We start from the raw sequence: 47,798 nt of genomic DNA, 5'->3' as shown, positions 1-47,798 counted from the left end.
TAAAAAACCGCCTCCCCGGCACTCCGTGGCCCATGGAATTAGAAACACGTCCACTACACTGACCTCACCGGACAGTGGTCGTCTGCTTTTTGGAGGCTGAGTCCCCGTCAAAAAACCTGACCCAGGGGAAGCTGCGGACCCGTGAGTGGTGGCACCTTGGTGACCCCGTTTAGGAATGTGATCGAATCCGAGTCCCCGTCCGGCACTATTTTGTGATGGAGGGGTATTCATGAAAAAGCACAACACTGAACACGGTTTACCGATCATCCATGCCTTCGCCGCGGGCATCGATATCGGTTCGCGGTTCCATGTGGTTGCGGTGCCCACCGCGCTCGCCGAAGAACCAGTGCAAACCTTTCAGGCTTTCACGGCAGACCTGGAGCGTATGGCTGCTTGGTTGGTCGAGCTTGGGATCACCACCGTGGCAATGGAGTCAACGGGCGTGTATTGGATACCCGTGTATGAGATCCTGGAGACCCATGGCTTACAGGTCATCTTAGCTAACGCCAGGGATGCCCGGGCCGTACCAGGGCGAAAAACCGACGTCAACGATGCGCAATGGATCCAGCGCCTGCATGCTTGCGGTCTACTGCGCGCCAGCTTCCATCCTGAGCGGGAGATCGCCGCGCTGCGCAGTTATCTGCGGCTACGTGAACGTCACCTCGATTACGCTGCGGCTCATATCCAGCACATGCAAAAGGTGCTCACCCACATGAATCTGCAATTGCAGCATGTGGTGAGTGACATCACCGGCGCCACCGGTATGCGGATCATCCGTGCCATTGTCGCAGGAGAGCGCAATGCCACGATGCTCGCCGCCATGCGCGACCTGCGCTGTCAGTCGAGCGTCGAAACTATCCAACGTGCGCTGGTTGGCAATTACCAGCCCGAGCATGTGTTTGCCTTGAGTCAGGCACTGGCCATGTACGACGCCTACCAGGCCCAGATTTCTCTCTGTGATGAACAGATTGCCCAAAGCTTGCAACAACTCTCTCGTGGAAAGCCCCGCCCCAGCGAAGCGCTACCCAAGCCTCGCCACCGTACCCGGCAACCGAACGCACTCAACTTCGATGTGCGCACCTTGCTCTATCAGCTGGTCGGTATCGATCTGACTCAAATCCATGGCATTGGCCCTTACCTGGCACTGCGTCTGGTGGCCGAGTGTGGAACGGACCTGAGTCGCTGGCGAACGGCCCAACACTTCACCTCCTGGCTGACACTGGCTCCGGGCTGCCGGATCAGTGGCGGCAAGGTGTTGTCAGCTCATACTCGCAAGACCAAGAATCGAGTGACCGCCCACTTACGACTGGCAGCGGTGACCATTGGCAGAACAAATACGGCGCTGGGGGCATTCTATCGACGGTTGTCGGCGCGTATCGGCAAAGCGAAGGCTGTCACCGCCACCGCGCGCAAGATTGCGGTCTTGTTCTACAACGCAATGCGTTTTGGTATGGAATATCAGGATCCCGGCGCCGACCACTATGAGCAGCAGTACCGCGAGCGGGTGGTCAAGGGATTGCACCGGCGGGCCGCCGAGTTTGGTTTCACCCTACAGGCAATCGAGGATGTTTCTTAGGAAGGCCGCCGCGTACTTTGCCAAGCTGTCAGGGTAAGGTACGCCTTCATCCGGGAGCACGCGTCCGCACATCCCATCCGCAGACTGTGTCGGATGATGAATGTCCACCCGAGCGGTTATTACGCCTGGCAGCACCAGCCTTTATCTGCCCGAGCCCTGGAAGACCAACGCCTTCTTGGCCAGATCAAGCAATGTTGGCTAGAAAGCGGGGGCATCTATGGTTATCGCAAGATCCGGGATGACCTGCGAGAAATGGGCGAGACCTGTGGGAAACACCGGGTGGCGCGATTAATGCGTCATGAAGGTTTACGTTCACAAACCGGTTATCGCCGCCGTCCCGGTCATTATGGTGGCCGGCCAACGGTGGTTGCACCGAACCATCTTGAACGCCAGTTCGATGTGACTGAGCCAAATAAGGTCTGGATAACAGACATCACTTATATCCGAACCCATGAAGGTTGGCTCTATCTGGCCGCGGTATTGGATTTGTTCTCACGACAAGTCATTGGTTGGTCAATAGGGCCACGTATCGACCGAGAGCTGGCTATCAGCGCGTTACTGATGGCGGTGTGGCGACGGCGACCGGAGCAGGAAGTGCTGGTTCATTCCGACCAAGGGAGCCAGTTTAGCAGCTATGACTGGCAGGATTTGTTGCGGGATCATCGGCTTAAGGCCAGCATGAGCAGACGTGGCAATTGTCATGATAACGCGGTGGCGGAGAGTTTCTTCCAGCTCCTAAAACGCGAGCGGATCCGACGTAAAACCTATGCGGATCGCGGGAAGCCCGACAGGATGTGTTCGATTACATTGAAATGTTTTACAACCCCAAGCGCCGGCACAGTTTCAACAATGGGCTATCGCCAGTAGAGTGTGAAAAGCAATATTTCGAGCGGCTCGAAAGTGTCTAGAGAAGCCGGGGCGATTCAAGAAGGCAACCACAGGGAGGTGGTGATGGATCCAATTTCTTATCTTTTTTCGGCTTATCTCAATCTGGTGCAGCAACAGGTGACGGATATCTATGGCACCGAGCTAAAAACGCTGGTAGTGCCCTATGAGGGAGAGCAGGTTCCCTTCTCTTTCCAGCTCTGGCAGATAAAACAGCAAAGTGTCTGCCGTCCCTACGAGCAAGATGTGCGGCGCTTCAGTCAGTGCACGGTCAAGGCGCAGGCACTGTTTGGCAAACTGTGTGATGACCTGACACGGCAAGACGACAGCAGTTGGCAGCTTCCCAAGTACCGCACCATGTACTGCTCGGCGGCTGTCGGTTATCGCCCCATGATTGCGGAGATCGCCGACGCCCAGCCGAGCCCGGGGAAGCTCGCGGAGCGGGCCTGTAATCAGGCTATTCTGGCGGCCATGGGCAGTGATGACGAAACCCTGCTGGCCCAGCGTGACAAGGCGTGTGCTGCCGTGCGTTAAGGTATTTCCCTAGTCAAAATAAGTGGTTAGCCCTCCTGTGCACCATGCCACAGTTTCTATTGAGGCGGGTGGGTATGATGGTGCGGCAATCACCATGACAGGGAGCAAGCATGATCAGCCATATCGACCATCTGGTATTGACGGTCAGCGACATTGAGCGGGCGGTGGCATTTTACAGCGGCGCCTTCAAGATGGAGCCCATCACCTTCGGGGCGGGGCGCCGGGCGCTGCGCTTTGGCAACCAGAAGATCAATTTGCAGTTGCTGGGGGAGGAGGCGCGCAACCGGGCGCAGGTGGGGTCGGGGGATCTCTGCCTCATCACCCGCTGGCCCCTGGATCAGGTGATGGCCCAGCTGGCGAGCCAGGGGGTCGAAATCGTGGAGGGGCCTGTGATGAAAAGCGGTGCCTGTGGCCCCATCGAATCGGTCTATTGCCTGGACCCGGATCGGAACCTCATCGAGATCAGCCGTTATTGCTGAGCTCCTGGCGCATCAGGGCCGGTTCTCTTCCCCTTTGGCGAGGGCCCTGCGCAGTAGAGGGCGCAAGCTGAGTACCATGCCGATGAAGAGCAGCAGATAGCCCAGGGGCAGCAGGGCGAAGGGCTCGTGCAGGAATCCCTGTGTATCCACTGTGGTGCCCAGCAGGTTGAAGGCCACAAAGCAGCCGAGCCCGGCCAGGATCAGCAGGGCGCCTATGGTCGTTGTCATCTCGTTCTCCTCGTTCACGTATGGAAGAGGGGGGAGGGTGTCATGGCTGGGTGAAGCGAGCGTGAAGTGGCGTCGGGCATGCAACCTGCGTCGCCCAGGTTAAAGCAACAGCTATGCAGATAACACAACAGGGCAGCCATGGGCTGCCCTGTTGCTTTGGGGGATGTCACGGGAAATGGCGTGACTAGCAGACCCCTTGCGCCAGCATGGCGTCGGCCACCTTGACGAAGCCGGCAATATTGGCGCCGCTTTCGTAGTTCACATGGTCATCATCCTGACCGTAACGGACACAGGTGGCATGGATGCTGGTCATGATCCCCTTGAGGCGGGCGTCCACCTCCTCCCGGGTCCAGGAGAGGCGCTGGGCATTTTGGCTCATCTCGAGGCCCGAGGTGGCAACCCCGCCGGCGTTGGCCGCCTTGCCCGGGGCGAACAGCACCTTTGCTTCGTGGAAGAGACGGATGGCGGCGGCGCTGGAGGGCATGTTGGCCCCCTCGGCCACCAACTGCACGCCGTTGGCAATAAGCTGCACCGCATCTTCGGCATCCAGCTCGTTCTGGGTGGCGCAGGGGAGGGCGACGTCGGTCGCCAGGTGCCAGGGGGTACGGCCGCTGAAGAACTCGAGCCCGAGCTCATGGGCGTAATCGGCGACCCGCTTGCGCTGCTCGTTTTTAAGCGCCATCAGGCGGGCCAGCTTCTCGGGGGTGAAGCCGTCCGGATCATAGACGGTGCCGCCGGAGTCGGAGGCGGTGATGACGCGGGCGCCGAGGGCCATCGCCTTCTCGATGGCGTATTGGGCCACGTTGCCCGAGCCCGACACCGAGACCCGCAGGCCATCGAGGGACTGGCCGCGATGGGCCAGCATGGCGTCGACAAAGTAGAGCAGGCCGTAGCCGGTGGCTTCCGGGCGAATGAGGCTGCCGCCAAAGGAGAGTCCCTTGCCGGTGAAGACGCACTCGGCGCTGTTGGTGAGCTTCTTCATCATGCCCGCCATGTAGCTCACCTCGCGCCCGCCCACCCCGATGTCGCCCGCCGGCACGTCGGTGTTGGCCCCCAGGTGGCGATAGAGCTCCAGCATCAGGGCCTGGCAGAAGCGCATCACTTCTCCTTCGCTCTTGCCCTTGGGATCGAAATCGCTGCCCCCCTTGCCGCCGCCCATGGGCAGGGTAGTGAGGGCGTTCTTGAAGGTCTGCTCGAAGGCGAGGAATTTCAGCACAGAGAGATCCACCGAGGGGTGGAAGCGCATGCCGCCCTTGAAGGGGCCGATGGCGGAGCTGTGCTGCACCCGGTAGCCGCGATTCACCTGCACCTGGCCCTGGTCATCCACCCAGCTCACCCGAAACTGCACGAGGCGCTCGGGCTCCACCAGTCGCTCCAGCAGGCCGTGTTGCAGGTAGCGGGGGTGGCGCTCCACATAGGGCCAGATGGAGGCGATCACCTCGCTCACGGCCTGGATGAACTCGGGCTGGTGGGGGTTGCGGCTGGCGACCTGGGCCAGAAAGGCCTCCTGGGAGAGGGAATGACTCATCTTTAACTCCTGTCATGAATGATGAAAGTGGCGTCCTGCCAGAGAGGGGATCATGCCCGTCTTCACGGTTAACGGTTCGCGGGGGCTTAAGGGGGCCCGTTCTTGCGTCCCGATGCGCTTGTCATTTCCCGTCGTCGGCGGGTCAGAGCAGATAATTCGCGATGACCAAAATCTTTTTATGCATTTTTGCTGGATAAATATCAAGCGTTAGATCATCTGGCTATCTGCCAAAGGCCGCACCCTATCTTCGGCGGCGGGGGCCCGGCCCATGAAGTGAGCACCATGAAGTGAAAAGAGGCGGGGAGTGCGCGGTGCAGCCCAATCAGGGCCGCGGCGTCACCGCACGCTGGATAATGGGGGGCTGCTGCTGCATCAAGGGCTGCCCCCCTGTGAGCCAGCGGCCAGGGTGCGACGGGGCCGGGCGCGGGCGCGTGCAATGTGCTACTGTAGCGGCGTTTTTTGCCGAACATGCAGGGCGCAGGCCCTTATTTCATGGAGTTGTATGCAGACGAACCCGACCACAGCGCGGCTGATCCAGCCAGCCATTCTCAAGGCCCATCCGACCGGGGAGGTGACCCATGCTGGCCGATGAATCCATGCGCCTGAACAAATACATCAGCGAGAGCGGCATCTGCTCCCGTCGTGAGGCCGATCGTTTCATCGAGCAGGGCAACGTCTTCATCAACGGCAAGCGGGCCGGGGTGGGGGATCAGGTGTTTGCCGGGGATCTGGTCAAGGTCAACGGTCAGGTGATCGAGCCGCGCGAAGCCGACAGCCTGGTCTTCATCGCCCTCAACAAGCCGGTGGGCATCGTCAGCACCACGGAGGCGGGGGAGAAGGACAACATCGTCGACTTCGTCAACCACAGCACCCGCATCTTCCCCATAGGGCGCCTCGACAAGGACTCCCAGGGGCTCATCTTCCTTACCAACCACGGGGATCTGGTGAACAAGATCCTGCGGGCGGGCAACGATCACGAGAAAGAGTACCTGGTGACCGTGGACAAGCCGGTGACCGACGAGTTCGTCCGGGGCATGGGGGCCGGGGTGCCCATCCTCGGCACCGTCACCAAGAAGTGCAAGGTGAAGCGAGAGGCGCCCTTCGTGTTTCGCATCACCCTGGTGCAGGGGCTCAACCGCCAGATCCGCCGCATGTGCGAGCACTTCGGCTTCGAGGTGACCAAGCTCGAGCGCATCCGCATCATGAACGTCAGCCTCAAGGGGCTGCCGGTGGGGGAGTGGCGCGATCTCACCGACGACGAGCTGATCGAGCTGTTCAAGCTGATTGAGGACTCCTCCTCCGAGGCCAAACCGGCCAAGGGGGCTCAGGTTGCCAAGCCCAAGGCGGCTGCGGCCGGCACCCCGGCCCAGGGCAAGAAGCCGCGGCGCAGCGACGATCACGAGATCGGCGGGCGGCCCAATGTGCCGGGGCCCGAGGCCTTCGAGAAGAAGAGCCCCGCAGGCAAGGGCGGGGCGGGTAAAGGAGGGGCTGCCAGCAAAGGAGGGGCAGGTAAAAGCGCGCCCGGCAAGGGGGGCAAACCCGCCCCGGGCAAACCGCGGCCAGGGCAGGGCGGGCGCCAGAAGAAGGGGCGCTGAGCGCCAGGCCTTCCCGCACCCTGATGAACAACACCGGCCAAGGCCGGTGTTGTGCTTTCTGGCCCCCAAGGCCGGTGCTCGCCGGATCAGGCAGGCTTGTGGCCTGCCGTCTGCACAGCCATGGCCTGCTCCGGGGGCAGGCCCATGGCCCTTGGGTAGTGGCGCGGGTTGAGACGCACCACCAGCAGGCTCATCAGGATCAGGGCGCCGAGCTGCCACTGCCAGGCGGCGGCGAAGTCACCGCTTGCATGGTGCAGGCGGGCCGCCACCCAGGGGCCGGTAGCCGCCACCATGAAGCCAACCCCCTGCATCAGGGCGCAGAGGGCGCCCGCCCGGCGCGGGTCGGGCAGGTGATCCAGCGCAATCACCATGATGAGGGAGAAGCTCCCCCCAAGCCCGGCGCCGCACAGCAAACACCAGAGCAGGGGGGCTGTCTGGGGAGCGAGCCAGAGGCCGCCAAAGCCCGCCAGCTGCATGGCGATGGCCAGCGCCATCCAGGGGCGGCGGTCCAGCCGACCGGCTGCCAGCAGAGGCAGGCCAAGGCCGCTCGCGGTCTGGGCCAGGGCGAGCCAGGCCACCAGCTCGCCCCCTTGCTGGGCGCTCCAGCCCGCCGCCATGTAGGCCGGGGCCAGCCAGGCCACGACGATGCCGTAGCCGCTGTTGATGATGCCAAAGCAGGCGATCAGCAGCCAGGTGCGGGGCAGGGGGAGCAGCCGCTGCTCCCCGGTGGGGGCGGGCGTGCTGGCCGGGGCGGGCAGGGGCACCCGCCAGGCCAGCCAGCCGAGGGCCAGCAGCACCGGCAGGCCCCAGAGCGCCAGCGCCCGAGACCAGTCCAGATACTCGGCAAGGCGCGGGGTGAGCACGGCCCCGAGCGCCCCGCCCCCCATCATGCAGGCGGAGAAGATCCCCATCACCAGGGGCACCTTTTGGGCGAACCCCTCCTTGATGAGGCCGGGCAGCACCCCTTGCACCAGGGCCGAGCCCAGCCCGCACAGGGCGGCGCTGGCGATGAGCAGGGCGCCGCTCGCCAGATCGACGCGCAGGGCGCTGCCAAGGGCGAGCAACAGCAGGGCCGCTCCGAGCAGGGGGCGCGGGCCTGTGCGACCCAGGAGCGCCGGGGTGAGCAGCACGCCGACCCCGATAAGCCAGAGGGGCAGCAGGGTGACCCAGGCCAGGGTATCTACCCCGAGGGCCAGCCTCGCGTCGATGCGAGGGGCCAGGGGGCCGATGGCGGTGAGGAAGGGGCGCAGGTTGAGGGCGATGAGGATCACCAACACCAGCAAGGCGCCGCTGCCCGGGGGGAGGCGGCGCTTATGCATGGGGCAGGGGACCGTAGAGGGTTTCGGCCGCGATGGGGCTCGCCAGCTTGATGAGGGGCAGGGGCGGCGGACTCAGCGGCAGTCGCAGCGCGGCGTAGGCCGCGCGGCTGTCATAGCCGAAGGGGGCGGCATCGTCGTTGTCAAAGGCGTAGTAGACCGCCTGGATGCCGTTCATCACCAGGGCCGACAGGCACATGGGGCAGGGGTGCCCGCTGGCATAGACGATGGCCCCGGCCAGCGGCCCCTGGCGACTCCCTTCCCGCAGCGCTTCCAGCTCCGCGTGACGGGTGGGGTCCCCCGCCTCCAGCATGCGGTTGACGGCGCTCGCCACCAGCCGGTTCTCCCTCACCAGCAGGGCGGCGAAGGGGCGCCCCCCTTGCTGGCGATGGGTCAGGGCCAGGTGCAGGGCCTGCTCCAGCCACTCCTGATGGCTGGGGGCCGAGGCGGCGGTGAGGGAGTTGAGGAGGCGGGCACCGGACTGGGAAGGGGGTGGCATGGTCATATCCTGGCAAAGAAGGGGGAGGACAGCAGCCTAGAGGGTCGCCGCATCATTTGGAAATTAAATGATAAAATGACTTCCAGTGGTTTTATAAATGGAGATTGCCCATGGAGCGCCCCCTGCTGGACCCCCAATTGCTGCAGAGCTTCGTCGCCATCGTCGAAACCGGCAGCTTTACCCGCGCCGCCGAGCGTATCCACCTCACCCAGTCCACCCTGAGCCAGCAGATGCGCCGCCTGGAGCAGCAGCTGGGCTGCACCCTGCTCGACCGATCCGGCCGCCAGGTGGTGACCACGGCCCAGGGGGAGACCCTGCTCGGGCTGGCGCGCCGCATCCTGGGGCTGCTGGCCCGGGCGGGGGAGCGGGTGAGCGAGGCGAGCCACCCCCTGCGCCTCGGGGTGCCGGAGGATTTTGCCGCGGGGGCCATGACCCCGGTGCTGGCTGCCTTCGCCCGCGCGCACCCTCAGGTGCGGCTGGAGGTACAAAGCGATCTCAGCCATGCCCTGTGGCAGGCCTTCGAAGGGGGAGAGCTGGATCTGGCTCTCATCAAACAGGGGCGCGGCCAGGGGGAGCCCATCGCCCGCTGGCGCGAGCCCCTGGCCTGGGTTGACAGCCGGGAGTGGCCCGCCGCCGGGCGCGACCCTCTGCCTCTGGTGGTGTTTCCAAGCGAGGGGCTCTACCGGCGCCAGATGACCGACGCCCTGGATGCCGAGGGGATCCCCTGGCGCATCGCCTACGTGAGCGGCAGTCTCGCCAGCCTGCAAGGGGCGGTGAGCGCGGGGATCGGGGTCAGCCTGCTGCCGGCGCGCCTGCTGCAACCGGATCAGGTGGTGCTGGCCCACTGGCCTGCGGTGCGCTCGGTGGAGCTGGCTCTGCACCAGGGGCCGGGCACGAGCGAGCCCCTCGCCCGGCTGGGGGAGGCGCTGATCGCGCTTTGTGACGAGGTGATGGGGCCGAGGTAGCCCGGGCGGCCAGGGGTCATGCCAGGGCCTGTTTTGGCACCACGGCGAGCCAGATTTCCACTTCGCCGCTGCCGGTGGCGGCGTCAAAGCGGGCGCCGTAGCGCTCGAAATCCGGCTGCTGGGCAGATTGATAGTCCGATTGCGCGAGCCATGCCAGGGCCTGGCGCCAGGTGTGCGGCAGGGTCGCGACATGCCCCTGATGCAAGAAGATGGCGTAGGTCTGGGGGGCGATGCGCATGCGGCCAAGCCCGGGAGGCAGCACCTCCAGGGCGGCGACCTCCACCCCGCAGAGGTATTCGCAGTGGGTGTCGGTGGCGGCGCAGATGACGCCATAGGCGTGCTCACCGAGTTGCCCCGGCAGGGGAAGCAGGGCGCTGAGGTCGCGCCACTGGCCGGCGAAGTCCCCCTGCTCGAAGGGGTGGTGACGGCGCAGCCCCCCGAGGAGCATGGCGCGGCCTTGTTCGATGCGAATGGGGGCTGACATGGTGCCTCCTGCGGGGGCGCTCAGGCCTCCCGACCTTCCTCGAGCTTGCGCTCATAATCCCGGCGAACGATGGCGAGTGCCGCCAGGGCCAGCGCGGGGGCGATGTGGTTGGTTTCCAGCAGTTCAATCAGATCCACCGCGAGCTGGACCTCGGGGGGGGCATTTTCCAGAGACATCTTGGGTTCTCAAGGGCAAGGGTGGTCGCCATTATAGCGCCCGGCGGCGCGAAGACACGCCCCGGCTGCCCGGGGCGGGACGGGTCACATGTGCTGGCGCATCTCCTTGTCCAGCTCCTCGCGCAGGGCCATCAGCTTTTTGGCGTACTGCTGCAACTGCAGATCGCTCTCGCTCACCGGCTGCCACTGGGGCACCGGAGTGGGTTTGCCATGCTCGTCCATGGCCACGAAGATGATGATGCAGTGGGTGGTCTTGCGCCGCTCCGGGTCGGTGGGGTGGCGGCTGTAGACATCCACCGCCAGGTGCATGCTGGTGGTGCCGGTGTGGATCACCTTGGCGTGCACCTCCACCAGCTGGCCTATCTGGATGGGGCGCAAGAAGCGGATGCCCCCCACATAGACGGTGACGGCATAGCCGCCACACCAGCCGGCGGCGCAGGCGTAGCCGGCCTGGTCAATCCACTTCATCACCATGCCGCCATGGACTTTGCCGCCAAAGTTGACGTCGGCGGGTTCGGCGAGAAATTGCAGGGTCAGTTCACGGGCGCTCATGGTACTTCCTTATGTCGAGGCAAGGGGGGACTCCTTGGCTGTCCCCCGGGGACAATAGCAGCGGGCGGGGCCGGCACTGATCCAACCAGCGCCTCTTCTTGTCTGCGCCGTCATTCACCTTGAGTTCAGCGCAGGCGGCCCAGCATGACTCATCACGCGAGGGAGGAGGCCCCATGAAACAGATGCTGGAGCAATTGATGGGAGCTGGCAAGGGCTGGCTCAACGACGGTGGTGACACGCGCAAGGCCCAGATGAAGGGCATGGCGCAGGGGGGATTGGCCGCCGGGGCCATGGCGCTGCTGCTTGGTAACAAGAAGATGCGCAAATATGGCACCAAGGTGGCGGCGGTGGGAGGCGCGGCGGCTCTCGGGGGACTGGCCTACAAGCTCTATCAGGACTGGCAGACCCAGCAGTCCACCCCGGCCCAGCCGACCCAGCCCCTCGACACCCTGGAGGGCAAGGCCCTGGATGCCCGCGCCAATCTGCTGGTGCGCGCCATGGTGGCGGCGGCCCGGGCCGACGGCCACATCGATGCCGCCGAGCGCCAGAAGATCCAGGAGTACCTGACCGAACAGGGGGAGCGGGATGCGGCCCGCTGGATTGACGCCGAGCTCTCCCGCCCCCTCGACCCCCATGTCCTGGCGCGAGAAGTGACCGACATGGAGCTGGCGACCGAGGTCTACCTCGCCTCCCTGCTCACCATCGAGGTGGATCACTTCATGGAGCGCAGTTATCTGGACGAGCTGGCGCGCGCCTTGAAGCTGGATGACAACCTCAAGGGGAGCATAGAGCGCCAGGTGGCCCAGCTGGGGGCGCCGGGCTGAGCCCGCATTGCCATCAGGATTGTCCACAAGGCCCCGTCATGGGGCCTTGTCGTTGCCGGGGGCTGTTGATTGCCGTGACGAGCCGATAAGATGCGGGTTCCAAAGGGTGACTGCCGAGCCTCTTTCCTCGCTGGCGACCCTCACTGCAAGGAGCATCAGGTGGACATTCGCAAGGCAACTGAACAGGATATCGACGCCATTCTGGCCCTGAACCGGCAGATAGGTCAGCTCCACTTCGAGCAGGTGCCCGAGGTGTTCTGCCCCCCGTCCCCGGAGGACAGGGCCTTCTTGCTCGGCGCCATAGCCGACGAGGCGCGTCTTTTCTGCGTGGCGGTGGTGGCGGGGGAGGTGGCGGGCTTTCTCACTGCCCGCATCGACCTCAACGAGAGCGTCCCCTTTCTCAGCAAGCTGCCCGTCTGCCGCATCACGACCGTGGTGGTGGATGAGGGGCAGCGCTCCCGGGGCATCGGCCGGGCGCTGATCGCCCACGGTGACCAGTGGGGCAAGGCGCGGGGCGCAAGCCAGTTGCGCCTGGAGGTGATGGCTTTCAACGAGCGGGCCAGGGCCCTCTACGAGCGACTGGGCTTCAAGGCCCAGTCACAGACCATGGCCAGATAAGGCGCACTCGCTTGCAAAAGGGCCCGTTACGGGCCCTTGTCGTGTGAGGCGTCAGGGGGGCTCTGCCAGGTTTCCCGTTGCCGGGCGATGAGGCCCGCAAGCCGGTTGAGCGCCGCGTCCAGCTGCGGGCTCCAGGGATGGGAACTGTTGAGGCGCAGGCAGTGGTTGTGCTGGCCCTGGCTGGAGAAGAGGGCCCCGGGGGCGATGGAGACCCCCGCCTCGATGGCGCTGGCATAGAGCGCCCGGCCATCGAGGCGGGCGTCAAATTCGAGCCAGAGAAAGTAGCCTCCGTCGGGGGAGGAGATACGCGCCTCGGGGAAGAGGCGCATCAGGGCTGCCCGCATCTGCTGCTGGCGCTGGGCCAGGGTGTGGCGCAGGCGGCGAAAGTGGGCGTCCACCCCGCCCTGGCGCAACATGTCGGCCAGCGCCAGCTGACTGGGCACATTGGTCGACAGGGTCGACATCAGTTGCAGCCGCTGGATGCGCTCGGCGTGGCGCTTGGCCACCACCCAGCCGACCCGAAAGCCCGGCGCCAGACACTTGGTCCAGGAGCCGCACAGCAGGCTCTCTCCCCGCGCATCCCAATGGGTGATGGGCCTTGGCCGCTCGCGCCCGACATAGAGCTCCGCATAGACGTCATCCTCCACCAGGGGGACCTGATGGCGGTTGAGCAGCGCCATCAGCGCCTGCTTGTGCTCATCGGGCATGGTGTGGCCGAGGGGGTGCTGCACATTGCCCATCAGCCAGCACGCCTTGACGGGGCGCTGGGCGAGGGCCTCCTCCAGCAGGGCGAGATCGATGCCCACCCCGGGGATCACCGGGATCTCCACCACCTTGAGCTTGAGCCGCTCGATGGCCTGCAGGGCGCCGTAGAAGGTGGGGGACTCCACCACCACCCAGTCGCCGGGCTCGGTCAGCACCTGAAGACTGAGGGAGAGCGCCTCCATGGCCCCAGTGGTGATGATGATCTGCTGGGGATCCACCGCCATCCCCTCGCCGGCGTAGCGCCGGGCGATGGCGCGGCGCAGTGCCTCGTTGCCGGGGGGCAGATCTGCCACCGTGCTGAAGGGATCGAGGCGGCGCATGCAACTGCCGAGGGCCCGACCGAGCTGGGGGTGGGGGAAGAGGGTAGGGTCCGCCACCGCCATGCCAAGGGGCACCAGTTCCCGTGACTTGCTCGCCTGCAGCACCTCGAACACCAGATCGTTGATGTCCACCGAGCCGCTGTAGCGGGCCTGCTGGGGCTGGCTCTCCCGCCGGGCCGTGCTCGCGGCCTTGACGTAGTAGCCGGACTGGGGCCGCGCCAGGATGAGGCCCCGGCTTTCGAGCAACTGATAGGCCTGGAGCACCGTCATGGGGCTGAGGCCATGGGTCTTGCAGCTCTGGCGGATGGAGGGGATGCGCTCCCCCGGCTGCCAGAGGCCGCTCGTGATCTGCTGTTGCAGCTGGTCTGCCAACTGGCCGTAGCGGGACATGGTGGGCCCAAACTGTTATAGGTGTTTTTCACTATAACTGCATCTGTTATAGGTGTCATGGACCATGGTGTACTTGGCGGGCGAAAACCTGTCCGTTAAATGCAACATAGAGAGTCATGCATGATAAGCCTGGATGATGTGGTCAGCCTCTCCCGAATACAGTTCGGGGCGACGGCGATGTTCCACTTTCTGTTTGTGCCCCTCACCCTGGGGCTGTCCTGGATCCTGGTGATCGCCGAGTCGGCCTACGTGATGACCGGCAAGGTGATTTACAAGGACATCACCCGCTTCTGGGGCAAGCTGTTTGGCATCAACTTCGTGATGGGGGTGACCACCGGGATCACCCTGGAGTTCCAGTTCGGGACCAACTGGGCCTATTACTCCCACTATGTCGGCGATATCTTCGGCACGCCGCTGGCGGTGGAGGGGCTGATGGCCTTCTTCCTCGAGTCCACATTGGTGGGCCTCTTCTTCTTCGGCTGGGACAAGCTCTCCCGCGGTCAGCACCTGCTGGTGACCATGCTGGTGGCGCTCGGCTCCAACCTCTCCGCCCTCTGGATCCTCATCGCCAACGGCTGGATGCAAAACCCGGTCGGCGCTGAGTTCAACCCCATGACCATGCGCATGGAGCTGGTGGATGTGGCCGCGGTCATCTTCAACCCGGTGGCCCAGGTCAAGTTCGTCCACACGGTGGCGGCGGGCTATGTGGCGGCCTCCCTGTTCGTGATGGGGGTGAGCAGCTGGTATCTGCTGCGCGGCATGGAGGTGCGCTTCGCCCTGCGATCCTTTGCCATCGCCTCGGGCTTTGGCCTCGCGGCCATCCTCTCTGTCATCGTGCTCGGGGACGAGTCGGGTTATCGCTCGGGGGAGGTGCAGAAGGTCAAGCTCGCCGCCATCGAGGCGGAGTGGGAGACGGAGCCCGCCCCGGCTTCTTTCACCCTGTTCGGCCTGCCGGATCAGCGTGCCGAGACCACCCACGCGGCCATCAAGATCCCCTATCTGATGGGCATCATCGCCACCCGCTCCCTGGATGAACAGGTAACGGGCCTCAAAGATCTGAAAGCGCAGCACGAGGCGCGCATTCGCAGCGGCATGTTGGCCCACGAGGCGCTCGAAGCGATGCGGGCAGATGGCAGCAACCAGGCGGCCCGCGCCACCTTCGATCGCCACCGCAGCGATCTGGGCTACGGCCTCTTGCTCACCCCCTATGCCAAGGAGATTGGCAAGGCGGACGAGGGGGCCATCGCCAAGGCGGTAGAGGACTCCATCCCCCAGGTGGCGCCGCTGTTCTGGAGCTTTCGCCTGATGGTGGGCATCGGCGTGGCGCTGCTGGTGCTCTTTGCCGCCGCCTTCCTGCAACTGTGCCGGGGCAGGCTGGTGCAATCCCCGCGGCTGCTCAGGGCCCTGCTCTGGTCTATTCCGCTGCCCTGGATTGCCATCGAGGCGGGCTGGTTCGTGGCGGAGTTCGGTCGCCAACCCTGGACCATCAGCGACGTGCTGCCGGTGTCGGCCTCCGTCTCCCTGCTGCAACCGGGGCAGCTCTGGTTCAGCCTCATCGCCATCTTCCTCATCTACAGCAGTCTGCTGGTGGTGGAGTTGTTCTTGTTGCGTCATGTGATCCGCAAAGGGCCTGCCAGCCTGCAGACGGGTCGTTATCAAGGTGAAGTGTTGCAAAACGGGAGTCCTGCCTGATGGATTACGAAACCCTGAAAGTGATCTGGTGGGGGCTGGTGCTCTTCCTGCTGGTCGGCTTCGTGGTGATGGATGGCTTCGATCTCGGGGTCGGCATGCTGTTGCCCGTGGTCGGCAAGACGGATGACGAGCGGCGGGTGCTGCTCAACAGCGTGGGCCCCGTGTGGGAGGGCAACCAGGTGTGGCTCATCGCCGGTGCCGGCACCCTGTTTGCCGCCTGGCCCCTGGTCTATGCCGCCGCCTTCTCGGCGCTTTACGTGCCCTTCATGTTCCTGCTGTTCGGTCTCTTTTTGCGACCGGTGGGCTTTGACTATCGCAGCAAGCTGTCGGACCCGGTCTGGCGCCGCTGGTGGGACCGCGCCTTGGTGGTGGGCGGTCTGCTGCCGACCCTGGTGTTTGGTGCCACCCTTGGCCTGGTGCTGCAAGGGTTGCCGTTTCGCTTCGATGCGGCCCTTCGCATCCACTATGGCGCCTTTGCGTTCCACTGGCCGCTGCTGTTGACCGCCATGGGGACGGCGCTGGCGCTGCTCTTGCTGCACGGTGCCAGCTTCCTGCAGTGCAAGACCCAGGGGGCCATAGCGGCGCGCAGCGCCCGCCTCGCCCTCTGGCTCGGCCCCCTGGCGAGCGCCCTCTTTGCCCTTGGCGGCGTCTGGCTTGGGGAGATGGCGGGGTATCGCATCACGGCCATCGGCGATCTCAACGGCGCCCTCACTCCGCTGATGAAAGAGGTGGTGGCGGTGCCGGCAGGCTGGCTTGGCAACTTTGTCGCCCATCCGGTGCTCTGGGCCGTGCCTGTGCTCGGGCTCCTGCTGCCCCTGGTGTGCGCGCTGGCAAGCCGCCTCGGCAAGTCCGGGCTGGCGCTCGTTGCCAGCGGCGGTGCCTGCGCCGCCATGATGCTGACCGTGGCCATCGCGCTCTTCCCCTTCGTGCTGCCCTCGTCCCTGGATCCGGCCAGCAGCCTGACCCTGTGGGACAGCACCTCCAGCGAGCGCACCCTGCTTATCATGCTGGGGATCGTCGGGGTACTGATGCCGGTCAACATCGGCTACACCCTCTGGGTATATCGGGTGGTGCGCGGCAGGGTCAGCGCCGAACAGGTGCGCCAGCACGGCCACAGCCTCTACTAATCCGCTTCAACACAAGGATCAACGCGATATGTGGTATTTCACCTGGTTGCTGGGGCTGGGGTTCGCCCTGCTCTGCGGGCTGGTCAACCTGCTCTGGCTGGAGGCGCGCTGGGCTGCCGATGAGGATCTCAAGGAGCCCTGAGCCTCGCATCTTGCCCATGAAAAAAGGCCGACACAGGGTGTCGGCCTTTTGCTTGCCCGGGGGTCAGGAAAGGGCGGCGCGGCGCTCGCCCGCTTCGCTGACATGGGTGAGGCCGTAGGCCAGCAGCACGATGAGGGCGCCAATCCAGGGGGTGTGCATCAGGCCGAGGTGCTCCACCACGAAACCGCCGACCACGGAGCCCAGCGCAATGCCGACGTTGAAGGCGGCGATGTTGAGGCCGGAGGCCACATCCACGGCATTGGGGGTGTGGCGCTCGGCCTGTTTCACCACCAGTACCTGCAGACCCGGCACGTTGCCAAAGGCGAAGGCGCCCCACACCAGCACGGTCAGTACCGCCAGCACCGGGTGCGGCGCGGTGAAGGTGAGCACCAGCAGCACCACGGCGAGCCCGGCGAACAGCAGCTTGAGAGCGGGCAATGGGCCCATCCGGTCGGCGAGCTTGCCGCCCCAGATATTGCCGACCGCCACCGATACCCCGTACACCAGCAGGATCAGGCTCACCGCACTGGCGCCAAAGCCGCTCACCTGTTGCAGGATGGGGGCGAGGAAGGTAAATGCCGTGAAGGCACCGCCGTAACCGAGCGCCGTCTTGGCGTAGACCAGCAGCAAGGGCTTTCTGGTGAGCACCGAGAGCTGCTCGCGAACGCTGGAGGCGGCCCCCTTCGGCAGGTTCCCCGGTACCAGCAGCATGCTGCCCACCATGGCGACGAGGCCGAGCAGGCTCACCACCAGGAAGGTTTCGCGCCAGCCAAAGACCTGACCAATCCAGGTGCCAAGCGGGACGCCGGTCACCAGGGCGACCGTGAGGCCGCTGAACATGATGGCGATGGCGCTGGCCGCCTTCTCTTTGGCCACGAGACCCGTGGCGATGGTGCTGCCTACCGAGAAGAAGACCCCGTGGGCCAGCCCGGTGAGGATGCGGGCCACAATCAGGCTCTCGTACCCGGGGGCCTGCCAGGCCAGCAGGTTGCCGACGGTGAAGAGGGCCATCAGCCCCACCAGCAGCCACTTGCGCGGCAGCTTGCCGGTGAGCGCCGTGAGCACGGGGGCGCCGATGGCGACGCCAAGGGCATAGAGGCTGACCAGCAGGCCCGCCGAGGGGAGCGAGACATTGAGCTGCTCGGCGATGGTGGGGATGAGCCCCACGATCACGAATTCGGTGGTGCCTATAGCAAAGGCACTTAAGGTGAGGGCAAATAACGCCAGTGGCATAACAACTCCTTGGATTGGGACTCCCGACGGGAGAATGGCGCCAGTATGCCGAGGGTGTTTGTTGGTAAAAATGACGACAACGTCAAATTACTTTTGCCAAATCAGCAGCAATGGGGCTGTGAAAGTGGGAGTGGCTGAGGTTGCAGAGACAAGAGTGGGCCGTACAGCGCGAGTTGAGTGCAGAGGCAAAGCGTACAGACCGAACTGGGAATAAAGAGGGAAGGGCAGCGGAAGGATGCAGGAGAGGGGGCCAGCGGCGCGGGTGGCAGTGACGCGCGGTATTGGGGACAAAAAAAGCGGGAGGCATTGTGCCTCCCGCTGGTGCTGAAGAATGTCATTGAGCCTTATTTGCTCCCTTCTCCCCTGGCGGGAGAAGGGCTGGGGATGAGGGGGATCAATCCCAATCCGGCGCAAAGTCCGGGTTGGCGCAGCGCTCACCCCGATCCAGGGTGGCAATGGCGGCCATCTCGTCGCTGCTGAGCCGTACCTTCAGCGCAGCCAGGTTGGCGGCCAGATTCTCCCGCTTGGTGGAGCTCGGGATCACCGTCATGCCCTGTGCCAGCAGCCAGGCCAGCGACACCTGGGCTGCCGAGACGCCGTGGCGCTTGCCGATCTCCATCAGCAGCGGCTCGCTCAGCACCTTGCCATAGGCCAGCGGCATATAGGCGGTGATGGCGATGCCGTGGGCCTGGCAGAAATCGACCACCTTGCGGTTTTGCAGCAGGGGATGGATCTCCACCTGCTGGTGGGCGATGGCGCCCGGCCCCAAAATCTCGATGGCCTGTTTAAGCTGGGCCACGGTGAAGTTGGAGACCCCGATCTCCCGGGTCAGGCCCCGGGCTTTGGCCTCGGCGAGCTGCTCCAGATAGACCGCCATCGGCACCTCATCCTGGGGGGAGGGCCAGTGAATGAGCGCCAGATCCAGATAGTCGGTGCCGAGTTTTTCCAGGCTCACTTCCAGGCTCGGGATCACCTTGCCCGGGCCAAATTCGCTGGTCCACACCTTGGTGGTCAGGTAGATATCCTGGCGGGGCACGCCACTCTCGCTCATCAACTGGCCGACTTCGGCCTCGTTGTCATAGATCTGGGCGGTGTCGATATGGCGGTAGCCAAGTTCCAGCCCCTGGAGCAGGGAGTCGCGAAGGGGCTGATCTTTCAGGCGGAAGGTTCCAAGACCCAGGTTGGGCATCTTCATCATCAAATTCCTCAGGTTAGTGTTTCTACGCTCAAATGATGGGCTTTGCCTGCGCCGAGGGCGGAGGCAGTCAGGCGCGCCGGTAGCGGCTCACGATCCGGTTGGCAAACCAGGGGGAGGCGAGGCTGGCAAAGGCGATGTAGTGGGGCTGCTGCTGGTGGGCGAGCAGGGCGGTTTCGCTCTCCCACTCCTCGTACAGCATCCAGCTGTGGGGGCTCTCCAGGCTCTGGTGCAACTGGTAGCGAAGGCACCCCGGCTCTTGCAGGGTAGCGGCGATCAGCGGCTCGAGGGCAGCGCGAAACTGGGCGGCGAATTCGGGTTTGGCGTCAAGCTGGGCAATCACAATCAGGGGGGATGGCATCTGAACCTCCTCGTTAAGACGGGAGTCAGTATGCCCGCCCCAGACTGGGGGATACAGGGCAGCAGTCGCAAAACACTATTGAGGTGAGTGCAGCAATGTGGCCTCCCCATGGCTGGTCGTGGTGCAGGTGGGCCAGGGGAGGGCGGAGTATTATCAGGCGCTGGCCGGTTCGGACCAGACGGCGAACTCATTGCCGCTGGGCTCGACAAAGTGAAAGCGGCGGCCACCGGGGAAGTCGAACAGGGGGCGCACTATGGTGCCCCCTGCGCCGGCTACCTTGCTCTGGGTCGCCTCGATATCGGCGCTGTAGAACACCAGGAGCGCCCCGCCCTGAGCACTCTGGCTGCACAGTTCGGCGCGGTAGAAGCCGCCATCCAGCCCTTCTCCCTCGAAGGCGCAATAATCGGGGCCGTAGTCGGCAAACTGCCAGCCAAAGGCGGCGCTGAAGAAGGCCTTGGTGGCGGCGAGATCCCTGGCCGCAAACTCCACATAGTTCAGTTTTTCATGGGCCCTGGTCATGGGCTCTCCTTGTCGGTGATTATTTCGGTTGTCAGCGTTTTTGCGTGGGGCTTGTGGAGTGGGGCAAGGCGTCCCAGGGGGTCAGCTTGAGCCGCTTGCGCCGAAACCAGAACCAGGTCCCCATCAGCAGACCGAGCCCGATGCCAAACAGCAGGCTCTGGCGCAGGGCAAACCCCGGGCTCACCTCATCCTGCCAGCCGAGGCACCACATCAACACCCCCCAGATAGCGCCGATGGGGAGTCCCAGGGCAAGAACGTTGATCAGAAAGCGTTCGTAGTGGGGCGGCCTGATGGTGAACCCCGCCTTTCGCAGCAGCCAGATGATCGGCGGGTTGTAGTTGAGCGTTTGCACGCCCTTCTCGGCCAGCTCCCGATGGGCGGCGGCCAGCCTGTTGTCGAATGTCATGGATCGTCCCTGTCATAGTGTGGCGCCATACGGTGCCGGTTGGCGGCATTGTACTGGCAAGGGCGCAGATAAAACAGGTGGTGCGTCACGATACGAAGCGACGCCTGTCTTGCCAACTCCCGGCCATTGCACCTATAAAGACCCATTACTCTTGCCAGGATGACAACAATGAAGACCCATTCCGATGAATTGACCCTGTTTGTGGCGGTGGTGGAGGCGGGCAGCTTTCGCCAGGCGGCGGAGAATCTCGGCATGGATAATTCCGTGGTGAGCCGCGGCATCAAGCGTCTCGAAGAGAAGCTCGCCACCGTGCTCCTCAACCGCACCACCCGCCGGGTCAGCCTGACCGAGGAGGGGAGCTGGTTCTATCAGCGGGCGGTGAAGATCCTGACCGAGATGAGCGAGGCGGAAGGGTTGCTGCTGATGCGTCGGGAGCAGCCGGAGGGCATATTGCGGGTGGACGCCGCCACCCCCTTCATCCTGCATAGATTGGTGCCCATCATCGGGGAGTTTCGCCGCCGCTACCCCGCCATCGAGCTGCAACTGCACAGCTCCGAGGGCTTCATCAACCTGATGGAGCGGCGGGTGGACATGGCCATTCGCATCGGCGAGCTGACGGACTCCTCCCTGCGGGCCCTGCCGTTGGGCCGCTCGCGGCTGCGGCTGCTGGCCTCCCCCGACTATCTGAAGGTACGCGGTACCCCGCGCCAGCCGGCTGACTTGCTGTCTGGCCACGAGCTGCTCGGTTTTTTGCACCCCGATCACCTCAATCATTGGCCCCTATTGAGCGAGGAGCAGGGGGACCGATTCGCCATCACCCCGACCCTGCGGGCCAGCAGCGGGGAAACCTTGCGTCAGCTGGCGCTGGCGGGGCAGGGGATCGTCTGCCTGTCGGACTTCATGACGGGGGATGACAGGGCGAGCGGGGCGCTGGTGGAGGTGCTGGCCCGCAGCAACAGCGGCGCCTCGCGCCCCATCCATGCGGTCTTCTACTCCGATGCCCAGCGGGACATCCGGCTGCGGGTCTGGCTCGATTTCCTGAAAGAGCAGCTCGGTGCTGAGGCGTTGTAGAGGGCATGTCGACAGTTCCAACCCCCTCCACGAGGGGGAGGGGTCATTTTCTCCCACCCCTTGGCAAGGGGAGGGTTGGGGTCGGGGCGGTCAGAACAGTCGCGCTCGCCAATATAAAGAGGCCGACATCGCTGTCGGCCTCTTTGCTTTTTTCATCTCAAGGATGCGTCGGTTACCCCATCACTCCTCTTCGGCCCAGCGGCGTGAGCGTTCCACTGCCTTCTTCCAGCCGCTGTAGCGCTTGGCGCGATCGTCGCGGTCCATCTGCGGGATGAACTCGCGGTCTACGCTGAACTTGTCTTCCAGCTCTTCGGAGCTCTTCCAGAAGCCCACGGCGAGGCCGGCCAGGAAGGCGGCGCCCATGGCGGTGGTCTCGATGCGGGTCGGACGCACCACAGGGGTGTGCATCATGTCAGCCTGGAACTGCATCAGGAAGTCGTTGGCCACTGCGCCGCCGTCCACCTTCAGGGCTGCCAGCTTGATGCCGGAGTCCTGTTGCATGGCATCCAGCACGTCGCGGCTCTGGTAGGCGATGGATTCGAGCGCCGCACGGATGATGTGGTTGCGGTTGGCGCCACGGGTCAGGCCGACCATGGTGCCGCGAGCATACGGATCCCAGTAGGGGGCGCCCAGGCCCACGAAGGCCGGCACCAGGTAGACGCCGTTGGTGTCGCCTACCTTGCTCGCGAAGTAGTCGGTATCGCGGGCATCGTGGATGATCTTGAGCTCATCGCGCAGCCACTGGATGGTGGCGCCGCCCATGAAGACCGCCCCTTCCAGTGCGTAGTTCACTTCCCCTTTCGGGCCGATGGCGACCGTGGTCAGCAGGCCGTTGCTGGAGCGAACCGGCTCGGTGCCGGTGTTCATCAGCATGAAGCAGCCGGTACCGTAGGTGTTCTTGGCCATCCCTTTTTCGAAGCAGAGCTGGCCGAACAGGGCGGACTGCTGGTCACCGGCGATACCGGCGATGGGGATGCGGGCGCCGCCGCCACGGGTGGTGTAGCCATAGACCTCGGAGGAGGGTTTGACTTGCGGCAGCATGGAGGCGGGGATGCCCAGCTCGTCCAGCATGCGCTCATCCCACTTCAGGTCGCGGATGTTGTAGAGCATGGTGCGCGAGGCGTTGGTCGGGTCGGTGACGTGCACCTCGCCGTTGGTCATCTTCCACACCAGCCAGGTGTCGATGGTGCCGAACAGCAGCTCGCCGTTCATTGCCTTTTCCCGGGCCCCTTCCACGTTGTCCAAGATCCACTTCACCTTGGTGCCGGAGAAGTAGGCATCCAGCACCAGGCCGGTGTTTTCGCGAACGTACTCTTCCAGGCCGCGCGCTTTCAGTTCTTCACAGATGGCGGCGGTACGGCGACACTGCCAGACGATGGCGTTGTAGATGGGCTTGCCGGTGGCCTTTTCCCAGACGACGGTGGTTTCACGCTGGTTGGTGATGCCGATGGCGGCGATCTGCTCGCTGTGCAGGCCGCTCTTGGCCAGCACTTCGGTGAAGACGGAGGACTGGGTCGCCCAGATCTCCATGGGGTCGTGCTCGACCCAGCCCGCTTTCGGGTAGTGCTGGGTGAATTCGCGCTGGGAGGTCGCGACGATGTTGGCGTCCTGATCGAAGACAATGGCACGGGAGGAGGTGGTGCCCTGGTCCAGCGCAACGACAAATTTCTTTTCAGCAGACATGATGTTCTCCACGTTTTTATTTTCCACGTTGTTACACGTTGGGGAGGGCCGCTCTCAGGCGGCGGCCTCTTCTTTGTTAGACAGCTTGGCGGCTTCTTCGGTGGCGACGCGGTTGCCCGGGACGCAGGGAGCCAGCACTTTCACATACAGGGCGGTACCGATCTGGGCGCCGACGATGGGGCCAAGGATGGGGACCCAGAAGTAGGGGTTGTCACGACCACCGGTCAGGGCCACGTCACCCCAGCCAGCCACGAAGGCGAACAGTTTGGGGCCGAAATCACGGGCCGGGTTCATGGCAAAGCCGGTCAAGGGGCCGAGGGAGGCGCCGATCACCGCGATCAGGATGCCGATGAGCAGGGCGGCGGCGAAGCCTTTGGGGGCGCCGTTGTTATTGTCACCCAGTGCCATGATGCCCAGCATCAGGACGGCGGTGATCACCATCTCGACCGCGAAAGCCTGCATGTTGGAGAGCAGGGCATTGGGGTAGGTGGAGAAGATGCCTGCGGTGCCGAGGCTCTCGACGCTGCCGCGCACCACGTTGTGGGTCAGTTCCCACTGGGTGAACAGGTTGCTGTAGAGGGCGTAGACCAGGGCGGCGGAGGCGAAGGCCCCGGCTATCTGGGCGATGATGAAGGGCACCACCTTGCGCTTGTCAAAGCCGCAGAAGGTCATCAGGGCCAGGGTCACGGCAGGGTTGAGGTGGGCACCGGAGATGCCACCGGTGACATAGATGGCGATGGCGACACCCAGGCCCCAGGTAATGGAGATTTCCCATTGCCCGAAGTTGGCGCCAGCCAGCACCAGGGCGGCCACGCAACCGACGCCGAAGAAGATCAGCAGGCCGGTGCCGATAAACTCGGCGAGGCACTCGCCAAGCAGGGTATTGGGTCTTTGTATGCTCATAGTTGTTATTCCTTATATCCACCCACAGTAGGTTTGATGTTCCGTTTTGTTATCTTTCATTCCCATTCATTGCGCCCGAAAACGTTTCTTCTTGTTTTTTGAGCTTGCGCAAACGTTATGCTCGTTTGCGCTCGTTCTTGGACGAGAGAGAAAATAAACCTTCTGCGTCAATTCACCATACCCCCGCCACCGGAAATGTGGGCAAGATCCCATTCATTGCTAAGAAAATGTGACGAAAAGCAACAGTTATCGGTCATATTACTCCTTAGTGAGTAGCTAAAGGCCACACCGTGCGTGGGCTGACCCTGGATGCGCGTTCACTCACAGCGTCACAATTTTTGTAATAAAACTGCAATAATTTAGCGCTCATCACAGATCAAATGTTCACAATTGAGCATAATTGGCTCGCTTGCGAATTAAGACGAGTCTGATCGCTGGCATGAGCGGGGCGTCCTCAACCGCCCAGAACAACAATAAAAGGAAGCAGAACATGCTTAGTCTCTTCAGGCCTGCACCCCATATCGACCGGCTGCCGGCCGACAAGGTGGATCCCTTCTACAAACGCATGCGTTGGCAGGTGTTCTTCGGGATCTTCTTCGGGTATGCGGGTTACTACCTGGTACGGAAAAACTTCAGTCTGGCGATGCCCTACCTCATCGAGCAGGGCTTCTCCCGTGGGGATCTGGGTCTGGCCCTCTCCGGCGTCTCCATCGCTTACGGTCTCTCCAAATTCCTGATGGGGAACGTGTCGGACAGATCCAACGCGCGCTACTTCCTCTCCGCCGGTCTGCTGCTCTCGGCAGGCATCATGTTCATGATGGGGACCATGCACTGGGCTACCTCCAGCATTGGCATCATGTTCGTGCTCCTGTTCCTGAACGGCTGGGCACAGGGCATGGGCTGGCCCCCCTGCGGCCGTACCATGGTGCACTGGTGGTCACAGAAGGAGCGGGGTGAGATCGTCTCGGTCTGGAACGTGGCCCACAACGTGGGCGGCGGCATGATAGGCCCCCTGTTCATCCTCGGCATGGGCTGGTTCAACGACTGGCGCAGCGCCTTCTATGTGCCTGCGGCAGCGGCGGCGGCCATCGCGGTGATCGCCTTCTTCGTGATGCGCGATACCCCGCAATCGGTCGGGCTGCCTCCCATCGAGGAGTACAAGAACGACTACCCGAAGGATTACAACGCAAGCCACGAGCAGGAGTTCTCCGCCAAGGAGATCTTCATGAAGTACGTGCTGCACAACAAGCTGCTCTGGTACATCGCCATCGCCAACGCCTTCGTCTACCTCATCCGTTACGGCGTGCTGGACTGGGCGCCCACCTATCTGAAAGAGGCCAAGGACTTCAGCGTGGATCACTCCTCCTGGGCCTACTTCCTCTATGAGTGGGCGGGGATCCCGGGCACCCTGCTGTGCGGCTGGATCTCCGACAAGATGTTCAAGGGCCGCCGCGCCCCCGCAGGCATCCTGTTCATGGTGCTGGTGACCCTTTCCGTGCTGGTCTACTGGTTCAACCCGGCGGGCAACCCGACCATCGACATGATTGCCCTGGTCGCCATCGGCTTCCTCATCTATGGCCCCGTCATGCTGATCGGCCTCTACGCCCTGGAGCTGGCGCCCAAGAAGGCGGCCGGTACCGCGGCGGGCTTCACCGGCCTGTTCGGTTATCTGGGTGGCGCGGTCGCGGCCAACGCCATGCTGGGCTATACCGTTGACCACTTCGGCTGGGACGGCGGCTTCATGGTGCTCACCGTCTCCTGCGTGCTCTCCATCATCCTGCTGGCCATGACCCTCAAGCACGAGAACGAGTCGATTGCCGCCAAGGCAGCTGCCCATAAGGCATAAAACGTGATCCTGCCCTTATCGATTGGAAAAGGGATCAGGTACACTGCCAAAGGCCCCGCACCTGCCGGGGCCTTTTTTCGTCTCATCTGCGGAGTGCAAGCGTGAAGCAAACCCAACGACATCTGGAGATCCTGGACGTCCTGACCCGGCAGGGTTTCGTCTCGACCGACGATCTGGTGACCCATTTTGACGTCAGCCCCCAGACCATTCGCCGGGATCTCAACGATCTCGCCGAACAGAACAAGATCCGGCGCCATCACGGCGGGGCCTCACTGCATTCGAGCACCGTCAACACCGCCTACAGTGCCCGCAAGGTGATGCAGCTCAAGGAGAAGGAGCGCATCGCCCGGGAAGTGGCTGCCAACATCCCCGACGGCTCGTCGCTCTTTATCGACATCGGCACCACCACCGAGGCCATCGCCCGGGCCCTGCTCGACCACCGGGAGCTGCGCGTTGTCACCAACAACCTGAACGTCGCCAGCATCCTGACCGCCAAGGATGACTTCACCGTCATCATCGCCGGCGGTGAAATTCGCAACCGGGATGGCGGCATCGTCGGGGAGGCGACCCGCGACTTCATCGGCCAGTTTCGCATGGACTACGGCGTCATCGGCATCTCGGGCATCGACAGCGACGGCTCCCTGCTCGATTTCGACTATCACGAGGTGAAGATCGCCCAGGCCATCATCGCCCACTCCCGCCAGGTGTTCCTTGCCGCCGACCACACCAAGTTTGGCCGCAACGCCATGGTCAACCTCGGCAACCTCAACCAGATCCACGCCCTGTTCACGGATCAGGAGCCGCCGGAGAAGCTGATGCGACTGATGTCCCAGCATCAGATCGCCTGCCATATCTGCTGAGCTTCCCCGCACAGGCATCAGGCCGCCTCGGGCGGCCGCTTTTTTTTTTGCCCCCTCCCGGCCTGCGGCGTTTCCCTTGCGGCGCCTAAGAGGCCAGTTCCTGGCGCTGACACACCTTCTTTGACCCCCTGATGTTGCCTCCGCACTCGGGCGCCTGCGAGGGATTCACGCCATCGCGCTCATCACCTTGCCCCATGGGCACCCCCATCCGGCACTCTTTGTTCTCCTCCCTGCCCGAAATGGCTGTTTCCGGCAGACCTTAGCCTGGCCAGGCCGTCACCGACTGGCAGCATTTTTAGCATTGTGAAAACAATCGCGATCACATTTCTCTCACGAAATGTTCGTTTATTGGTTTTTCATGTTCTAATATGAGCGAAATCAAACATTGCTGTCATGGCAAACACAAAATAAGAAAGTAGGTGAACATGAGCGAACATTATGATCTGGTCGTCGTCGGCGGCGGCATCAACGGGGTCGGCATCGCGGCAGATGCGGCGGGGCGGGGGCTGAAGGTGGCGCTGTTCGAGGCGAGCGATCTCGCCTCTGCCACCTCGTCCAACTCCAGCAAGCTGATCCACGGCGGCCTGCGCTACCTCGAACATTACGAATTCCGGCTGGTGAAAGAGGCGCTGGCGGAGCGGGAGGTCCTGCTCGGCATGGCTCCCCACATCGCCCGTCCCATGCGTTTTCGTCTGCCTCATCGCCCGCACCTGCGTCCGGCCTGGATGATCCGCGCCGGTCTCTTCCTTTATGACAACCTGGCCAAGCGGGACAAGCTCAAGGGGAGCTGCGGCCTGCGCTTCCTGCCGCAGGACGGTCTCAAGAGCGGCATCAACAAGGGCTTTGAATACTCGGATGCCTGGGTCGACGACGCCCGGCTGGTGGTGCTCAATGCCATGCTGGCGCGGGACAAGGGCGCCGATGTGCAGACCCGTACCCGCTGCGTCAAGGCGGTGCGCGGATCCAAGCACTGGACCCTGACGCTGGAGCGGGAAGGGGGCGAGCAGTTCACCGTCAGCTGCCGTGGTCTGGTCAATGCGGCGGGCCCCTGGGTCAAGACCTTCTATGACGAGAGCCTGAGCGAGAAATCCCCCCGCGGCATTCGCCTCATCAAGGGGAGCCACATGATAGTGCCGCGCATCCATGAGCGCGAAGAGGCCTACATCCTGCAAAACGAGGACAACCGCATCGTCTTCGTCATCCCCTACCAGCAGGACTATTCCCTCATCGGCACCACGGACGTGGAGCACAAAGGCAGCCCGCGGGAAGCCAAGATCAGCGATGCCGAGATCAACTACCTGTGCAAGGTGGTCAATGCCCACTTCACCAGGCAGATAAGCCCGGCAGACGTGGTGTGGACCTATGCCGGGGTGCGCCCCCTGTGTGACGACGAGTCCGATTCACCCCAGGCGGTGACCCGAGACTACACGCTCGAGCTCAGTGGTGAATCCGACGGCGCGCCGCTGTTGTCGGTGTTTGGCGGCAAGCTCACCACCTACCGCAAGCTGGCCCAGGCCGCCTGCAACAAGCTCAAGCCCTGGTTCAGCCAGATGGGAGAGGACTGGACCGCCTCCTGCCGGCTGCCCGGTGGCGAGTTCGACTGCTCGGTGCGTGAACTGGCGCGTGCCTTTGCGCTGGAATTCGACTGGCTCGACGATCGCAGCGCCCTGCGCATCGCCGAAGCCTATGGCGCTCATGCCCGCCTCTGGCTGAAGGAGGAGCGCGGCCAGCACTTTGGCGCCGGGCTGTATGAATCCGAAGTGCGCTATCTCATCGCGCGCGAATGGGCCCACTCTCTGGAGGACATCCTGTGGCGCCGCAGCAAGCTGGGGCTGCGCCTGTCGGAATCCGAGCAGCAGCAGCTCGGTGCCTGGCTGCTCGAGCACCACCACGCCCTGCCCGAAGCCTGCTGATGATCCATGGCGGGCGGCCTTTGCCGCCCGCCGTCAAACTGCAATAAACCCCTGCTATAACAATTACCTGCATCCTACACACCATAACAACGAGACCTCTTGATGAAGCAACCTCACCGTACCCTGATAGCCCTTGGCCTCGGGGCCGCCCTGGCGCTGCCCGCACTGGCGGCCGACGAAGGCAAAATCGTGATCGCCCACCGGGGTGCCTCCGGTTACCTGCCGGAACACACCCTGGAATCCAAGGCCCTGGCCTATGGCATGGGCGCCGACTATCTGGAGCAGGACCTGGTGATGACCAAGGATGACCAGCTGGTGGTGATGCACGATCACTTCCTTGATGGCATCACGGACGTGGCCGAGCGCTTCCCCGGCCGGGCCCGCCCGGACGGACGCTACTATGTGGTGGATTTCACCCTGGACGAGGTGCGTTCCCTGCGCATGACCGAGCCGTTCCAGCTGGTGGACGGCAAGCAGGTGCCGGTCTATCCGGCCCGTTTCCCGCTGTGGAAGTCGAGCTTCAGGATCCATACCTTCCAGGAAGAGATCGAGATGATCCAGGGGCTCAACAAGAGCACCGGCAAGCACATCGGCATCTACCCGGAAATCAAGGCTCCATGGCTGTTCCGCCACGAAGGCAAGGACATCTCCAGGGCTGTGCTGAACGTGCTCAAGGAGTACGGCTACACCAGCAAGAGCGACAAGGTCTATCTGCAGTGCTTTGATGCCAACGAGCTCAAGCGCATCAACGGCGAGCTGATGCCCGCCATGGGCATGGATCTCAAGCTGGTGCAGCTGATGGCCGAGACCGACTGGAACGAGACCATGGTCTACGACGCCAAGGTCAAGGCGACCCCCTATGACTACGACTGGATGTTCAAGCCGGGGGCCATGAAGACCATCGCCACCTATGCCGAGGGAATCGGTCCCTGGAAACCCATGGTGGTGACCGAGCCGGGTACTCCTGGCAAGCCGGTCTTCACCGGCATGGTGAAAGAGGCCCACGCGGCCGGTCTCAAGGTGCATCCTTATACGTTCCGTCAGGATGAGGGGCAGATCCCGGCCTATGCGAAAGACTTCACCGACCTGCTCAACATCTTCCTCTACCAGGCCGATGTGGATGGGGTATTCAGCGACTTCCCCGACAAGGCGGTCGAGGCTATCAAGGCTCACGGCAAATAATAAAAGAAGAGCAACACGGGAATGCAAGCGGGGCCAGGTGCCCCGCTTTTTTGTGCCCGGCATTATCGCCGGGATGAGGGGCCGGATAAGGGGTCATGAGAGGGGGCAGATAGATGATATTGAAATGAGTGGGTGTAATTTAATGTTTACGATTTGGGGCTGATTTGGCCTCACGTGTCGCTACTTTTGAGTTGTTTCACTCTGCATTCTTGGTCATTTATCCATCTGTCAGCGTGCAAATACGCTAGTTTCACTTGATTGTTTGTTTTTCCTTGGTAAGGTGGGGGCGGTTGCGTAACAAAGTGCTGACTTGTGTAAACATAAATGAACGATCAGCACCCTTGGCTTGAAACAGTAGAGAGAATGAGAAAATGCAAAGAGATCCCCTGAACAACATCCATATCCAGTCCGAACAAGTGATGATCACGCCTGCCCAGCTCAAGGAGAAACTGCCCATCTCCGATCGCGCGCTGGCATTCGTGCAAGGGGCCCGCAATACCATCGCCGACATCATCCACCGTCGCGATCACCGCTTGCTGGTGATCTGTGGTCCCTGCTCCATCCACGACATGGACGCCGCCAAAGAGTACGCAACCAGACTCAAAGCGCTGCATGACGCCTATCAGGACTCTCTCTACATTGTCATGCGGGTCTACTTTGAGAAGCCGCGCACCACGGTCGGCTGGAAGGGCTTTATCAACGATCCGAACCTGGACGGCACCTTTGACGTGGAGCTGGGTCTGCACCGCGCCCGCGAGCTGCTCTGCTGGCTGGCCGAGCTGGAGTTGCCGCTGGCGACCGAGGCGCTCGACCCCATCAGCCCGCAATACCTGGCGGAGCTCTTCTCCTGGTCGGCCATCGGTGCCCGCACCACCGAATCCCAGACCCACAGGGAGATGGCCTCCGGCCTCTCCATGCCGGTCGGCTTCAAGAACGGCACCGACGGCAACCTCGGTACCGCCATCAATGCGCTGCAGGCGGCTTCCAGCCCCCATGCCTTCATGGGGATCAACCAGCAGGGTCAGGTCGCGCTGCTGCAGACCCAGGGTAACCCGGATGGTCACGTGATCCTGCGCGGCGGCAAGCACCCGAACTACGACTCGGTCAATGTATCGCTGGCGGAAGAGGCGCTGGAGAAGGCGGGTCTGCTGCCCGGTCTGGTGGTGGATTGCAGCCACGGCAACTCCAGCAAGGATCACCGGCTGCAGCCCAAGGTGGCCGACAACGTCATTCACCAGATCCAGGAGGGCAACCGCTCCATCATCGGGGTGATGCTCGAATCCAACCTGTTCGAAGGCAACCAGTCCAGCGAGCAGCCCAAGTGCGAGATGCGCTACGGCGTCTCCATCACCGATGCCTGCATCGACTGGGAGACCACGGATGCGCTGCTGGCCCGCTGCCACAGCCAGCTGGCGGCACCACTTTTGGCCAGAACATCGGCATAAGCCGTGGTATCTTGTTGTAACTGATTGAACCATCGAGGTATCACTGCCCACGCAGTGATACCTTGTTGCCTCTTGAATGACAGGGCGTCGCTGCGGGCGGCGCCAGCAGGGACTGGACATGGCGGAAGAGTTGAATGCCCTCAGGGACAAGATAGATGCGGTGGACAAGCAGCTGATTGATCTGCTGGCTGCCCGTCTCGCCCTGGTGGGGGAAGTGGGGGAAGTGAAAAGCCGGCACGGCCTGCCCATCTATGCGCCGGATCGGGAGGCGAGCATGCTGGCCCGCCGCCGCGCCGAGGCCGAGGTTCTGGGGGTGCCGGGGGACCTTATCGAGGACGTGCTGCGCCGGGTGATGCGCGAGTCCTATATTCTGGAGTCCGCCAGCGACAAGGAGCACCACTTCAAGTGCATGAAGCCTGAGCTCGGCAAGGTGGTGATCATCGGTGGCCAGGGGCAGCTTGGCCGCCTGTTCGGCAACCTGTTCAGCCTCTCGGGCTACCGGGTCGAAACCCTGGGTCAGGCCGACTGGCCACGCGCCGACGAGATCCTGCACGGCGCCGGGCTGGTGATGGTGGCGGTGCCCATCGACGTCACCTGCCAGGTGATCGACCGGCTCGGCAACCTGCCGGCGGACTGCCTGCTGGTGGACGTGACCAGCGTCAAGAGTGAACCGCTTGCCCATATGCTGGCGGTACACCAGGGGCCGGTGCTGGGGCTGCACCCCATGTTCGGGCCGGATGTGGCGAGCCTCGCCAAGCAGGTGATCGTCTGCTGTCAGGGGCGCGAGCCCGCCGCCAGCCAGTGGCTGCTGGAGCAGATGACCATCTGGGGCGCCCGCCTGCAGCAGGTGGAGGCCAGGGCCCACGACGAGGCGATGACCTTCATTCAGGCGCTGCGCCACTTTGCTACCTTCGCCTACGGCTGGCACCTCTCCCGGGAGCAGGCCAACATCGACCGCCTGCTTGCCTTAAGCTCTCCCATCTACCGGCTGGAGCTGGCCATGGTGGGACGGCTGTTCGCCCAGGATCCCCATCTCTACGCCGACATCATATTGTCGTCGCCCCAGAACCTCGCGATGATCCGCCGCTACTACCAGAACTTCGGCGAGGCGCTGGGCCTGCTGGAGCGGGGCGACAGGGAGGGCTTCATCGAGGCCTTCAGCCAGGTCTCCGGCTTCTTCGGCGAGCGGGCGGAGGAGTTCCTGCGCGAGAGCCGCACCCTGCTGGCGCAGGCCAACGATCGTCGTCATCACGGCTGATGCACAAATATATCCATACAAAAGGGGCCTGATGGCCCCTTTTTCATGTTGTTTGTGCTGCACCGATAACCAGGGTAGATGAAAACACAGGTCTGGGCGTTAAATCGCCCTGTTTCATTCGGCAGGCGGTTGACGCAAGTCGGCGTCATGCCAGCCCAGCGGCAGGGTGAGCAGCTGATCGATCAGCTCCCGGCGGTCGGATTTCTCCAGATAGGCGAGGTAGAGCGGGCGGCTCAGGGATTGGCCCCCTTCCACCAGATGAAGCTGCCCCTGCTCCAGGAAGGGGCTCACCATGCGCCTTGGCAAGTAGGCGGCGCCGCCGTTGGCCAGCACGAATTGCAGGGCCATGCTGGCGGAGCTTGAATGCAGCACTGGGGTCTTCTGCAGGCTCTGCAATCGGCTCGATGGCGGTTCGAAGCTGGTGCCCCAGTCGAGATGAATGTGGGGCATCTGCATCAGGCTGTCGGCGTTTGCGGCCGGCTCCCGGCTCACCAGTTCGAACACCAGCTCGCCGATGGGGTGCAGGGCAATCTCGTCGATCTTGGTCGGCTCGGAGAGCAGGGCCAGATCGAGGGAGCGCTCCAGCAACTGGCGACAGAGGTGCTCGCGGGAGGCCGTTTCGAGGCGCACCGCGAGGCCGGGGGCCAGGGCATAGACATGGTTGAGCCAGTCGTTGAAGTCGAGCTCCCAGAAGACGGCGGGGGCGCCGATGGCAAGCTGCTGGCTGAAACCGGGGGAGAGGGCCACGTCCTGCTTGGCGCGCCCCAAAGTATGCAGAATGGCGTCTGCGTAGGGCAGCAGACGCTCACCGGAGGCAGTCAGGCGGATGTTGTTGCGATGACGGGCAAACAGGCTGACCCCGAGTTGCTGCTCGAGCTGGCGGATCCGGAAGCTCACCGCCGACTGGGTCAGGTAGAGATTTTCAGCCGCCCGGCCAAAGTGCCGGGTCTTGCTGACCTCGATGAAGGTCCGAAGCAGCTCGGTATCCATTAATCGAGGGACTCGTCGCTGCCGCCACCGCCGCCTTCAAAGCTGCCACCCGCATCTTCATTGGCGCCGCCAGCGACGGTGCACAGACGGTGCACGCGCTTGGGACCAATCACCTTCAGGTATTTGAACCACACCTTGGCGTGGGGGTTGTTGCCGGCTGCGCCGGATTTGACCTGTTCGATAAAGGCACTTTCTACGTCATCGCGCGGGGCCAGGTTGCCCTGATAGAGCGCCAGCATCACGGTGCCATATTTTTCCAGACTGTCCGCTTCGGCCACGGTGAATTCGCCACTGCGACGCAGGCCACGGGGAAAATGTTTGAAGTCGTTGAAACGCTTGTCTGATTCGAAGCTCATAGTGCTCTTGTTCTGGTTAGTTTGACCTTTGCGGGCAAGTATCATCAGGCCGTCGCAGAGTGCAAAATCAATTTTCTTACTATGTTAATAAATATCTTTTATCGAACAGAGTTTGTCGCATCCCGAGGGGGCATTTTGCGGTGCGCTGCACAAAAAAGCCTGAAAAATAGTGGAGTTATGTCAGATTTTGTACAGGAAAAACCGCTCAAAAACGGGCTCGGAAGCTAAAAATAAGGCGCCGTATGGCGCCTTATTGTCATCATGACTGAGCTGAACCCGAGTGCGCGGCACTCACTCAATCATGGCTGGCTGTGCCAGGTTGTCGGCACGCCACAGACGATAGCGCACCTCGTACTCCTGGGGCACATAGATGACGAAGGGCAGCTTGGAGTTGTAGTTCACGAAGAAGCCCTGACCGTAGATCTGGACGAAACTCTCCTTCTTCTGGCCGTCCGGGCAGGCCATCAGGGTGCTGACGGGGCCGGTGACCTGGCCCAGAGTCAGGTAGTTGTAACCCCAGCCCTTGACGCTGTGCTGTTCCAGATTGCCCGCGAAGCGGGGCAGGTTGCAGTCGACCAGCATCTTCTTGCCGACTTGCAGCTCGACCATCATGTCGGCTTCGTTCTCGACTTCCGGCAGACGGATCACGACACGTTCCTGGTTCACTTCGGCGGCGGGGAACATGCTGATATCAAATTTTTTCGGTTCGGCGGCGAAGGCATGGCCACCCAATAGCAAGGCGCCCAGCAGGCTAAAACGCAACACGGTTTTCATCTGTACCTCTTGGGATTGGTTCAACGCCGCTAGACTAACCGCTCTGCCGGTTTCATGCCAGCGCTGCGGCGTGCAAAACCGCCCTGAACAGGCATTACATGACGCAATTTGATGCTTTTTTGACGGCCAGGGTCACCCTGCCGCTTCTTGCCTCGTGTCAAACAGGGGGCCGGGTGGCCCCCATGGCCAGGCTGTCACCTCACCAGCAGAACCTGTTTCGCCCAAGAGCGGGGGGCGCGCTGGGCGACGGAGCCGCTGGTGATGTCCAGGTAGGCGACGCCCTGAAGGGCCGGCACCGGGGTGGAGGACCAGAGATAGACATAGCCGTCGTTCACCTCCTTGCCATCCCCGGCCATGGCGCGGGGGAAGATGGTTTCGTTCAATGCCGGTTTGTAACAGGCGGACTCCAGAATGCTGGCGAGCTCCTTGATGGTGGGCAGGCGCCAGTCGTGATGACCACCAAAGCCATACAGGGCGTGGCTAGGTTCGGTACGGATCCGTTCCGCCGTCTGCAGTGCCTGTTGCCAGTAGAGGCGGGTGGGTTCCCCCTCGCAGCTCTGGTTGCGCCAGATCTGGCCGAGCTGGCAGCGCATCCAGGTCAGACCGGTGCCCCTGTCGGTGACGGTGCCGTTGCCGTGATCCTGGAAACGGGCGGTGGGACTGGTACGGGGCAGGGCGTCGTCGCAGATGGCGATGGCCAGTGCCAGGGGGCTGCACAGGGTGAGCAGCAGGGTCAGAAGATACTTGTTCATCGGGTTACCTCGGCCACCAGGCGCAGTTGCAGACCGTTGGCGTCATTGCTGTTTTGAACTGGGGTGGGATAGTCGGCACCGGCGTCCTCGCCGAGGAAGATGTGGGCGATGGCGCTCAGAGGCGCGCTCTCCAGCCGGCGGGACGGGGTCAGGGTCTGGCTCCAGTAATAGCCATCGAAGCCATTGAGTCCGGTGCCGACATCGGGGAAGTAGCGCACATCCAGGGTGACGAGCTGGCCATCCTGGCGGGCGAGGGAGCCGTAGTGCTGCAAACTCATCAGCTCACGGGCGTGGGGCAGGCGCCAGTGGGTGATGCCGCACAGTTGCTGTGCATTGAGCCACTGACGGTACTGCTCCGTGGTGCAGATGGCCTCCCCCTCGGGACAGGCGTAATCCCGCTCCTCCTGGGTCGGGTGATAGTCGTCGAACTCCCAGGCGAAGGTGCGGTGCAGATCCCTCGGACTGTCCGGATCCGCCAGCTTCTTCTCCCAGACGAGGCCGGTGTTGAGATCCTCCACGCACTCCCACTCGTCGGCATTGTCCGCCAGGGGTTGCCCCTTGCCGTCCAGCTTGCGATAGCGCAGGGGCGCCTGGCCCAGGCTCGCCTCCTGGCCCGGGTGATCCGCAGGCTCCTGGTCGAGCAGATAATCCACCCCGTCCGTGTAGGTGGTGACGCCACCTGCGGTCACCAACGCCCGGGGTTGCTGCTGCATCAGCACGGCGGCGAGTCTGGCCTGCTGGCTCAGTAGCTCGGGGCTTGCGGCAAAGTGCCGGGCGAGCTCGGGCAGCAGGGTGACCAGCCCCTGCCAGATCTGCAGGCGGCGTTCGCTGGCGGCAAAGGTGGGCAGGGTGGCCTTGTCATCTAAGGCGGCGAGGGCCAGCTCGGCGAGGGCGCGGTTGAAGTCGCCCAGCTGCGCCAGTGCCGCCAGATCTGGGCCGGGGTGAAGGGGGGCCAGGGCGAGCAGCACGTCCGTCAGGGCCTGAGCCGGTGGCAGCCCGTCCGAGATACGCGTCTGCAGCAGGGTGCTGAGGGGGCTGGGGGTGAGGTGCTGGTTGTCCTGGCGAGCCGCCGGGTGGGCCAGGGGCAGGGCGGCGGGATCCGCCGGAATGAACAGCAGGGGAGTGGTGAGCAGATCAGGGTGGCGCCGGGTCAGGGAGTGGGCGCCGGCCTCGCCGCTGACGGCGGGCTCATTGGCTTCGCAGCCGTCGTTCTGGTTCAGGTTGATGCACAGGGTGCCCGCAGCGGGCAGGCTGACCGTCAGGCGGTAGTCCGGCGCGGTCAGGGGAGCCTCGTCCGAACCGCCGCCACAGGCGCTGAGCAGGGGGGCCAGCAGGCAGACGATCGGGGTCATTCTCATGGTCATGGTGTGTCCTTGGAGGGGCCTTGGCCCCTCTCTTCTTTATATAGGGAGAGTCAGAGGCGACGCAGACGGCGCCACAGGGCCAGCGGCAGCAGCCAGAGCAGGGGGAAGGCTCCCCCGCCACTGCTGTCCGAGGTATCGAAGCGGATGATGCCGTCATCCGGCACGGGCACGGTGTTGCCGCACTGGGCGCCGGTACGCTGGCTGATGCTCCACCCGTTCAGGAGACCCTGATTGCCCGGTTTGCTGTCCACCACCTCCAGGGTCCAGCGACCGGCCAGGGGTTCTCCTTCGAAGGCGCTGAAGGGTTGCAGGGACTGCAACTCGGTCGGGAAGACCCCTTTCAGGCTCGGCAGGGGGCTGTAACCCTTGTCCCAGATCTGGACCCGGGTGCCGGCGGGGGAGCTGAGCCAGATCTCCAGCTCATCCAGCGCCTCATGCTGCAGATCCAGGCTCAGTTGCAGCCTGTCGCTCACACGGGCATCGCTCTTCTCCAGCAGCAGGCTGGTTTCGCTCAGGCCGCGCACCTCCTCGCTCTGGGCATCGTTCAGTCGCTGAGACCGACCACTGGCCCGGCTGATGACGGGGGTGCCGATGGGCAGGGTCAGGGATTGCTGCCACTGGCGCTCGGTGGGGCTGGTACCGCTCATGGCGAGATTCACCGAGAGGCTCGCCTCGTCGCCGCAGGCGAGCGGGCTCTGGGCCAGCAGGCGCAGGGTGGTGGTCATGCTGGCACCGGCGGCCAGGGTCGCTGGTTGCCAGTTGTCAGGATCGGCCTGCAACCCGGTTGGCAGGGTGAGGGCCAGCTCGTTGAGGGTCACCTCCCCCTTGCCCGGGTTGCTGAGGGTCAGCTGCACCGACTGGCGCTGCCCCAGCGGGATGGCGCTCCCCTCGGCGAGGGCGATATTGACGGGAGCTTGCAGCAGCCCGTGCTGGCGAAATGCCTGCTCCAGCAGACGGGCATAGGCTCGCGTCGGGTAGAGACGGGCGGCAGTATCCACGGTGATCCGGGCCAGTTGCGGCATGCGAATGGCCGGCCCCAGGCCGAAGTGGGATTCGATGATGACGCGATCAAACTCGTCCCTGGCCGCCTCACCGTGCTCGGCCACCGCCGTCAGCAGGGCCTGGAACAGCGGGGTGCCCCAGAGCTGATCCCCGTTGCTGCCGTTGATGGTGCGGTGGGCGGGGTAGCGGTAGTCCGGATGGTAGCGGGCGCGCAGATCGTCGAGCTGGCGCGGGGTGCGGTCGGTGAAGCGGGCATCCCAGTTGAACACCATGGCGGGTTCGAATTGGCGACCGGCTTCGCTGCGCTGGCGATGACTGGCGGCCAGGTAGTCGCCAAAGCCCTCGCCGATGGCTCCCCAGTCTCCCTCTTCCCCGAGATCCGGCAGGATGTGGTGCTGTACCCCGTGGCCGAACTCGTGCCAGATGACCATGGGATCCTCGGCATCGGGCACGCCGCTGCGACCCAGCTCCAGCCTGCGTTCGAACGGATCGTAGAGGGAGTTGTCCTGATAGCCCGCGTCCGTGTCGATGTCGAGCGCCCCGGGGATGAGCTCGGTGAAGCCGAGCGCCTTGAGGTGGCGCTGGGCGAGATCCAGATGGTAGTAGGCGTTGATGTCCGCAAAGCCGCGATCGTCCCGGGTCAGGCGAAAACCCTGCACGTCACTGCTGCTGTAGGGGGCCGATTCGGGGGCCATGACATCCACCACCCTGGCATGGGGGCCGCTCAGGCGATACTGCCCGGCTTGCAGGCTCACCGGCAGGGGAACCGGATCCTGGTAGGCGGCCTGTGCCAGCACCAGCTCATCGTGCCAGACCAGGCTGGCGTCCTGCAGGCGGGTGCGGGGATCGGGGTCGAACACCCGTGCCTGAACCTGCTGATCGCCTGCGTCGGCGACATGCAGAGGGCGGGTAGTTGCCTGATCCCCGAGACGGCCAAGCTCCTGCTCCCCGTCGCAACGGGCAAACAGCTGCACCTGGCTGGCCTTGGCATTGCCAGCCTTGTGCTCGCGCACCCGCTGGCGCAGGGCAGGCACCAGGGTATCGCCGTCTCGCCAGTACCAGGCTTCGACCGGCCCCAGCGTCTCTATCTGGTTGTCGTCGGTGCGCAGGGTGGCGAGCAGGGGATCCAGGGTGTCGCTGGCATCGCAGCCGGGCGCTGTGCTCTGCAAGGGGCGCAGGTTGTGATAGAGGCGCCAGGGGCGGCCGTCCCCGTCGACACTGACGGCGGCCTGGGTGGCGGCCACCGGCAGGCCGTTCACCAGTTGGCGAAAGCTGTAATGGTGGCCGAGCAGGCTGGCCCTGTCGTAATCGGGGGCGAGGAGCACACCGAGGCGTTGCTCGAGCCAGCGCTTCGGCGTCGTGGTCAGGGGCGGTTCATCGACAAACTGCAGATCGGCCGCCAGCAGCGGCGATGAGATCAGGGTTGCCGCCAGCCAGAGGGCCAGGGAAGAGGGTTTCATGGTTCACTCCAGAAAAAGAGGACAAGGGGTCAGTGGTTGACGCCCGCCAGGGTGAGCAGGAAGGCAAACTCCTGCGCCGCACGCAGCGCCGCCGTTCGGGGGGCGCCCAGGTGGCCGCCGTCGAGTTCGGTGCGCAGCAGATAGGGGCCTGTTCCCGTGCTATGGGATCGCAGGCGGGCTATCCACTTGAGGGGTTCCCAGTAGGGCACCTGACTGTCGTGCAGGCCGCCCGTCACATAGACGGGGGGATAAGGGACCTTGTGCAGGTTGTCATAGGGGCTCAGGCGGCGCATCGCGGCATAGTCACCCGGGATGGCCGGATTGCCCCACTCGGCGTACTCCTGCCGGGTGAGGGGCAGCTCGGGATCCTGCATGGTGCCCAGCAGGTCGACGAAGGGAACTTGCAGCACGGCCCCGGCGAAACGGGTGGGCGCCTGGTTGAGTGCCGCAGCCACCAGCAGGCCGCCGGCGCTGCCACCCATGGCAAACAGCCGGGCGGGATCGATGGCGGGATCCTGGGCCAGGGCATCGGCCACGGCGAGAAAATCATCCACGCTGTGCTGTTTGTCACGGCCACGACCCTCCCGGTACCAGGATTCGCCGAGCAGACCGCCCCCGCGCACATGGGCGATGGCGTAGACGAAGCCGCGATCCAGCAGGCTCAGCACCCGGGGCTGGTAGTAGGGACGCATGGGGGTGCCGTAAGCCCCATAGCCGTAGAGCAGCAGTGCCCTGGGGTGGGTAATGCCCTTGCGCCAGACCAGGGAGACAGGCACCTTGACCCCATCCTTGCCCGCGATCCAGCGTCGCTCGCTCTGATAGGGGGAGGTGTCCCTGCTCTCGGGTGTCCCCTCCCAGGTGCCGGAGGCGAGATCCAGCCAGCGCTGGTGAGGTGGCTCGGCCATCCCCTGGCGGCGAATGAGCACCTTGTCGCTGGCCGGTTCCTGGCTGCCCTGGATCCAAGCCGTGCCTGCGCCATCGGTGAGCGGCAGGCTGTGGATCAACGCACCCCTGGCATCCAGCACATCGAGCCAGTCATCCCCTTCCTTGCGGTATTGCAGCACGGTGTGCCGGGCAAAGAGGCGCCACTTCTCGAGTTCCCGGCCCTCGCCGGACCAGAGCCGTTGCCACTCTCCCTTCGCCACCAGGCTCAAGTCGGCCACCTGATAGAGGCCGAGGGCGCCGTCCCGGTTGCTCTTGAGCAGCACCCTGTCCCCCAAGGTATCCAGGTAGTATTCGAGGCCGCGCTCGCGCCCCTTGATCAGGTCGGCCCGACCCGCGTCCAGCAGGTATTGCTCCGAACTGTCGTGGTTGTTGCTTTGCAGCACCAGGTGGCGGCGATCCGTGGTGCGATAGAGGCCGAGCAGCCAGGCGGGATCGCGCTCCTCATACACCAGGGTCTCCTTGCCATCCTGCCAGGCCAGCAGTTGCCAGGGGCGCAGGGTCTGGTGCTCGTTGGCGAGGGTGTAGAGGGTCTTGCCATCCAGACTCCAGAGCAGATCGCCGGCGCGGTGAGGCAAAGAGGCCAGTGTCTCGCCACTCGCCAGATCCAGCAGGGTGATGCGGTAGTCCCGATCTCCCCTGCGGTCTTCGGCCAGGGCAAGCAGTTGCCCGCCCGGGTGCAGGGCCCAGGCGGCGAGCTCGTAATACCCCTCCGCAGGTTGGCGGGGAGCCAGCCGCTTTCGGGGGGCGGCATTGGCGTCGCTGCGTTGCCACAGGCTGCCGTCCGCCTCCATGCGCCACTGGCTGCCAGCCTGGCTCAGCCAGTCGTCCGGCACGGGTTCGCCCCGCTCCCGGCCCTGCCACTCCGTCTGCAGGCGCTGTACCAGTGGCGTCTGGTCGGCGAGCTGCTGCTCGGTCCAGCGGTTCTGCTCGCGCAGCAGCGTCAGGAGGGCGGGATCCTGGCGGCTGTCGTCACGCCAGCCACCATAGGGATCGAGGCGGGCTATCTCCCCCTTCATCAGTTGCGGGCGCTCGGGGATGAGGGGCGCGGCCTCCAGGGTTGCCTCAGGCAGGGGAGAGGCGGGGACCGGCGTGGCCAGCAGGCTGGCCAGGATCAATAGGCTGTGCATCAGATCCCCACGAAGGTGTAGCGCAGGCTGGCACTCAGGGTGCGGCCGCTCTGGGTGAAGAGGGAAGCATCGGTCCCGGCTTCCAGCCCGGCCACATCCTGATAGCGGGTGTAGCGGGTGTCGAACAGGTTGTCGAGCTTGAGGTTGACCTTGAGGGCGTCGGTGACCAGCCAGTCGGCCGTCAGGGCGAAACTGAGCCAGCCGGCACTTTCGAGGCAGTCCCCCTGGCGGCCGGTCAGGCTGTTGCCGCAGGTGGGCACCCGGCTCATGGCGGCGGCATAGTCCGCCTGAATGCCCAGACTCCACTCATTGGCCTGATAGCTAAGACGGGTGTTGCCCTCGAGGGGCGTCAGGGTACGCAGCGCTTCACCTTTGTTGTCCTCGCCATCGACCCAGCCGAGCTTGGTGGCGAGCTCCCACTCCTGGGTCAGCCAGTAGCTGGCGGCGAGTTCGGCCCCCCAGGTTTCGGCCTTGGCGACGTTGCGATATTGGCGCAGGATGACGCCATCGCTCAGGCGCAGCCCCACCTCGCGCCAGTCGATGAAGTTGTAGTAGCGGTTGTAGAAGAGCGCTGGCTTGATGCTCCAGTTGTCCCCCTCGCCACTCAGCCCCCACTCGATGCTGTGGCTGGTCTCCTCCTTGAGCCCTGTGTTGGCGATAATCTCGAAGGGCGGCAGAGCGAAGTAGTGGGGGATGTTGCCGTACACCTTGTCGTAGGAAGGCGCCCGGAACCCGTTGGCATAGCTGAGCCAGCTGCGCCACTGGTCGTTGAAGCGGTAGCTGGTGGCCAGGCTCGGGGAGAGGTGCCAGCTGTGGTTGCTGTCGTGGCTGCCGTCCAGCGGCGTGAGCCACTGGTGATCCATGCGCAGGGTGGGGGTGAACTGCCACTGGCCCAGGCTGGCCACGTCGCCGAGCCAGACTCCGGCCCTGTCGGTACGGGCGCGGCTGAAGGGGGCGGACTGGCCGGGTTGGGGAATGCCGGCCTCCAGACTCAGCTTTTCCACCGGCCGCTCGTGGGTGGTGCGCTCCAGCTCGATGCCGTAACTGAGCTGATGGGCGAGATGGCCGGTGGCGAGATCCCGGCGCACATCCAGCTCGGTACCGATCCTGTCTTCGGTGAAGGTGGCGAGTTCCCGTTCGCTGCGATAGCGCGGATAACCGCTCAGCAGATCGTTTTGCAGCAGGCTGCGCTTGTTGGCGGTGTTTTTCGAGTGATTGCCGTAGGCACTCCAGGTGAGACTGTCGGCCAGTATTGTGTCGAGGTTGCTCGCCTCCCAGGCCAGCTTTCCCCCCTGGGTGCGTTGGCTGCCCTGCTCGTGGTACTGGCGCACCTGCCACTTGCCATCGGGCTGGGGCACTTCGCGCGGCCCCTGATCCCGCTCGGCGTTGTCCTCGAAGTAGTCGAGTTCGAGGCGCAGCAGATGATGTTCGTTCAGCTGGATGCGAGAGCTGGTGGAGGCGCTGAGGCCATCCAGATCCGCCGGGATGCGGCTCTCGTCGTAGTTGGCGGTCTCATGTCCCTGCCAGCCGGAGAGGCGCAGCAGGTGTTCGGTATCCCGTATCCGGGCGGCGCCGGTGGCGCTCAGCTTCTGCTTGTCACTGCTGCCATCGTGCAGCACCTTGCTGCTGAGATAGGCATCCTGGCCCTGAAGGTAATCTTCCGGCTGCTTGGTGCTGATGACGATGGTGCCGCCGATGGCATCGGAGCCATGGAGGGAGGAACCGGCTCCCTTGGCCACCTCTATCTGTTTGACGTCGTCGAGATCGAAGCTGAAGCGGCCCACCTTGTCGTTGAGGTCGTCGGCGCCAAAGCCGTCGCTGACCCGCACCCCGTCCTTGATGATGAGCACCCGGTTGCCGCCCATGCCGCGGATGATGATGTTCTGGGGGCGGCCGGCGGAGCCGGTCACCGAGACGCCGGGTTCGTTCTTGAACACATCGGTGAGCTCGGTGGCAACCTGGCGATCCAGATCCTCCTCCGTGATGACGGTGATGGAACCGGACACGTCGGAGAGCTTCTGCTCGATACGCTGTCCCTTGACCACGATGGTTTCCCGCCCCTTGAGTTCGGGGGGCATGTCCGTTGTGTCGACCCCGGCGGGATCGCTGGCAGCCAGCGCCGTACCGGACAGCAGCATGGGCCAGTAGTGAAGAAGTCGAATTTTCATATTTGAGAATAATTATTATTTAAACCTGAAGGGCGCGGATTATTACAGAGGGAGTCAAGCAGATCAATAAATGACAATCATTATCATTTTGTTTTTATGATATTGATCGAATTGAATTTTTTGAGGGATAAGTCAGTAAGGTGGTGGCATACGTTTGCGAATGACGCCATGAGAAACGGGAGGACGGGTGGGGTGCGGGCAAGAAAAAGCCCGCCATAGGGGCGGGCTCAAGGAGGTGGGCTGGCGCTGATCAGGGGGCGCGATAGAAGCGATTGAGCTCGTTCATCACCTGGATCAGGGTGCCCATGTCCGGGGTGCCGTGCTTGATGGGGCTATAGGTGTCGCGGTCCAGCAGCTCGAAGTCCCCCTGCTTGTTGAACTGGGTGATGGTGTTGCCTTGATAGATGGCGAAGTCATTCTGATCCCCCGCCAGCAGCCAGGTGCGTGTACTGGCTTCGAACAGGTTGCGCCCCGTGCTGTAGTCACGATAGGGGTTGCGTACACCCAGCATGTTCTTCATCAGGGTCGGTACCAGATCCAGGTGGCTGCTCGCCTGCGCCTGGGGCGCAGGTTCGGCACCAGGCCAGGCCAGCACCAGGGGGACCTGCACCTGATAGGTCGAGTAATTGCTGCCATAGCCCCAGCTGTTGCTCTGGGTCTCGTTGAACTCCTGGCCGTGGTTGGAGGTGACCACGACGATGGTCTGATCATCAAGCCCCTGCAATTGCAGTTGGGTCAGCATCTGCTCCAGCAGTTGATCGGTATAGAAGACCGCGTTCTTGTAGCGGTTCTCCAGCTTCTGCAGGTTCTCGGGCCGATAGGCAGTGGCCGGGTTGAAGCGGGTCAACTCGGGCTGGAAGGGGCCCTTGATGCTGGCGGGCACCTGATAATCCCCCGGGCTAGAGAGATAGACCAGAGAGAACCAGGGTCTGTCCGCGGTGCGCGTGCCAAGCCACTGCTGCCAGTCGTCGATGAGCCTGCGGTCATCGGTCTGGCGGGAGACGAAGACCTGTTTGCGCAGACCCGCAAGCAGACTTTGGCGATACTGCTTGGCATCTTCCAGTGCACCGAACAGGCCGAACTGGTAGTCCTGGCGCAGCATCTCGTCGAACAGCACGGGGGGGCGCTTGTCGGCCCGGATGTCCCCGTAATAGTGGCCGGGCAGCCCGTAGAAGAGGCTGAACATCCCCATGGCTTCATCATTGCCACCACTCATGTGCTGGCGGAAATTGAAGTGGTTGTCCGCGTAGCGTTGCAGATTGGGCATGTTGATGTTGTTGAGCATGTCGGCTCGCAGGGAGTCGACCACCACCACCAGCAGGTTCTTGTGATCGCTGGGAGCGCTCACGCTGAGGGGGCGCAAGGGATAGAGCAGACGGTGCTCAGCGCTTCCCTGATCTTCGGCCTTCTTCTCATACTGCTCGAGGTCGAGCCAGCCATGCTTGGCCAGGAAACTCCTGGCGGTCATGGGGTAGGAGAGGGGGAAGTTGGCCCGCTGCATGGTGATGGGTTGATACAGGGTCGCATCCGCCCAGCTGTTGACCAGATGGGTCAGGATGAAGCAGACCAGCAGGGCCAGCCCCACCTGATTGCCGTACTGGCGGCGTTTGCGCTTGTTGATCTTGCGCCACACATAGGCCGACAGCAGCAGTTGCAGCAGGAAGATGGCGGGCACCGCCACGAAGATGATGCTCCAGATAGAGCCCTCTTCGGTCTGCGCCTGATCCAGCAGCAGTTGCCACACCTGGCCATTCAAGTGGAACTTGAACAGCTGGAACACCTGGGTGTCGATAAGCAGCAGCACCAGCGCCAGGGTGGCGATGATGGATGAAATGAAGCGCAGCGGCTTCTCCCTGGGCAGGATGAAGCTCAAGGGGAAGATGGTCAGCAGATAGGTGACGAAGCTCAGGAACGAGAAATGACCTATCCAGCTGATGACGAGATAGGTCACGCCGAGCGTGGTCGACGGCCAGCTGATGGCGCCCAGGTAACGGGTCGAGATCAGCATGGCCAGGATGATGTTGAAGAAGGAGAACCAATGCCCCCAGGTGATCAGGCGAGAGACATTATCGCGATAGGGGTTGCCGGTTTCGACCATAATGATCCATCTGCTTGAAAAACATCAAAGAATGCGAAGAAACTCAGTGCGCATCGTGGCGATGGCCCACCGAGGCGGTGAGTGCCTGGATGAACTTCTCGGTGATCGCCTGGCGCTGGGCCGGGGCCATGCCGTTGATGATGTTGGTGGTCAGGTTGCCAAGGACCATCAGACTGAGATCCACCGGTGCCTTGTGTTTCTCCAGGGCGGTGATCAGGTCGTTCATCAGGGCGTCAAACTGCTCGTTATTGTACTTTGATACGATGGGCATAATCTTGGGTTCACCTCGGTTCAAAGCGCCTTATAATACTTCACCCTTTCGGCTAACACTATGGCTTTGTGACATGAGTCTCGATATCGACAAGATCATTCTTCACTCCCTGCGGGCGGGCAACGATGGCCAGCCCCACGCCGATACCCGCAGCCAGACCCTGCCTGCCGACGAGGCGGTACAAGGGCTGATGGCGGAGCTGCATCGCATCTACAACGGCAAGGGGGGAAAGGGCTTTGGCTTCTTCGCCGATCCCGAGGCCGCCGTCGCCGAGCTGGCGGAGGGGGAAGACGCCCCCAAGCAGCCTTCCCCCGCCTTTCGCATCGCCCTGGAGCAGCTGCTGGCGGAGCAGACCGAGTTCGTCCCCTTTTCCGTCAACCTGACCCAGATGCTGGTCAAGCAGCTGGTGGAGCATGCCCTGGACGAGCAGGGGGTGTTGCTGATTGCCAAGTACAACTATGTGGGGGTGGATTACCTGATGATCGCCCTGCTGGAAGGCAAGGAGAGCGTCACCGTGAGCGAGGCGCTGGAGCTGCGCCACATCCAGTATCTGGATATCGGCAAACTCAATCTGGTGGCCCGCATCGATCTGACCGAATGGAAAACCCAGGGGGATTCGCGTCGTTATATCACCTTCAGCAAGGGCCGGGTCGGTCGCAAGCTGGGGGATTTCTTCATGGATCTGCTGGGGGCCCGGGAGGGCATGGATGCCAAGATCCAGAACAAGGGGTTGCTGCAGGCGGTGGACGATTACTGCGACAGCCGCCAACTCGAACCGGCCGAGCGCAATGACTACAAGAAGCAGGTCTTCAAATATTGCACTGAGCAGGCCAGCGCCGGCGAAGAGATCGAGATCAAGGAGCTGTCGGCGGAATTGCCCGGTGATGGGGACCTCGATTTTTACAGCTTCATCGGTCAGGAGTACGAGCTGGAGGAGCGCTTCCCGGCGGACCGTTCCACCCTGCGGGGCTTGACCAAGTTTGTGGGCTCCGGTGGCGGCCTGACTCTGAGCTTCGAGCAGAAGCTGCTCAACAGCCGGGTCTTTTACGATCCCCAGACCGACACCCTGACCATCAGGGGAGTCCCGCCCAATCTCAAGGATCAATTGCTGCGCCAGTCGTAATGTGATCCAGCCGTCATTTCTTGCAAAAAGGCACCGGAGTCCGCTCCGGTGCCTTTTTATTTAAGGGGGTGATGTAGATGGAAACCACCTCAGTACTTTTGTTAACACATTGAACAAAATATCGGGAATGAAAGGGTTTTCAGTGGGGTGAAATCCCTTTCAATGACGTAAATTAATTTCCTTTCTGTAATTTAATTTCCATATCTTGGCAAAAATATGGGGATATCCCTTCCTAAGTCGCTGAAATAAGAAAATGTTTTCATAACTTTCTGGAAGAAAATACGTAATTGCATTTCAAAAATGCGAGGCGTGTCATGTGAGGCATTGACTGCTTGGGATAATATTCATCTGCACACAATGCTCTTACAGCGCGGAACTAATACAAGGAAAGGCTCATGAAAAAGAAATTGCTGTCATCCCTGATCGGTCTGGCTACCCTGGGCGTGGCCTGCTCTGCCACTGCTGCCATTGATGAAGGTCAGCTGACCATCTGGATCAACGGTGACAAGGGCTACAACGGCCTGGCCGAAGTCGGCAAGAAGTTTGAAGCCGAAACCGGCATCAAGGTCACCGTCGCCCACCCGGATCAGGTTGAAGTCAAATTCCAGCAAGCCGCCGCCACCGGCAACGGCCCGGACATCTTCTTCTGGGCTCACGACCGTTACGGTGAGTGGGTCAAGTCCGGTCTGCTGGTTCCCGTGACCCCGAATGCCGCCACCAAGGCCAAGTTCGAGCAATTCGCCTGGGATGCCATGACCGTCGATGGCAAGACCTATGGCTACCCGGTCGCGGTAGAAG

43 protein-coding genes and 2 pseudogenes (1 of these 45 cut by a window edge) are annotated in these 47,798 nt (G+C 63.2%); 20 read left to right on the top strand and 25 right to left on the bottom strand.

Annotated features, from left to right (window positions below):
• Positions 1 to 229: 229 nt before the first annotated feature.
• The 4 genes and pseudogenes from AB5Y68_RS05300 to AB5Y68_RS05285 all read left to right on the top strand — a co-directional run.
• Positions 230 to 1,432 (top strand): annotated as a pseudogene (locus AB5Y68_RS05300) (IS110 family transposase); the annotation flags it as partial.
• 132 nt (positions 1,433 to 1,564) lie between these two features.
• Positions 1,565 to 2,484, top strand: a pseudogene (locus tag AB5Y68_RS05295) (IS3 family transposase); the annotation flags it as partial.
• A 43-nt stretch (positions 2,485 to 2,527) separates the two neighbouring features.
• Positions 2,528 to 2,995, top strand: coding sequence for a hypothetical protein (locus AB5Y68_RS05290; RefSeq protein ID WP_039038597.1), 468 nt, complete (start codon positions 2,528 to 2,530; stop codon positions 2,993 to 2,995).
• A gap of 110 nt (positions 2,996 to 3,105) precedes the next feature.
• Positions 3,106 to 3,474: a VOC family protein gene (locus AB5Y68_RS05285; RefSeq protein WP_042017439.1), complete on the top strand. Its 369-nt coding sequence runs from the start codon at positions 3,106 to 3,108 to the stop codon at positions 3,472 to 3,474.
• A gap of 12 nt (positions 3,475 to 3,486) precedes the next feature.
• Here AB5Y68_RS05285 and AB5Y68_RS05280 read toward each other — a convergent pair whose 3' ends face one another.
• On the bottom strand, positions 3,487 to 3,702 hold the full coding sequence (locus AB5Y68_RS05280; RefSeq protein ID WP_041215489.1) for a DUF3955 domain-containing protein: 216 nt from the start codon (positions 3,700 to 3,702) through the stop codon (positions 3,487 to 3,489).
• 184 nt (positions 3,703 to 3,886) lie between these two features.
• Positions 3,887 to 5,230: an NADP-specific glutamate dehydrogenase gene (gene gdhA, locus AB5Y68_RS05275; protein ID WP_048207349.1), complete on the bottom strand. Its 1,344-nt coding sequence runs from the start codon at positions 5,228 to 5,230 to the stop codon at positions 3,887 to 3,889.
• Between the two features lie 578 nt (positions 5,231 to 5,808).
• Here gdhA and rluF point away from each other — a divergent pair.
• Positions 5,809 to 6,825, top strand: a complete 1,017-nt coding sequence (gene rluF / locus AB5Y68_RS05270) for a 23S rRNA pseudouridine(2604) synthase RluF (RefSeq protein WP_322146386.1) — start codon at positions 5,809 to 5,811, stop codon at positions 6,823 to 6,825.
• Positions 6,826 to 6,911: 86 nt separating this feature from the next.
• Here rluF and AB5Y68_RS05265 read toward each other — a convergent pair whose 3' ends face one another.
• Both AB5Y68_RS05265 and AB5Y68_RS05260 read right to left on the bottom strand, forming a co-directional pair.
• Positions 6,912 to 8,144, bottom strand: coding sequence for an MFS transporter (locus AB5Y68_RS05265; protein ID WP_368206939.1), 1,233 nt, complete (start codon positions 8,142 to 8,144; stop codon positions 6,912 to 6,914).
• Entirely contained in the window at positions 8,137 to 8,646 is a 510-nt protein-coding gene (locus AB5Y68_RS05260) for a nucleoside deaminase (RefSeq protein WP_041215485.1), read from the bottom strand. The genes AB5Y68_RS05265 and AB5Y68_RS05260 overlap by 8 nt, the downstream gene beginning before the upstream one ends.
• 116 nt (positions 8,647 to 8,762) lie before the next feature.
• Between AB5Y68_RS05260 and AB5Y68_RS05255 the strand changes: the two genes are divergently transcribed.
• Positions 8,763 to 9,605: a LysR family transcriptional regulator gene (locus AB5Y68_RS05255; RefSeq protein ID WP_029314296.1), complete on the top strand. Its 843-nt coding sequence runs from the start codon at positions 8,763 to 8,765 to the stop codon at positions 9,603 to 9,605.
• A gap of 16 nt (positions 9,606 to 9,621) precedes the next feature.
• Here AB5Y68_RS05255 and AB5Y68_RS05250 read toward each other — a convergent pair whose 3' ends face one another.
• The 3 genes from AB5Y68_RS05250 to AB5Y68_RS05240 all read right to left on the bottom strand — a co-directional run bounded on the left by AB5Y68_RS05250 (position 9,622) and on the right by AB5Y68_RS05240 (position 10,817).
• Positions 9,622 to 10,089, bottom strand: a complete 468-nt coding sequence (locus AB5Y68_RS05250; protein WP_039038603.1) for a GyrI-like domain-containing protein — start codon at positions 10,087 to 10,089, stop codon at positions 9,622 to 9,624.
• 20 nt (positions 10,090 to 10,109) lie between these two features.
• Positions 10,110 to 10,265: a pleiotropic regulatory protein RsmS gene (gene rsmS / locus AB5Y68_RS05245; RefSeq protein WP_010674200.1), complete on the bottom strand. Its 156-nt coding sequence runs from the start codon at positions 10,263 to 10,265 to the stop codon at positions 10,110 to 10,112.
• A gap of 84 nt (positions 10,266 to 10,349) precedes the next feature.
• Complete coding sequence (locus AB5Y68_RS05240) at positions 10,350 to 10,817, bottom strand: acyl-CoA thioesterase (protein WP_010674201.1); 468 nt, start codon at positions 10,815 to 10,817, stop codon at positions 10,350 to 10,352.
• 173 nt (positions 10,818 to 10,990) lie between these two features.
• On the opposite strand from AB5Y68_RS05240, the gene AB5Y68_RS05235 reads away from it, so the two are divergent.
• The gene (locus tag AB5Y68_RS05235) at positions 10,991 to 11,641 is read left to right on the top strand and encodes a tellurite resistance TerB family protein (protein ID WP_039038604.1); all 651 of its coding nucleotides are present in this window, start codon (positions 10,991 to 10,993) and stop codon (positions 11,639 to 11,641) included.
• Between the two features lie 159 nt (positions 11,642 to 11,800).
• Positions 11,801 to 12,259, top strand: coding sequence for a GNAT family N-acetyltransferase (locus tag AB5Y68_RS05230; protein ID WP_039038605.1), 459 nt, complete (start codon positions 11,801 to 11,803; stop codon positions 12,257 to 12,259).
• 26 nt (positions 12,260 to 12,285) lie between these two features.
• On the opposite strand, the gene AB5Y68_RS05225 is transcribed toward AB5Y68_RS05230, so the two are convergent.
• The gene (locus AB5Y68_RS05225; RefSeq protein ID WP_039038606.1) at positions 12,286 to 13,734 is read right to left on the bottom strand and encodes a PLP-dependent aminotransferase family protein; all 1,449 of its coding nucleotides are present in this window, start codon (positions 13,732 to 13,734) and stop codon (positions 12,286 to 12,288) included.
• A 120-nt stretch (positions 13,735 to 13,854) separates the two neighbouring features.
• On the opposite strand from AB5Y68_RS05225, the gene AB5Y68_RS05220 reads away from it, so the two are divergent.
• From AB5Y68_RS05220 to AB5Y68_RS05210, 3 genes are read left to right on the top strand one after another with little or no spacing between them, the layout of a single operon-like run.
• A complete protein-coding gene (locus tag AB5Y68_RS05220) occupies positions 13,855 to 15,426 on the top strand; it encodes a cytochrome ubiquinol oxidase subunit I (RefSeq protein WP_039038607.1) in 1,572 nt (523 codons plus the stop codon).
• Complete coding sequence (cydB, locus tag AB5Y68_RS05215; RefSeq protein WP_039038608.1) at positions 15,426 to 16,553, top strand: cytochrome d ubiquinol oxidase subunit II; 1,128 nt, start codon at positions 15,426 to 15,428, stop codon at positions 16,551 to 16,553. Before AB5Y68_RS05220 ends, cydB begins: the two co-directional genes overlap by 1 nt.
• Before the next feature lie 28 nt (positions 16,554 to 16,581).
• A complete protein-coding gene (locus AB5Y68_RS05210; RefSeq protein WP_010674207.1) occupies positions 16,582 to 16,695 on the top strand; it encodes a CydX/CbdX family cytochrome bd oxidase small subunit in 114 nt (37 codons plus the stop codon).
• A gap of 63 nt (positions 16,696 to 16,758) precedes the next feature.
• Here AB5Y68_RS05210 and AB5Y68_RS05205 read toward each other — a convergent pair whose 3' ends face one another.
• From AB5Y68_RS05205 to AB5Y68_RS05185, 5 genes are all read right to left on the bottom strand, one after another.
• Complete coding sequence (locus tag AB5Y68_RS05205; RefSeq protein ID WP_039038609.1) at positions 16,759 to 17,928, bottom strand: MFS transporter; 1,170 nt, start codon at positions 17,926 to 17,928, stop codon at positions 16,759 to 16,761.
• A 394-nt stretch (positions 17,929 to 18,322) separates the two neighbouring features.
• Complete coding sequence (gene dkgB / locus AB5Y68_RS05200) at positions 18,323 to 19,126, bottom strand: 2,5-didehydrogluconate reductase DkgB (RefSeq protein ID WP_039038610.1); 804 nt, start codon at positions 19,124 to 19,126, stop codon at positions 18,323 to 18,325.
• A 67-nt stretch (positions 19,127 to 19,193) separates the two neighbouring features.
• Positions 19,194 to 19,484 carry a putative quinol monooxygenase gene (locus AB5Y68_RS05195; protein ID WP_039038611.1) on the bottom strand — a complete coding sequence of 97 codons (291 nt, stop codon included), beginning with the start codon at positions 19,482 to 19,484 and terminating at the stop codon, positions 19,194 to 19,196.
• A gap of 153 nt (positions 19,485 to 19,637) precedes the next feature.
• Complete coding sequence (locus AB5Y68_RS05190) at positions 19,638 to 20,003, bottom strand: VOC family protein (protein WP_039038612.1); 366 nt, start codon at positions 20,001 to 20,003, stop codon at positions 19,638 to 19,640.
• A 31-nt stretch (positions 20,004 to 20,034) separates the two neighbouring features.
• On the bottom strand, positions 20,035 to 20,409 hold the full coding sequence (locus tag AB5Y68_RS05185; protein ID WP_039038613.1) for a DUF6404 family protein: 375 nt from the start codon (positions 20,407 to 20,409) through the stop codon (positions 20,035 to 20,037).
• Positions 20,410 to 20,577: 168 nt separating this feature from the next.
• On the opposite strand from AB5Y68_RS05185, the gene AB5Y68_RS05180 reads away from it, so the two are divergent.
• Positions 20,578 to 21,480, top strand: coding sequence for a LysR substrate-binding domain-containing protein (locus AB5Y68_RS05180; RefSeq protein WP_039038614.1), 903 nt, complete (start codon positions 20,578 to 20,580; stop codon positions 21,478 to 21,480).
• 180 nt (positions 21,481 to 21,660) lie between these two features.
• Here the strand turns inward: AB5Y68_RS05180 and glpK are convergent, their stop codons facing one another.
• Both glpK and AB5Y68_RS05170 read right to left on the bottom strand, forming a co-directional pair.
• Entirely contained in the window at positions 21,661 to 23,163 is a 1,503-nt protein-coding gene (gene glpK / locus AB5Y68_RS05175; protein ID WP_010674229.1) for a glycerol kinase GlpK, read from the bottom strand.
• Positions 23,164 to 23,217: 54 nt separating this feature from the next.
• A complete protein-coding gene (locus AB5Y68_RS05170) occupies positions 23,218 to 24,066 on the bottom strand; it encodes an MIP/aquaporin family protein (protein ID WP_039038615.1) in 849 nt (282 codons plus the stop codon).
• A 490-nt stretch (positions 24,067 to 24,556) separates the two neighbouring features.
• Here AB5Y68_RS05170 and glpT point away from each other — a divergent pair, with 490 nt between their 5' ends.
• From glpT to tyrA, 6 genes are all read left to right on the top strand, one after another.
• Positions 24,557 to 25,912, top strand: coding sequence for a glycerol-3-phosphate transporter (gene glpT / locus AB5Y68_RS05165; protein WP_039038616.1), 1,356 nt, complete (start codon positions 24,557 to 24,559; stop codon positions 25,910 to 25,912).
• 101 nt (positions 25,913 to 26,013) lie between these two features.
• Positions 26,014 to 26,772, top strand: a complete 759-nt coding sequence (locus AB5Y68_RS05160) for a DeoR/GlpR family transcriptional regulator (protein WP_010674233.1) — start codon at positions 26,014 to 26,016, stop codon at positions 26,770 to 26,772.
• Positions 26,773 to 27,197: 425 nt separating this feature from the next.
• The gene (gene glpD, locus AB5Y68_RS05155; protein ID WP_039038617.1) at positions 27,198 to 28,685 is read left to right on the top strand and encodes a glycerol-3-phosphate dehydrogenase; all 1,488 of its coding nucleotides are present in this window, start codon (positions 27,198 to 27,200) and stop codon (positions 28,683 to 28,685) included.
• Between the two features lie 102 nt (positions 28,686 to 28,787).
• Positions 28,788 to 29,867 (top strand): glycerophosphodiester phosphodiesterase, encoded by a 1,080-nt coding sequence (gene glpQ / locus AB5Y68_RS05150; protein WP_368206936.1) that lies wholly within the window; start codon positions 28,788 to 28,790, stop codon positions 29,865 to 29,867.
• 371 nt (positions 29,868 to 30,238) lie between these two features.
• Positions 30,239 to 31,312, top strand: coding sequence for a 3-deoxy-7-phosphoheptulonate synthase (locus AB5Y68_RS05145; RefSeq protein ID WP_010674236.1), 1,074 nt, complete (start codon positions 30,239 to 30,241; stop codon positions 31,310 to 31,312).
• A gap of 118 nt (positions 31,313 to 31,430) precedes the next feature.
• Positions 31,431 to 32,570: a bifunctional chorismate mutase/prephenate dehydrogenase gene (gene tyrA / locus AB5Y68_RS05140; protein ID WP_039038619.1), complete on the top strand. Its 1,140-nt coding sequence runs from the start codon at positions 31,431 to 31,433 to the stop codon at positions 32,568 to 32,570.
• A gap of 114 nt (positions 32,571 to 32,684) precedes the next feature.
• On the opposite strand, the gene hdfR is transcribed toward tyrA, so the two are convergent.
• The 10 genes from hdfR to AB5Y68_RS05090 form a co-directional block, all read right to left on the bottom strand.
• Entirely contained in the window at positions 32,685 to 33,560 is an 876-nt protein-coding gene (gene hdfR, locus AB5Y68_RS05135; RefSeq protein WP_039038620.1) for an HTH-type transcriptional regulator HdfR, read from the bottom strand.
• On the bottom strand, positions 33,560 to 33,916 hold the full coding sequence (locus tag AB5Y68_RS05130) for a DUF413 domain-containing protein (RefSeq protein WP_010674239.1): 357 nt from the start codon (positions 33,914 to 33,916) through the stop codon (positions 33,560 to 33,562). Before AB5Y68_RS05130 ends, hdfR begins: the two co-directional genes overlap by 1 nt.
• 291 nt (positions 33,917 to 34,207) lie before the next feature.
• Entirely contained in the window at positions 34,208 to 34,690 is a 483-nt protein-coding gene (eco, locus tag AB5Y68_RS05125; RefSeq protein ID WP_010674240.1) for a serine protease inhibitor ecotin, read from the bottom strand.
• 194 nt (positions 34,691 to 34,884) lie between these two features.
• Positions 34,885 to 35,442, bottom strand: coding sequence for a DUF1566 domain-containing protein (locus tag AB5Y68_RS05120; protein ID WP_039038621.1), 558 nt, complete (start codon positions 35,440 to 35,442; stop codon positions 34,885 to 34,887).
• Entirely contained in the window at positions 35,439 to 36,806 is a 1,368-nt protein-coding gene (locus AB5Y68_RS05115; protein WP_039038622.1) for a DUF1566 domain-containing protein, read from the bottom strand. The genes AB5Y68_RS05120 and AB5Y68_RS05115 overlap by 4 nt, the downstream gene beginning before the upstream one ends.
• 50 nt (positions 36,807 to 36,856) lie before the next feature.
• The gene (locus tag AB5Y68_RS05110; RefSeq protein ID WP_039038623.1) at positions 36,857 to 39,268 is read right to left on the bottom strand and encodes a proprotein convertase P-domain-containing protein; all 2,412 of its coding nucleotides are present in this window, start codon (positions 39,266 to 39,268) and stop codon (positions 36,857 to 36,859) included.
• Positions 39,269 to 39,297: 29 nt separating this feature from the next.
• Positions 39,298 to 41,340 (bottom strand): prolyl oligopeptidase family serine peptidase, encoded by a 2,043-nt coding sequence (locus AB5Y68_RS05105; protein ID WP_368206935.1) that lies wholly within the window; start codon positions 41,338 to 41,340, stop codon positions 39,298 to 39,300.
• Positions 41,340 to 43,508: a TonB-dependent hemoglobin/transferrin/lactoferrin family receptor gene (locus tag AB5Y68_RS05100; protein ID WP_080769846.1), complete on the bottom strand. Its 2,169-nt coding sequence runs from the start codon at positions 43,506 to 43,508 to the stop codon at positions 41,340 to 41,342. Before AB5Y68_RS05100 ends, AB5Y68_RS05105 begins: the two co-directional genes overlap by 1 nt.
• Positions 43,509 to 43,758: 250 nt before the next feature.
• Entirely contained in the window at positions 43,759 to 45,606 is a 1,848-nt protein-coding gene (locus AB5Y68_RS05095) for a DUF3413 domain-containing protein (protein WP_039038626.1), read from the bottom strand.
• A 43-nt stretch (positions 45,607 to 45,649) separates the two neighbouring features.
• A complete protein-coding gene (locus AB5Y68_RS05090; RefSeq protein WP_039038627.1) occupies positions 45,650 to 45,877 on the bottom strand; it encodes a YejL family protein in 228 nt (75 codons plus the stop codon).
• Between the two features lie 73 nt (positions 45,878 to 45,950).
• Between AB5Y68_RS05090 and yejK the strand changes: the two genes are divergently transcribed.
• Together yejK and malE are read left to right on the top strand one after the other, a co-directional pair.
• Positions 45,951 to 47,000 (top strand): nucleoid-associated protein YejK, encoded by a 1,050-nt coding sequence (gene yejK, locus AB5Y68_RS05085; protein WP_039038628.1) that lies wholly within the window; start codon positions 45,951 to 45,953, stop codon positions 46,998 to 47,000.
• Positions 47,001 to 47,395: 395 nt separating this feature from the next.
• A protein-coding gene (gene malE, locus AB5Y68_RS05080; RefSeq protein ID WP_010674249.1) for a maltose/maltodextrin ABC transporter substrate-binding protein MalE crosses the window boundary here: on the top strand, positions 47,396 to 47,798 show its start. It continues 779 nt past the right edge of the window; the window shows 403 of its 1,182 coding nt (coding positions 1–403); the start codon lies at positions 47,396 to 47,398; its stop codon lies off the right edge, out of view.

This window comes from Aeromonas sp. R6-1 (genome assembly GCF_040908165.1).
In the GTDB taxonomy this organism is placed as follows: Bacteria; Pseudomonadota; Gammaproteobacteria; order Enterobacterales; family Aeromonadaceae; genus Aeromonas; species Aeromonas caviae.
This window is presented reverse-complemented; position numbering and strand designations above follow the sequence as displayed.

Excerpts from the sequence above, each read along its gene's own strand:
- AB5Y68_RS05250 (WP_039038603.1), bottom strand. The coding sequence starts at position 10,089 with ATGTCAGCCCCCATTCGCATCGAACAAGGCCGCGCCATGCTCCTCGGG.
- AB5Y68_RS05130 (WP_010674239.1), bottom strand. The coding sequence starts at position 33,916 with ATGAGCTTCGAATCAGACAAGCGTTTCAACGACTTCAAACATTTTCCC.
- AB5Y68_RS05120 (WP_039038621.1), bottom strand. The coding sequence starts at position 35,442 with ATGAACAAGTATCTTCTGACCCTGCTGCTCACCCTGTGCAGCCCCCTG.
- AB5Y68_RS05205 (WP_039038609.1), bottom strand. The coding sequence starts at position 17,928 with ATGCCACTGGCGTTATTTGCCCTCACCTTAAGTGCCTTTGCTATAGGC.
- AB5Y68_RS05235 (WP_039038604.1), top strand. The coding sequence starts at position 10,991 with ATGAAACAGATGCTGGAGCAATTGATGGGAGCTGGCAAGGGCTGGCTC.
- AB5Y68_RS05170 (WP_039038615.1), bottom strand. The coding sequence starts at position 24,066 with ATGAGCATACAAAGACCCAATACCCTGCTTGGCGAGTGCCTCGCCGAG.
- AB5Y68_RS05265 (WP_368206939.1), bottom strand. The coding sequence starts at position 8,144 with ATGCATAAGCGCCGCCTCCCCCCGGGCAGCGGCGCCTTGCTGGTGTTG.
- AB5Y68_RS05240 (WP_010674201.1), bottom strand. The coding sequence starts at position 10,817 with ATGAGCGCCCGTGAACTGACCCTGCAATTTCTCGCCGAACCCGCCGAC.
- glpK (WP_010674229.1), bottom strand. The coding sequence starts at position 23,163 with ATGTCTGCTGAAAAGAAATTTGTCGTTGCGCTGGACCAGGGCACCACC.
- tyrA (WP_039038619.1), top strand. The coding sequence starts at position 31,431 with ATGGCGGAAGAGTTGAATGCCCTCAGGGACAAGATAGATGCGGTGGAC.
- AB5Y68_RS05115 (WP_039038622.1), bottom strand. The coding sequence starts at position 36,806 with ATGACCATGAGAATGACCCCGATCGTCTGCCTGCTGGCCCCCCTGCTC.
- AB5Y68_RS05095 (WP_039038626.1), bottom strand. The coding sequence starts at position 45,606 with ATGGTCGAAACCGGCAACCCCTATCGCGATAATGTCTCTCGCCTGATC.
- AB5Y68_RS05285 (WP_042017439.1), top strand. The coding sequence starts at position 3,106 with ATGATCAGCCATATCGACCATCTGGTATTGACGGTCAGCGACATTGAG.
- AB5Y68_RS05280 (WP_041215489.1), bottom strand. The coding sequence starts at position 3,702 with ATGACAACGACCATAGGCGCCCTGCTGATCCTGGCCGGGCTCGGCTGC.
- gdhA (WP_048207349.1), bottom strand. The coding sequence starts at position 5,230 with ATGAGTCATTCCCTCTCCCAGGAGGCCTTTCTGGCCCAGGTCGCCAGC.
- AB5Y68_RS05185 (WP_039038613.1), bottom strand. The coding sequence starts at position 20,409 with ATGACATTCGACAACAGGCTGGCCGCCGCCCATCGGGAGCTGGCCGAG.
- rluF (WP_322146386.1), top strand. The coding sequence starts at position 5,809 with ATGCTGGCCGATGAATCCATGCGCCTGAACAAATACATCAGCGAGAGC.
- yejK (WP_039038628.1), top strand. The coding sequence starts at position 45,951 with ATGAGTCTCGATATCGACAAGATCATTCTTCACTCCCTGCGGGCGGGC.
- rsmS (WP_010674200.1), bottom strand. The coding sequence starts at position 10,265 with ATGTCTCTGGAAAATGCCCCCCCCGAGGTCCAGCTCGCGGTGGATCTG.
- AB5Y68_RS05225 (WP_039038606.1), bottom strand. The coding sequence starts at position 13,734 with ATGTCCCGCTACGGCCAGTTGGCAGACCAGCTGCAACAGCAGATCACG.
- AB5Y68_RS05105 (WP_368206935.1), bottom strand. The coding sequence starts at position 41,340 with ATGCACAGCCTATTGATCCTGGCCAGCCTGCTGGCCACGCCGGTCCCC.
- AB5Y68_RS05110 (WP_039038623.1), bottom strand. The coding sequence starts at position 39,268 with ATGAAACCCTCTTCCCTGGCCCTCTGGCTGGCGGCAACCCTGATCTCA.
- AB5Y68_RS05210 (WP_010674207.1), top strand. The coding sequence starts at position 16,582 with ATGTGGTATTTCACCTGGTTGCTGGGGCTGGGGTTCGCCCTGCTCTGC.
- AB5Y68_RS05090 (WP_039038627.1), bottom strand. The coding sequence starts at position 45,877 with ATGCCCATCGTATCAAAGTACAATAACGAGCAGTTTGACGCCCTGATG.
- dkgB (WP_039038610.1), bottom strand. The coding sequence starts at position 19,126 with ATGATGAAGATGCCCAACCTGGGTCTTGGAACCTTCCGCCTGAAAGAT.
- AB5Y68_RS05145 (WP_010674236.1), top strand. The coding sequence starts at position 30,239 with ATGCAAAGAGATCCCCTGAACAACATCCATATCCAGTCCGAACAAGTG.
- glpT (WP_039038616.1), top strand. The coding sequence starts at position 24,557 with ATGCTTAGTCTCTTCAGGCCTGCACCCCATATCGACCGGCTGCCGGCC.
- glpQ (WP_368206936.1), top strand. The coding sequence starts at position 28,788 with ATGAAGCAACCTCACCGTACCCTGATAGCCCTTGGCCTCGGGGCCGCC.
- AB5Y68_RS05180 (WP_039038614.1), top strand. The coding sequence starts at position 20,578 with ATGAAGACCCATTCCGATGAATTGACCCTGTTTGTGGCGGTGGTGGAG.
- hdfR (WP_039038620.1), bottom strand. The coding sequence starts at position 33,560 with ATGGATACCGAGCTGCTTCGGACCTTCATCGAGGTCAGCAAGACCCGG.
- eco (WP_010674240.1), bottom strand. The coding sequence starts at position 34,690 with ATGAAAACCGTGTTGCGTTTTAGCCTGCTGGGCGCCTTGCTATTGGGT.
- AB5Y68_RS05100 (WP_080769846.1), bottom strand. The coding sequence starts at position 43,508 with ATGAAAATTCGACTTCTTCACTACTGGCCCATGCTGCTGTCCGGTACG.
- cydB (WP_039038608.1), top strand. The coding sequence starts at position 15,426 with ATGGATTACGAAACCCTGAAAGTGATCTGGTGGGGGCTGGTGCTCTTC.
- AB5Y68_RS05260 (WP_041215485.1), bottom strand. The coding sequence starts at position 8,646 with ATGACCATGCCACCCCCTTCCCAGTCCGGTGCCCGCCTCCTCAACTCC.
- AB5Y68_RS05290 (WP_039038597.1), top strand. The coding sequence starts at position 2,528 with ATGGATCCAATTTCTTATCTTTTTTCGGCTTATCTCAATCTGGTGCAG.
- glpD (WP_039038617.1), top strand. The coding sequence starts at position 27,198 with ATGAGCGAACATTATGATCTGGTCGTCGTCGGCGGCGGCATCAACGGG.
- AB5Y68_RS05195 (WP_039038611.1), bottom strand. The coding sequence starts at position 19,484 with ATGCCATCCCCCCTGATTGTGATTGCCCAGCTTGACGCCAAACCCGAA.
- AB5Y68_RS05220 (WP_039038607.1), top strand. The coding sequence starts at position 13,855 with ATGATAAGCCTGGATGATGTGGTCAGCCTCTCCCGAATACAGTTCGGG.
- AB5Y68_RS05190 (WP_039038612.1), bottom strand. The coding sequence starts at position 20,003 with ATGACCAGGGCCCATGAAAAACTGAACTATGTGGAGTTTGCGGCCAGG.